This is a genomic window from Rhodococcus sp. NPDC058532 (genome assembly GCF_042719255.1).
Taxonomy (GTDB): Bacteria; Actinomycetota; Actinomycetes; order Mycobacteriales; family Mycobacteriaceae; genus Rhodococcus_G.
On record NZ_JBHXNU010000003.1, the window covers coordinates 37489 to 94018 of the forward strand.

Below are 56530 nucleotides of genomic sequence, written 5' to 3' on the forward strand. Positions count from 1 at the left end.
CCCGCGGGTGGAGGACATCCACCGGCGGGCCCCGTCCGTTGTGCCTAGCTGGTCCGTGACTCCTTCTCGGCAACGAGGAGATACGCGGCCATCAGCCGTTTCAGTTCGGCGACCGCGTCGGAATGCGACTGCCCGTCCTGCACGGAGAAGTTCAGCATCGAATAGACGACGTGCACCAGCACCTCGGCCATCATGATCCGGCGGTCGCGGAGGGTGCGCGGCGTCAGCGGCGCGAGCATCGTCGCGATCTTCTCGGCGAGCTGCTTCTCGCTGATCTTGCCGGTCGCGCGGGTCGACGGCGTCAACTGCATCGCCAGCCAGACCTCCCGGCGGGACGGATCCGACGTCCACAGCTTCGCGAGGTGGTCGACGAAGCTGTCCAGGAACCGCAGCCAGTCCAGCGAGGGGATCACCCCGTCGAACTGCTCGAGTTCGTCGCGGACCGACGCGAAGTCCTGCCGGTTCAGCTCGCACACGATCACGTACTTGTTGGCGAAGAACTGGTAGAGGGTGCCGATCGGGACGTCGGCGCGGGAGGCGACCTCCTCGCAGGTGAACGACTCGAACCCGACCTCGGTCAGGAGGTCCCGTGCGGAGGCGAGCAGGGCGTCGAACTTGCGCCGGCTGCGTTCCTGCGTCGGCCGCTTGCGGGGCAGCAGTTCCTGCGGTGCGTCCGGGTCGGCGGCGACGCCAACTAGGACGGGATCGGCGGCACCGGCCACCAGGGCCGGGTCCGCGCGACGCGAGGCTCGACTGCTGGTCATGGCGTCCACTCACCCAGGTTAACCGGCGTGCGCACCGGATTCGATCACCCTCGGGTTCTGTGTGTCCGTCGGTACCGGGAATCGGGTGTCAGCGCGTGACCCGACGTCGGTACAGCACGCTCGCCCACCCGAACCCGATCCCGGCGATCACGATGCACCAGGCGACCGCGAGCCAGCCGCTGTCACCGATGGGTGTGCCCATCAGCAGGCCGCGGACCGTCTCGATGATCGGGGTGATCGGCTGGTTCTCGGCGAACCACTGCAGCCACGACGGCATCGACTCGGCGGGGACGAACGCGCTCGAGACGTAGGGCAGGAACATGATCACGAAGGTGAAGCCGTTCGCTGCCTCCGGGTTCCTCGCGAGCAGCCCGAGCGCGGTCGACAGGTACGACAGCGCGAAGAGGAACAGCACGAGGATCGCGACGACCCCGAGCCAGCGCACCGGGTCCGTCGTCGGCCGGAACCCCATCGCGAGGGCGACGCCGATCACGATGGCCGTGGTGATCAGGTTGCGCGCGATGCTGGCGAGCACATGGCCGGTCAGGAACGCCGACTGCGCCATCGGCAGGGTGCGGAAGCGGTCGACGATGCCCTCGGTCAGGTCGGACGAGACGCTGACCGCGGTCGTCGCAGCACCGAACGCGGCGCACAGCAGGATGATCCCGGGGACGACATAGTCGAGGTAGTCGGTGCCGGTGTCGATCGCCCCGCCGAACACGTAGACGAACAAGAGCATGAGCACGATCGGCAGCGCCAGTGCGGTGATCATCGAGTCCGGGCTGCGCAGCAGGTGGGTCAGGCTCCGGCGCGTGATGACGGCGGCGTCGCGGCCTGCGGCGAACCGGATCGGAACGGGGGTGCTCATCGGGATACCGCCTTCGTGGTGGGGGTGGCGCCTGGGCCGCGGTGCGAGCCGGTGAGAGCGAAGAAGACGTCGTCGAGGTCGGGGGTGTGCAGCGCGACGCGGTCCACCGCGACGGTGTCGTCGATGCCAGCGAGCAGGGACTTGAGTGAGGCGACGCTGCCGTCCGTCGGCACGGTGAGGGTCAACGCGTCGGCGTGCACCGACGCATCGGGCAGGGCCGCCGCGGTCCGCTGCAGGTCGTGGGGGTCGGCGAACTGCAGCTCGAGATGGCCGCCGGACACCAGCGCCTTCAGCTCGTCCGCGGTGCCCTCGGCGACGATCCGGCCGCCGTCGAGGACCGCGATCCGGTCCGCGAGTTCGTCCGCCTCGTCGAGGTACTGGGTGGTCAGCAGGATGGTGACCCCGTCGCGCGCGAGTTCCCGGACGACGGTCCACATTTCGCGTCGGCTGCGCGGGTCGAGGCCGGTGGTCGGTTCGTCGAGGAACACCAGCCGAGGCCCGGCGACCAGGCTCATCGCGAGGTCGAGTCGCCGTCGCATGCCGCCCGAATAGGTGTCGGCGCGGCGGTCGGCCGCGTCGACGAGGCCGAAGCGGTCCAGCAGTTCGGCGGCGCGCCTGCGTGATTCGGCCCGGCCGAGGTGGCTGAGTTCGGCGACGAGGACGAGGTTCTCGCGTCCGGTGAGCAGCCCGTCCACCGCGGCGTACTGGCCGGTGACACCGATCGCGCGGTGCACCGACCGGGCGTCCTGCGGCAGGGCGTGGCCCGCGACGCGGACCGTGCCGGTGTCGAACGGCAGGAGGGTGGACAGGATCCGGACCGTGGTGGTCTTGCCCGCGCCGTTGGCGCCGAGCAGGGCGAAGATGCTTCCCGCCGGAACGGTCAGGTCCACGCCGTCGAGCACGGTGGTGTCGCCGTAGCGCTTGGTCAGGCCGCGGAGCTCGATCGCGGCGGGGAGATCGTCGTGGGGCATGGCAGCGCTCCTCTGATCGGAAACTGTGTATCGCGTATGCTTTGTGTAGACCATACGCAGTTTTAGGATGAGCGCAAGAGGTCCACGACGACGGGAGCGCGCGAATCATGCAGACTGCAGGCGACGACCTGCCCCGGACGGTGCGCAGGGCCTGGGGATTCGTCGAGGCGGGCAGCCGCGGACCGCGCCGGGGGTTGACGCTCGAGCAGATCCTCGACGCCGCGATCGAGCTCGCGGACGCCGAGGGGGTCGCCGCGGTGTCGATGGCGCGGCTCGCCAAACAACTCGGCTTCACGCCGATGTCGCTGTACCGCTACGTCGACAGCAAGGACGAACTGGTCGAGCTGATCACCGATCGCGCGCTCGGTGCGCCCCCCGCGCTCGACCCCGATCTGCCGTGGCGCGCGGGTCTGCATGCCTGGGCGCTGGCCGAATACGCCCGGGTGCTGCGGCACCCGTGGTGGCTGCAGCTGCCGATCGTCGCGCCGCCGACCGGTCCGAACAACCTGCGCTGGCTCGACGCCGGACTCGGCACACTGGCGGCGGTTCCGGTATCGGAGATGGTCAAGGTGCAGGTCGTCACCACCACCTCCCTGTTCGTTGTCGGTCGGGCGCGGCTGTCGAGCGACATGGCGAGCGCGGCGACCGACGAGATCGACTACGGCGCACTGCTGCCGAAACTGGTCGACACCGCGCGATTTCCGCACCTGGTGGCCGCCCTGGTCGGCGGCGGATTCGACGAGGACGACGGCGGCGGAGCCCACCCCGGCGAACTCGGCTTCCGATTCGCCCTCGACCTGCTCCTCGACGGCGTGCAGACGCTGATCGACGCGCGGAGCTGACGGCGCCCCGACGTCTCACCCGATCGGGGTGAAATCGGGTCACGATCGGGGCTGCCGCGCTGCGGACCCGGGCTGCAGGCCGGATAGTGCTGGTGAAGCCTGCGCTGTCGCGGCCCGTGCGGGACTCACGACGGCCTGTCCGACGGGATGGTGGAGCCAATGGGAGTCGACACTACTGGGGACGCGACCCCCGCGCGGGTGCTGCCCGCCGGGCCGCGCCAGCAGTACATCACCTGGATCGCGCTGGCGTTGATGACGACGAGTTCGGTGGCCAGCCTCCGCTCGTCGCCGTCGATGGCGGTGTACGGCCTCGCGTGCGTCTTCCTGTACGTCGTGCCCGCGATCGTGTTCCTGCTGCCGACGTCGCTGGTGTCCGCGGAACTCGCGTCCGGCTGGTCCGGTGGCGTCTACCGCTGGGTCGCGGAGGGCATCTCCGACAAGGCCGGGTTCCTCGCGGTGTGGTGCCAGTTCGCGATGACGATCTTCTACTATCCGACGTTGCTGGCCTACGTCGCGAGCACGTTCGCGTACGTGATCGACCCGTCGCTCGCCTCGAACGGCCTCTACACCGCGATCATCATCGTCACCCTATTCTGGACCGGGGTGTTCGTCTCGTCCCGCGGGATGAAGGCCGTCGCCGGACTGTCCAGTGCCGGGCTGATCCTCGGCACCCTCATCCCCGGTGTGCTGCTGATCGTGATGGGCGTCGTCTTCCTCGGCCAGGGCAATCCCTCCGCCGCGCCGATGGAGGCGTCCGCGCTGCTGCCCGCGTGGACCGGCATCGCGTCGCTGGTGCTGATCGTCAACAACTTCCTGTCCTACTCGGGCATGGAGATGAACGCGGTGCACGTGTCCAGTCTGCGGCGGCCCGCGTTCGAGTTCCCGCGCGCGATGTTCGTCGCGATGGGGTTGGTGCTCGCAATCTTCATCCTGCCCGCGATCGCGATCAGCTGGGTGGTGCCCGCGGACAAGCTGTCGCTGACCGCGGGGGTGATGCAGGCCTTCGACACCTTCTTCGCGCACTTCGGGTTCGGCTGGGCGACACCGATTCTCGCGCTGATGCTGATTGCCGCCTCGCTCGGCGGTATGCTCACCTGGCTGGCCGGACCGTCCAAGGGGCTGCTGATGATCGGCCGCAAGGACGGGTTCCTGCCCCCGGTGTTGCAGAAGCTCAACAAGCATGGGATCCAGCAGAACATTCTCGTCGCACAGGGGGTGGTGACCACCCTGATCGCGCTGCTGTACGCGTTCATCCCGGAGGTGTCGAGCGCGTACTGGATCCTCTCGGTGATCACCACCCAGGTGTATCTGGTGGTGTACCTGCTGCTGTTCGTTGCGGCGATGCGGTTGCGGCGCAGTCAGCCCGACCATCCTCGTGGCTACCGCGCGCCCGTGCTTCCGCTGCTGTGCTGGGTGGGGCTGCTCTCGAGCGTGGCCGCCTTCTTCATCGGATTCGTCCCGCCGTCCCAGTTCGGCGGCGGCAACGTTGTTGTCTACGTGCTCATCGTCGGTGGCGGGTTCGGCATCGTCGGGCTCGGGGCGCCGCTGCTGATCCTGGCGCTGCGCAAACCGTCCTGGAAGCAGGACGTGACCGTCGACCCGCTGACCGCGATGAAGGAGGCGTGAGATGAGCACGGCCGCACCGGAACCCGGCCCGTCCGACGAGGTCGACCTCGCCGCGGGCGACGACCTGTTCCGTCGACCCGAAAACACCCACCTGATCCTCTACCTGCTCGCCTTCGCGCTGTTCGTCGGGCTCACCGTGTGGGGGCTGGTCGCCTTCAACGCGGACCGCAGCGACGAGCGGGCCGAGGACCTCGCCACCGAGCTGGCCGTGCGCTATTCGGCGGCCGGGCTGCAGCCGGTCGACATCGACGCCACCGCACGGGTCCTCGGAACCGACGGGGGAGCGGCGTGCACCGACTCCAGCGGCGCCCTGCGTGCGGGCCTGCTCGACCAGCAGATCGTCAGCGGGGCACCCGGTCCGGGGCAGCGGCCCATTCTCACCACCCGCGACCGGCTCGCCGGCGAGCGGCTGGTGCTCGAGGTGTACTGCCCCGACCGGCTCGCCGACTTCGACGGGCTGCTCGCGGACCTGAAGCTGGTGAACGAGAAGTGATCGACGGGAGGAGCGGGACGTGTCGGACCTGACGATGGGGGCGGACATCCGAGATGCGGTGCGGCGGCTGATGCCAACGGCCAGGGAGGAACTCGCGACGCTGGTGGCGTATCGATCGGTGGCCGATCCGCGGCAGTTCCCGCCCGAGGAGTGCCTCGCCGCAGCGACCTGGGTCAGGGACGCCTTCGTCGCCGCCGGCGTCGGGTCGGTGGAGCTGATCGAGACGGCGGACGGCTCGAACGCCGTCGTCGGGCACCAGCCGGGGCCGCCGGGAGCCCCGACGGTCCTGCTCTACTGCCACTACGACGTGCAGCCGCCCGGCGACGAAACGGCATGGCACACGCCGCCCTTCGAACTCACCGACCGCGACGGCCGCTGGTACGGCCGGGGCGCCGCGGACTGCAAGGGCAACATCGTGATGCACCTACTGGCGCTCCGCGCGCTGCGCGGATCGGGGACACCGGGCACTCCGTTCCCGGTCGGCATCCGGATCGTCGCGGAGGGCACCGAGGAGATGGGCACCGGCGGGCTCGAGGCGCTCGTCGCGGCGCGCCCCGACCTGTTCCAGGCCGACATGATCCTCGTCGTGGACACCGGCAACGCGGAGGTCGGGGAGCCGACCGCGACGGTGACGCTGCGCGGGGTCGCGAACGTCGTCGTGCACGTGGAGACCATGGCGAGCGAGGTGCATTCGGGGATGTTCGGTGGGCCAGCCCCCGACGCGCTTGCCGCGTTGGTGCAGATGCTGGCGTCACTGCGCGACGCGGACGGCAACACCGTCGTCGACGGCCTCGACGCCACCCAGTCCTGGGACGGTGCCGCCTACGCCGAAGCCCAATTCCGCACCGACGCGGGGGTTCTCGACGGCGTCGGCCTTGCCGGGACCGGGACGGTGGCGGACCGGGTCTGGGCCCGCCCCGCACTGACCATCCTCGGCATCGACTGCCCGCCGGTTGTCGGATCGGCAGCGGCGATCCAACCCCGCGCCTCCGCCCGGCTGAACCTGCGGGTCCCGCCCGGCATGGACCCGCAGACCGCGCTGGACGCGTTGATCGGGCACCTGCACGCGCACGCGCCGTGGGGGTCGAGGGTGACGGTGGAGCCGGAACAGACCGGGTCGCCGTTCCGGGCGGGCACCGATGGTCCCGGGTATGCCGCACTGGGTGCGGCGATGGCGGAGGCGTTCGGGCGACCGCTCGGCACCGTCGGGCAGGGCGGGTCGATCCCGCTGTGCAACGTCTTCGCCGAGCAGGTGCCCGGGGCCGAGATCGTGATGCTCGGCGTCGAGGAACCCCGCTGCCTGATCCACGCGCCGAACGAGAGCGTCGACCCGTCCGAGATCGAGAACCTCGCGGTCGCCGAGGCGCTGTTCCTGCGGCGCTTCGGCTCCTGACCGCACCGGGTGCAGGTGCCGTTCGCCCCGCTGGACCGGGTGCAGGTGCCCTTCACCCGGTCCGGAGCGGGGTCAGACGGACAGGTCGCGGCGCAGCTTCGCCACGTGCCCGGTGGCCCGCACGTTGTACTGCGCGACCGCGATCGCGCCGTTCTCGTCGACGAGGAACGTGGAACGGATCACGCCCTGCACCTTCTTGCCGTACATCGTCTTCTCGCCGAACGCGCCCCAGGCCGCGAGCGTCGCCTTCTCGGGGTCGGACAGCAGCGGGAAGGTCAGCGACTCCGCGTCGCGGAACTTCGCGAGCTTCGCAGGCTTGTCGGGAGAGATCCCGATGACGTCGAGTCCGGCCCCGTTCAATTCGGCGAGGCTGTCCCGGAAGTCGCACGCCTGCTTGGTGCAGCCGGGGGTGCTCGCCGCCGGGTAGAAGTAGACGATGACCTTGCGTCCGCGGTAGTCGGAGAGCGACACCTCGTTGCCGTCGGCGTCGGGCAGGGTGAAGGCGGGCGCGGGGTCTCCGGGGGCCAGTCTGTTGTTGTCGGTCACGACCGTCAGGCTACTTGGCCGCTCCGGGTACGGTCATGGCAGAGAACGACCGACCAGGAGAGGAAGTCCACGTGCCAAGGGACACCGACAGCATCGAACGCGACATCGAGCAGGCGCGAAATCAGCTCGCCGCCACCCTCGACGAGCTGAGTGTGCGCGCCAACCCCAAGCGCCTGCTCGAGACCACCAAGACCGCGTTGGTCGCGAAGGTCAGCGAGCCGCCGGTGACGTACGCGCTGCTCGGTGCGGGTGCCCTGGTGGCGGTGCTGGTGCTGCGGAAGATCTTCCGCTGAGTGGCCGTCCCCCCGGATACCGAAAGGCCCCGGTCCGAGAGGACCGGGGCCTTTGGTGTGGTGCGCCATCAGGGACTTGAACCCCGAACCCGCTGATTAAGAGTCAGCTGCTCTGCCAATTGAGCTAATGGCGCTCGGTGTGCCGCGGCACGGGACACGTTGAAGGCCCCGGATCCGATCCGGAGGACCAGTCGGGGCCTTGTCGTGTGGTGCGCCATCAGGGACTTGAACCCCGAACCCGCTGATTAAGAGTCAGCTGCTCTGCCAATTGAGCTAATGGCGCCGGTGCGTCTCGCGAGGTGTTCGTCTCGCTCGGTGCGAGGAGAACATTAACAGGACTTCCCGTCCGATGTGAAATCGGCTGGTCAGCGTCGCATTACGGCGCACGGACGGTAACGCGATCCGGTCAAGGGCCGATTGCAATGTGAACGTTACGGGTCGATCGGGGGCGCCGGGGGAGTCGGTCTGCAAAGGCCTGGCAAAATCGCTGCCGCGGGGTCGGGTGGAGCACGCCCGGTCGGTATCGGGTCGGCCCGTCGAGGACACGGTGTGAAGTGGGGTTGCGGTGAAGAAGTTCCGGATGATGGTCGCGCTGGGGGCGGCGGCCGTGGTGCTCGGTGCGTCGGGGTGCACGGTTCCCTCGAGCGGCGAAGCGGGTGCGGCGCCCGCGATCGACGTCAACCCGGTCACCGAGCTCATCAAGCCGAAGCTGTCATCGGCCGTCGCGGACGGTGCGGTCGGGCACTCACCGAGCGAACCCGTCGCGGTGCAGGTCGCCGACGGCACCCTGTCCCGGGTGGTCCTGGTCGACGCGGCAGGAGCGGAGGTGCCCGGCGCGATCGCACCGGACGGCCGGTCCTGGGTGAACTCGGAGCCGCTCCGCTACGACGGCAGCTACCGGCTCGAGGTCGACGCCATCGGGCTCGGCGGGTCCGGTGGTCTGGTGTCGAACTTCACCACCAGCTCGCCCGGCAATCTCACCAGGCCGTACGTGCTGCCGACCGAGGGTGAGGTCGTCGGGATCGGGCAGCCGGTCGCGGTCCAGTTCGACGAGAACATCCCCGACCGCACGGCCGCGCAGGACGCGATCACCGTCACCACCAATCCTCCCGTCGACGGCGCGTTCTACTGGGTCAACAACCGCGAGGTTCGGTGGCGTCCGGAGCACTACTGGGCGCCGGGAACCACCGTCACCGTCGATGTCGACGTCTTCGGGCGGGATCTGGGTAACGGCCTGTTCGGGCAGGTGAACCAGCGGTCCGAGTTCCGGATCGGCGACGCGATGATCGCCGTCGCGGACGACGCAACCAAGCAGGTCACCTTCGAACGCAACGGTCAGGTCGTGATGACCATGCCGACGTCGATGGGCAAGGACGACACCCCGACCGACAACGGCGTCTACATCATCGGGGACCGCTTCGACCATCTGGTGATGGACTCGTCCACGTACGGCGTGCCGGTCAACTCCCCGGACGGCTACCGCACCCCGGTCGACTGGGCGACCCGCATGTCGTACAGCGGAATCTTCTTCCACTCGGCGCCGTGGTCGGTGGGGCAACAGGGCTACTCGAACACCAGCCACGGCTGCCTGAACCTGAGTCCCGCGAACGCAAAATGGGTGTACGACAACACCAAGCGCGGCGACATCACGATCGTGAAGAACACCGTCGGCGGCACCCTGTCCGGCGTCGACGGCCTCGGCGACTGGAACATCCCGTGGGAGACCTGGAAGGCGGGCAACGCCGCGGTCTGACCGCCCCTCCCGCCCTTCCCTCACGTCACAGTCTGGCTGTGACGTGAGGGAATCGGCTCGGGTGGTACGCACGAAACGAGAAAGGCCCCCGACCGGAGTCGGGGGCCTTTCTTCGGGGTGACCGACGGGACTCGAACCCGCGACAGCCAGGATCACAACCTGGTGCTCTACCAACTGAACTACGGTCACCATTGCTGTCCCACGCGCCGCCCGTGCGGGCCGTGCGTCAGCAGCGTGGACGATACTAGCGTGTCCGGCGCCCGGAACGCCAATCGGTATCTACTCGGCAACCAGATCCTTGACGACGGCGGCTATATCGCTGGTAGACGGGCCGGGGTCGGCGACGAACGCGGTCCGCCGGTAGTACTGCAGTTCCCGGATCGACTCCTTGATGTCGGCCAGCGCGCGGTGCGCGAGCCCCTTCTCCGGCTGACCGAAATAGATCCGCGGGTACCAGCGCCTGCACAGTTCCTTGATCGAGGAGACGTCGATCATCCGGTAGTGCAGATACTCGTCGAGGGCGGGCATGTCACGGGCAAGGAATCCGCGGTCGGTGGCGATCGAGTTTCCGCACAGCGGGGCGGTGCCCGGCGCGGGGATGTGTTCGCGGATGTACGCGAGGACCTGCTGCTCGGCCTCCTCGAGCGTGACGGCGGAGGCGCGGACCTCGTCGGTCAGGCCCGACTTGGCGTGCATCTCCCGCACCACGTCCGGCATGTCCGCGAGGGCCGCGTCGTCGGCGTGGATGACGATGTCCACGCCCTCCCCGAGGATGTTCAGTTCGCTGTCGGTGACCAAGGCCGCCACCTCGATCAGCTTGTCGGTACCGAGTCGGAGCCCGGTCATTTCGCAATCGATCCACACAAGTTTGTCCTGCACGAGCATCCACAGTAGTCAGCGCCTTCTCGGATAGGGTTCGCGGTGGAGCGGATGTCGGGTGGGCAGACGATCGAGGAGGCGGGGATGACGGTGGATCCGGGATCGGACGCGGCGGCGCTCGCGGAACGTGCCGCGACGGCGAAGGCGGCGGCCGAGGAGGCCGCCCGGGTCGCGGCGGAGGCGGCGAGGGCGGCGGAGGAGGCAGCCCTGGCGGCCACCGCAGCGGAGGGGGGTGGTGTACCCGCGCAGGACGATTCGGCTGCCCGGGAGATCGCCGCCGGCTACGCCTTCACGGGCGGCGCCCTCGAGCTCGGCACGGTGATCGTCGACGGCCAGGTGAATTCCGCTGCGCGGGTGCGAATCCCGCTTGCAACGCTGAACCGGCACGGTCTGGTCGCCGGCGCGACCGGCACCGGGAAGACGAAGACGTTGCAGGGCATCTGCGAGCAGCTGTCGGCGGCGGGCGTCCCGGTGGTGATGGCCGACGTCAAGGGCGACGTCTCTGGGCTGTCCGCCGCGGGCGAGGCCAGCGAGAAGATGGCCGCCCGCGCGGTCGAGACGGGTGTCGCGGACTGGGCCCCGACCGCCTTCCCCGTCGACTTCGTCTCGCTCGGCACCGAGGGCATCGGTGTCCCGGTGCGGGCGACGATCACCAGCTTCGGGCCGATCCTGCTCAGCAAGGTGCTCGGGCTCAACGACACCCAGGAGTCGACGCTCGGGCTGATCTTCCACTGGGCGGACACCCGGGGCCTGGCGCTGCTCGACCTGAAGGACCTGCGGTCGGTGATCGCCCACCTGACCTCCGACGAGAGCAAGGCCGACCTCAAGGGCATCGGCGGGGTGTCCTCGGCGACGGCGGGAGTGATCCTGCGCGCGCTGGTCAACCTGGAGGCCGACGGCGGCGACACCTTCTTCGGGGAGCCCGAATTCGACACCGCGGACCTGCTCCGGGTCGCGCCGGACGGGCGTGGCGTGGTGACGCTGTTCGAGCTGGGCGCGCAGGCGGCGCGGCCGGTGATGTTTTCCACATTCCTGATGTGGGTGCTCGCGGACCTGTTTCAGACGTTGCCCGAGGTCGGGGACGTGGACAAGCCGAAGCTGGTGTTCGTGTTCGACGAGGCGCACCTGCTGTTCGCGGACGCGTCGAAGGCCTTCTTGCAGCAGGTCGAGCAGACCGTGAAGCTGATCCGGTCCAAGGGAGTCGGCGTGTTCTTCTGCACCCAGCTGCCGACGGATGTGCCGAACGCGGTGCTCTCGCAGCTCGGTGCTCGGATCCAGCACGCGTTGCGCGCCTTCACACCGGACGACCAGAAGGCCCTGACGAAGACGGTCCGCACCTACCCGAAGACCGAGCACTACGACCTCGAGAAGGCACTCACCTCGCTCGGCACCGGCGAGGCGATCGTCACGGTGTTGTCGGAGAAGGGTGCGCCGACCCCGGTGGCGTGGGCGAAGATCCCGCCGCCGCGGTCGTTGATGGACACGATCGGCGAGGGCGCCATCCGCGCCGCGGCGGCCGCGAGCCCGCTGCACGCGAAGTACGGTGCGACGCTCGACCGGGAGTCGGCGTACGAGGTGCTGTCGGCGCGGCTGGCGCCGCAGTCCGAACCGGCACCGGAGTTGCCGCCCGCGCTTCCCGACCTGCCGGATCTGCCGCCGCCCGCACCCGACGAGCCGAGCGCGGTCGAGAAGATCCTCGACAACAGCGCCGTCAAGAGCTTCCTGCGATCCGCGGCCACCGTCGCGGGCCGGGAGATCTCCCGATCGCTGTTCGGCACCGGCCGCCGCAAGCGGCGGTGACGCGTCCGGTCATCCGTCCGACCCCGCCGCCCGGTGACCTGCCCAACCCCGCCGCCCGGTGACCGAATGTGGGATTCGGTCAGTTGATGTGACCGGATCCCACATTCGGTCAAGGTGGCGAGGGGCGCGGTGATGAGGGGCGAGGGGCGCGGTGATGAGGGGCGCGGGGCGGGTCAGCGGAGCAGGCGGGGGACCACCTTGCCGGTCGCGTTGCGGGGCAGCTCGTCGAGGAACGTGACGTCGCGGGGGACGCAGTGGCGCGCCAGGTGCGAGCGGACGTGGTCGCGGATGCCGTCCACGGTCAGGGCGGTACCCTCGGCGTCCCCGGCGCGGACGACGAACGCCGCGAGCCGGGACACGAACTCGGCGTCGTCGACGCCGAGCACCGCGACCTCAAGGACGCCCGGCAGCTCCGACAACAGGTTCTCGACTTCTCGGGGGTACACGTTCTCGCCGCCGGAGACGATCATGTCGTCGCTGCGCCCGTCGAGGAACAGCAGGCCGTTGCCGTCAAAGTGCCCGACATCGCCGGTGGCCATCATGCCGTCGACGATCTCCTTCTCGGAGCCTGCGCGGGTGTATCCCTCGAACAGCATGCCGTTGCCGACGAACACCCGGCCGACGGCCAGGGTCGGGACCTCGGCGCCGTCGTCGTCGAGGATCTTCACGACGGTGCCGAGCGGGGGACGGCCCGCTGTTGTCGGGTGCTGCCGCAGTTCGTCGGGCCGCGCGATCGACGCCCAGCTCACCTCGGTGGATCCGTAGAAGTTGTACAGCACCGACCCGAACACGTCGAACGTCCGGTGCACGACTCCGGTGGGGATCGCGGACCCGCTGGCAGCGATGATCCGCAGGGACTCCAGGTCGACGTCGAGGCGATCCGCGGGCAGGTCGGTGATGCGTTGCAGCATCGTGGGAACCACCCACAGCGCGTCGGCCCGGTGCCGGGCAACGGATTCCACGGTCGCGGCCGGGTCGAACCGGCCGGTCAGCACGAGCGTCGACCGGAGCGCGAGCGCGAGTTGTGTCCCGGCAAGGCCCCAGGTGTGGAAGATCGGCGAGGCGAGCACCGTGATCCCGTGACTGCGCAGTGGTAGTCGGGACAGCACCGCGGACGCGGGCATCCAGCTGCGCGGTTCGGGCCGGGACGCGCCCTTCGGGGTGCCGGTGGTGCCGGAGGTGAGGACGATCAGGCGGCCGCGTCGGGGGCGGCGCGGCAGGGCGAGGCCGTTGCTGTCGCGGCCGTCCTCAAGGAGCCCCTCGAATCGGGCCCACCCCTCGGCGCGGTTGGCGCCGTCACCGGGGTCCGTCGGATCCTCGAACACCGCGACCCGCAGCGTCGAATCGGGGATGAGGGGCGTGAATTCGGGATCGACGAGCAGCCAGTCCAGCTTCTGTTCGGCGGCGATCTCGCCGAGCTGCGCGGCCGATGCGCCGGTGTTGAGCAGCACCAGGTCGGTGCCGAGTCGGGCCGATGCGCCCATCGCGATCACGAACCCGCGGTGGTTGCGGGCCAGGACACCGATCCGGCCGCGTTCGCGCAGACCGCGGTCGTGCAGGGCGAGGGCCAGGGCCTCGGCGTCGGCGTCGAGTTGCCGGTACGTGACGGGGCCGCGGTCGTCGATGACGGCGATCCGTTCGCCAGCGCGTCGTGCCGCGACCGCGAGCAGGCCACCCGCGGTGAAGTCCCACTGATACCAGGCGGAGACGACGCCGGTGAGGGCCCCCGGTCCCATCGGGCCGACGATGCCGGCCTTCGTGATCGGCACCAGGCCCCTGATCAGGTCGGTGGCTCCGGAAAGGCGCGGCATGCGGGGGTCCTCCTGGCGGTCGGGGGCCGCGTGGCCGCGGCACCCCACAACTTACTTGCCAGTAAGGAGAGGCGCCAGTGTCAGCGCCCGACGTCGCGTCCCAACAGGTCGGCAATGGTCTCGCGGCGGACCAGTTCCCGCACCGCCCCCGCCGCTGCCGCGACGACCGGGGGTCGTCCGACCGCGTTGTACGTCGACGCCAGGCTGTGGTGGTAGGCGCCGGTGACGGGGACCGCGAGGACGTCGCCCGGTCGCACGTCCCCGGGCAGGCCGGTGTCGACCGCAATCTCGTCGCCGGACTCGCAGTAGCGACCCGCGACGGTCACGGGCGTCGTCGGCGCGGTCGAGTGCCGGTTCGCCAACGCGACGGTGTACCGCGCCCCGTACAGGGCGACGCGGGGATTGTCACTCATGCCGCCGTCGACGCACACGAAGGTGCGGCCGCCACGAACCTGCTTGACGGACACCACCCGGTACACCGTCACCCCGGCGCGCGCGGTGATCGCCCGCCCCGGTTCCAGGACGATCCGGGGGCGCGGGAACCGGTGCCGCGCGCAGGCGTCGTCCAGCACGTCCTCGATCGTGTCGGCCAGCGCCGACGGGTCAAGGGCGGGGTCGCCCGCCCGGTACGAAACGCCGTGGCCGCCGCCGAGATTCAGTTGCGTGAGGATCGTGCCGTGGTCGAGGCGGACCTGCGCCATCGTCGCGATCAGGCGGTCCAGTGCGACCCCGTAACACTCGGTGTCGACGATCTGGGACCCCAGGTGGCAGTGCAGTCCGATGAGGTTGAGTCGGGGCTGCCCGAGTATCCGCCGAATCGCGTCGACCGCCTGATCGTGCGCGAGGGGGAAGCCGAACTTCTGGTCGTCGATGCCGGTGGTGACCGCCCGATGGGTGCCCGCGTCCACGCCGGGCGTCACCCGCACCAGAACATTCTGGCGGGGCGCGGACGAGGCGGACAGCATGGTGATCTCGGTGGGTGAGTCGACGACGATCCGCCCCACTCGCGCGGACCGGGCCGCCGTCAGGTCAGCGGAGGTCTTGACGTTGCCGTGCAGGATGATTCGGCGGGGATCGACACCCGCAGACAGGGCAATGGCCAGTTCACCCGCCGAGCAGACGTCGAGGGATAGGCCCTCGTCCGCGATCCACGCCGCCACCGCCCGGGTTAGGAGTGCCTTTCCGGCGTAGGCGATCTCGGCCTCCGGAAAGGCGTCGCGATACACCCGGCACCGATACCGGACGTCGCGTTCGTCGAGGAGGTAGGTCGGGGTGCCGAATTGGTCGGCGACGTCGCAGAGCGCGACGCCGCCGACCGTGATCCGGCCGAGCTCGTCGACGTGGGTGGTGACCGGCCACAGGTCGGGATCGAGGCGTGGGGTCATCGCCGAGCGAAGCGACGGGAGGATGTCGAGCAGGGTCACGGTTGTCTCCTCGGGTGGGGTGCACCCTCCGGACTACCCGCCGGCCCGCGCCGCGGCGCCGACCCTGACAGGGCGTTGACGCCTGCCGTGGGCTCCCTGACGCCGCCCTGACGCTGCCCTGACGGCGGCTAGCCGCCGAGCTTCCGGTAGAAGGTCCCGACGATCGGGGCGACGACGGCGCGGGGGGTGTAGCCGCCGGCGACCGACATCCCCTTGCTCAGGATGCCGGGAACGACCCGCATCTTGTTCTTCGCGAGCGCGTCGAGGGACAGCTTCGCAGTGTACTCGCTGGAGATCCACAGGAAGTCCGGAACCAGCCGGTCCACGATCGACGCATCGGCCGGGTCCGGGGTCTCGGTGCGCACCGGGCCGGGCGCCAACAGGGTGACGTGGACGCCGGAATCCGTCAGTTCGCCGCGCAGCGACTCGGAGAAGGTGTTCACGAACGCCTTGGTCGCCGCGTAGGTCGCGTTGTTCGGGATCGGCATGTTGCCCGCCGCCGACCCGACCATCAGGATCCCGCCCGAGCCGCGGGCCAGCATCCCGGGCAGCACGGCCAGCGTGAGGTCGTGCACCGCAACGGCATTGAGATCCACCTGCGCCCGCTCGTACGACGGGTCCAGGTCCGACACCGGGCCGAACGTCGCGATCCCTGCGTTGTTGCACAGGATCGAGATGTCCCGCCCGGACAACTCCTCGACCAGCGGTGCCCGTCGATCTCGGTCGGACAGGTCGACCGCGCGGACCTCGACGGTGACGGCGTGCTCCGCGGTCAGCTTCGCGGCCAGTGCGTCGAGCAGGTCCTCCCGGCGGGCGACGAGGATCAGCGAGTGGCCGCGGGCGGCCAGCTCGGTGGCCAGCGCCTCGCCGATTCCGGAGGAGGCGCCGGTCACGACCGCGCGGGCGTCGGGGGTGGGGGTAGGCAGAGTCACCCGGACAGGCTAGCGCCCGCCCGTGCATGCGGTGCCGCGGCCGGGCGCCCGCGGTACTACAGCGTCGCGGCGAGCCGAGTGCCCTGGTCGATGGCCCGCTTGGCGTCGAGTTCGGCCGCGACGTCGGCGCCACCGATGACGTGCAGGGGCATCCCGGCGGCGATCAGCGCGGACTCGAGCTCGCGGACCGGTTCCTGCCCGGCGCAGACGACGACGGTGTCGACGGCGATCGTCTGCGGTCGTTCCCGCTTCTCCCCGAAGCTGATGTGCAGGCCCTCGTCGTCGATCCGTTCGTAGTTGACGCCCGAGAGCTGGTGCACGCCCTTCTTTTTCAGGGCCGCCCGGTGCACCCACCCCGACGTCTTGCCGAGACCGGCGCCGATCGGGGTGCTCTTGCGCTGCAGCAGGTAGACGCGGCGCGGGGACGGTGTGACGATCGGCTCGGTGAGCGCGCCTGCGGCCGCCTCGTCGTGGGTGACGCCCCACTCGCGGTTCCACTCGGCCAGGTCGAGCGCGGGGGACTGCGCGTGGGTGAGGTACTCGGAGATGTCGACGCCGATCCCGCCCGCGCCGATCACCGCGACCCGCTCGCCGGCCGGCTTCCCCTCGCGCACCAACTCCGCATAGGACAGCACGCTCGGGTGGTCGATGCCGTCGATCGCAGGGATGCGCGGGGTGACACCGGTGGCGAGCACCACCTCGTCGTGACCGCCGTCGATCAGGGTCGCGGCGTCGACTCGGGTATGCAGATGCACCTTGACGCCCGCGACCTCGAGGCTGCGGGTGTAGTAGCGGATGGTTTCGGCGAACTCCTCCTTGCCGGGGATGCGACGGGCAATCGCGAACTGGCCGCCGATCTCGCCGCCCGCCTCGAACAGGTTCACCTCGTGGCCGCGTTGCGCGAGCCCGAGCGCCGCCGACAGCCCGGCCGGGCCCGCGCCGACAACGGCGATCGACTTGCGGCGTCGGGTGGGGCCGAGCACCAGCTCGGTCTCGCGTCCGGCGCGCGGGTTGAGCAGGCAGGAGACGGGCTTGTTCGCGAACGCGTGGTCCAGGCAGGCCTGGTTGCATGCGATGCACGTGTTGATCTCGTCGCCGCGGTCGGCGGCGGCCTTGTTCACCCAGTCGGGGTCGGCGAGCAGGGGGCGTGCCGCGGAGATCAGTTGCACGGCACCGCGGGCCAGGATGTCCTCGGCGGTCTCGGGCATGTTGATCCGGTTCGACGCGCACACCGGGATGCGCACCTCGCTGGCGAGTCGTTCGCTGAACTCCGCGAACGCAGCGCGGGGGACCGACGTGACAATGGTGGGCACGCGGGACTCGTGCCAGCCAATGTCGGTGTTCAGGATTGTGGTGCCCGCGTTTTCGAGTTCCCTTGCGAGGTCGACGATCTCACTCCAGGTCTGGCCGTTCTCGACGAGGTCGGCCATCGACAGCCGGAACAGGATGATGAAGCGCTCGCCGACGGCGGCGCGGGTGCGGCGGACGATCTCCACCGCGATGCGCCGCCGATTCTCGGCCGAGCCGCCCCACTCGTCGGTGCGCCGGTTGGTGCGTGGCGCGAGGAACTGGTTGAGGAAGTAGCCCTCGCCGCCCATGATCTCGACGCCGTCGTAGCCGGCCTCCTTGGCCAGCCGCGCACAGCGGACGTAGTCGTCGATCGTCGTCTCGATGCCGCGGCGGGTCAGCGCTCGCGGGCGAAACGGGTTGATGGGGGCCTTGATCGACGACGCGGACACGCTCAACGGCTGGTAGGAGTAGCGGCCGGCATGCAGGATCTGCAGCGCGATCTTGCCGCCCTCGGCGTGCACGGCATCGGTGATCTCCCGGTGTCGGGTGGCCTGCCTGCGGGTGATCAGGTCGGCCCCGAGCGGCAGCAGCCAGCCGGTCCGGTTCGGGGCGTAGCCGCCGGTGACGATCAGCCCGACCCCGCCGCGGGCCCGTTCGGCGAAGTAGGCGGCCAATTTCGGCACGTCGCGGGTGCGGTCCTCGAGGCCGGTGTGCATCGACCCCATCACCACCCGGTTGCGCAGGGTGGTGAAGCCGAGGTCGAGCGGCGACAACAGGTGCGGGTAGGGCGCGGTCACGGAGGGCCTTCCGGTCGGGGTGGCTGGCACGGGGTCAGAGGGCATCGAGGATCTCCTCGCACCACTGGGTGAATCCCTCCTCGACACGAATGCCCCCGCGCAGCACCAGGTATTGGTGCAGTGCTGTGCCGGACAGTCGGTCGGGGGCGGGGAAGTCGCGCTTCTCGATCATGCGGTAGACCTCGAGGCGGCGGGCGTGGCCGTCCCGGTGCCGGAGGACCTCGGCGCGCACGTCGTCGAGGTCGCCGAGGGAGGCTGCTCGGATCTTCACGGCGAGCTCGTTGCGCAGATCCCCGACCTCGGTCGGTTCGGCGATCCAGCGCGCCAGTTCGGCGCGACCGGCCGCGGACACCCGGTAGACCCGCTTGTTCGGTCGACGCTCCTGCCCGACCGTCTCGCCGGTCACCCACCCGGACTCGTCCATGCGTTTGAGGACGCGGTAGATCTGCTGGTGGGTGGCGCTCCAGAAGAAGCCGATCGACCTGTCGAATCGGCGGGCCAGTTCGTACCCGGAGCCCGACTGTTCCGACAGCGAGACCAGGAGCGCGTGTTCGAGTGCCACCCGCCGAGTATGTATGCAACCACGCGACTATGCAACAGAGTGCATACCGTGGTCGGGTGTTTCCCTCGGCGACGGCACCAGATTCCTGGCCTAGGCTCGCGCCATGAGCATGGCGGTGGACAACGGCACGGTGGCAACGCGCGGGCAGGTCGTCGCGTGGGGGCTGTGGGACTGGGGGTCCGCCGCCTTCAACGCGGTGATCGTGACCTTCGTCTTCTCGGTGTACCTCACCGACGCGGTCGGTGACGACCTCCCCGGCTCGGTGTCGGCGAGCAGCTGGCTCGGCTGGTCCCTCGGCGCGGCGGGGCTGCTGATCGCCGTCCTCGCCCCGGTCACCGGTCAGCGTGCCGACGCCACCGGCCGCCGCAAACGCTCGCTCGCGCTGCTCACCACCGCCGTGGTCGGCTGCATGTTGGCGATGTTCTTCGTCAGGGACGACCATCGGTACCTGTGGTTCGGTCTGGTGCTGCTCGGTGTCGGGTCGGTCCTCTTCGAGCTCGCGCAGGTGCCGTACTTCGCGATGCTGCGGCAGGTCTCGTCGCCGGACAGCATCGGTCGGGTATCCGGGTTCGGTTGGGCGATGGGTTATTTCGGTGGGATCGTGCTGCTGCTGGTGTGCTATGTCGGGTTCATTGCCGGGGACGGGCCCGCGCGGGGATTGTTTGGTCTGAGCACCGACGGTGGGCTGAACATCCGGACCGTCGTGGTCCTCGCTGCGGTGTGGTTCGCGGTGTTCGCGGTGCCGGTGCTGTTCGCGGTGCCGGAGGTGCCGCGGCGCGAGGCGGCGGCCGCCGGGCCGGGTTTCGTCGGCTCCTACCGGCTGCTCTGGCGCGACCTGACCGCCCTGTGGGCGCACGACCGCCGCACGGTCGGATACCTGGTGGCCAGCGCCCTGTTCCGGGACGGGCTCGCCGGCGTGTTCACCTTCGGCGCGGTGCTGGCGGTCAACGTGTACGGCATCGCGTCCGGTGACGTGCTGCTGTTCGGTGTCGCGGCCAATGTTGTTGCGGCGGTCGGCGCGTTGGTGGCCGGACGCCTCGACGATCGGTTCGGCCCCAAGTCGGTGATCGTGACCTCGCTCGCGTCCATGCTCGCGGTGGGTGCCGCGTTGCTGGCGGTGTCCGGGCCGGTCGCGTTCTGGTTCCTCGGTCTGCTGCTGTGCCTGTTCGTCGGGCCGGCGCAGTCCGCGGCCCGCACGTTCATGGCCCGGCTGAGCCCGGCCGGGCGGGAGGGGCAGATGTTCGGTCTCTACGCCACGACCGGCCGGGCGGTGTCGTTCCTGTCGCCGACCCTGTTCGGGCTGTTCGCGTGGATGTTCGGCAGCGACCGCGCAGGCATCCTGGGGCTGCTCGTGGTCCTCGCCGTCGGGTTGGCTGCGCTGCTGGCCGTCCGCGCGCCCTACCGCCGCGAGTCGGTGGGCTGAAGCCCCAGCTTCTCCGGGAAGAGTCGGCGTTGGACGATCCAGCCCGCGACGGCCAGCGCGATCCACACCAGGGTCGAGGTGACCTGCTGGACACCGGAGTCGGGGTGGGCGAGGAACTCGAGCGCGCCGGTCATGGTGCCGAGGCCGCTGAGGATCATGCTTGCGCCGCCGATGGAGGTCAGCCACAGCAGCGCCCGCGCCCGGTACTTGTCCGCGACGAAGGCGGCGGCGACCGCCAGCGCGAGAATCACGATCCAGCTCAGCGCCCAGTTGTTCTCGCCGGGCTGCAGCGCGTCCGCCAGCTTCGCGCCTGCCATGGCGCCCGAGATGCCGCCGATGAAGTACGCCGAAAACTTGAAGACGAGGGTGGTCAGCACCCACGCCGCGGCCGCCCCGATCAGGCCGAAGAGCACGAGCGTCCAGAACGCGGCGTTGAACAGGTCGGTGACCAGCCAGCCCAACCCGAATCCGGAGGCGAGGACGGCCAGGTGCAGTGAGCGAATGCCGTAGAAGCACAGCAGTGCGCCCAGCAGGACGATGACGATTCCGTTCATGCCGACACTCCTTCCACGCGGGCGATGATCGCGGCCGCAAGACTCTCGGGTGCCTGTTCGGGCACCCAGTGGTTGACGCTGTCGAGTTCGACGAACCGGTACGGCCCGGTGACGAACTCGGCGCACTTCTCGGCACCCGCCCGGCCCAGCGCGTCGTCGCCGTCGCTCCACACATAGGTGGTCGGTACCCGGACGGCGGGGGTCTCCGCGACGTCGCGCCCCATCGCCCGATACCAGGACAGGGCAGCGGTGAGGGCGCCCGGCTCGGTGAGGACGCGGACGTGTTCGTCGACGAGGGCCGGGTCCACGCCCGCGTAGATCTCGCGCAGGCGCCCCGCGCCGTCGGCCAGCAGGACCTGCTCGGCGGAGTGTCCATTCCGGAACACGCCGATGTAGCGGGACCGGGCCTTCTGGTCGTCGTCCATGCGCAGTGCCCACCCGAACGCCGCCGGGTGCGGCACCGAGACCGCCGTCAGGGAACGGACCCGGTCCGGGTGGTTGGCCGCGGTCCACCAGGCGACCGCGGCGCCCCAGTCGTGACCGACGAGGTGCGCGGACCGTAGTTCCAGGTGATCGAGCAGGGCAAGGACGTCGCCGCCGAGTGCGTCGATCGCGTAGTGCTCCACACCCGCCGGGCGCGCGCCAGCGGAGTACCCGCGCTGGTTCGGCGCGATCAGCCGAAATCCCGCGCGGGCGAGGGCAGGCAGGACCGGGTGCCAGCAGGCGGCCGTCTCGGGGAAACCGTGCAACAACACGACCGGTGCTCCGCCCGCCGGTCCGGCGAGGGTGACGTCGTATGTGTAGTCTCCGACGGTCATCGCTGACTTCTCGACCGCATCCATGCGTTCCGCCGTCCGTCGTTGTCACCGCCGGATCGGCGACGACCTGGTGTTTTTCGAACCCTACGTCAGGACCCTCGCGGTTCGGGCGAGCGCGGCGACGCCACGCCGAGAGCGGGTCCCGCGGTGACATCCGGGTCGCTGCGTGGTAGCCAGACAGGAGCGACGCAGTAGATTTTCCGTAATGTCCGGTATTGGGAGGAATCCGTGACCGTAGACAACCGGGTGGTACCGCCGCTGCGCATCGCGGGAAGGCCGGCGGCGCAGTGGCTGTCCAACGCCGCCCCCGACCTGACCGCCCGCGTGATCGGCCGACTGATGGACGAGCTGCCCATCTACCGGGCGCTGCCGCGGGAAGCGGTGCACGGGGAGATCTCCGACATCGTGCTCCGCAACATGGAGCTCTTCGCCACCCTGGTCCGCGAGCGTCGCGGGGCCCGCGACTCCGAACTCGTCGAGCAGCGCAGTTCCGCGGCCCGCCGCGCCGAGGAGGGGGTGCCGCTCGATGCCGTGCTGCACGCCTACCACGCCGGGATCGGTCTCGCGGCGGGCGAACTGCTCGACGGTGCGGGCCCGGACGACATCGACGACGTCCAGACGCTGATGACAATGATCCTGGACTTCCTGCGCCGGTTGACGATCGCGGTGAGCGCCGCCTACTTCGAGGAACGGCAGAGCATGGAGAGCCAGGCGAACTCGGGCAGGCGGTCGTTCATGTCGGCGTTGGTCGCGGGGGAGGATCTCGACTCCGTCGTGCACCGCACCGGGCTGCGGCTGGCCCCGCACTACCTCGCCTTGACCCTGGCGATCGGCGAGAACGACGACGAGCGCGGTTCCGGGGTCAGCGGAACCGTCGCCGGACGCCGGAAGCTGCGCCGGGTGCAGACCGAACTGGACCGGATCACCGGGGAGCCTGCCTTGACGGTGATCGACAGCGGCGGGGGGCTGGCGCTGGTGCCGTGCCCGGCCAGCGCCCCGGACTGGGAGCAGTTGCGGGCCGTCGTCGACCGGCTCGGGCGGGTGCTCGGCGCCGATTTTCACGTCGCCGGGGCGGTCGCGACGCCAGCGGGGGTGCCGTCGGCGGTCGAGCAGACCGCGGAAATCGTTGCGCTGGTGACCAGGTCGGATCGTCCGTCCGGCTTGTACCGGCTGTCGGACGTGCTGCTCGAATACCAACTGAGCAGGCCGAGCGCCGCCCAACGCGAACTGGCTGCGCTGCTGGCTCCGCTGGTGGGGAAGCCGGAACTGATGCAGACCCTCGAGACCTATGTCGATAGCGGGCTCAACCGGAGGGCGACCGCGGCCACCCTCGCGGTGCACGCGAACACGGTCGACTACCGGATGCGCCGGGTGTTCGAACTGACCGGGCTCAACCCCTCCGACCCCGCCGACCTGCCGCACATCGGGGCGGCGTTGGTGGCGCGACGGGTGCCCGAGTGACCCTCGTCCCCGGGCGCGATACCGGGCGGACGAGGTCGTCGACCCGGGTGATTCGTTGGGGCGCACTCGTCGTCGGATGGGCGGCGGTCGCGGCGGCGGCCGCGGGTGTCCTTGCGCACGTGGTGCCGGTGACCTCGGCGCCGATCGTCGTCGCGGCCGCGGCCGCGCCCTACCTGGTATCGGGGATCGTGCTGGCGGTGCTGGTGTTTCTCGCCGTCCGGGATCGGCTCGGCCTCGCGGTCGCGACCGCGGTCGCCGCCGGGGCGGCCTGGACCCAGGCGCCGCTGTACGTGCACGACGCCGGGTCGGGCGCGAACCCGGAGCGCGGGCTGACGGTCCTCCAGGCGAACATCGAGTTCGGGAAGGCGGATCCGGAGTCGGTTGTCGCGCAGGTGCGTTCGCGTGGCGTCGACCTGATGACCGTGAATGAACTGACCGTAACGGCGATGGACGGGCTGACCGCGTCGGGTCTCGACGAGCTGTTGCCCTATCGCTACGTGCGACCCGCCGCATCCGGTGCGGACGGCACCGGCATCTGGAGCCGATACCCGCTGTCGGAGCAGGTGCAGCACCCCGGATTTGCGATGGCCGCGCTCTCCGCGCGGGCGACGCTGCCCGGCGGCGACTCGCTGACGGTGCTTGCGGCGCATCCGGTGCCGCCGTGGCCGCGGCATCAGACGCCGATCTGGGCCGACGAACTGGACCGGCTGCACGGCATCCTGGACGGGTTGCGCACCGACGCCGACACCGTCGTCATGGCAGCGGATTTCAATGCGACCTGGGATCACGCCCAGTTCCGTGCCCTGCTCGGCGACGGTGTTCGCGACGCCGCCGAGCAGGCGGGCTCCGGGGTGCTGCGCAGCTATCCCGCGGACCGCTGGTTGCCGCCGCTGCTGTCGATCGACCGGATCCTGGTCGCGGGCGCGAGGGCGACCGACGTCGGCGTTGTCGACCTGCCCGGCTCCGACCACCGCGGGGTGCTGGCCCGGATCATGGTGCCCGGCCACCCGTGACGAGGGCGTCGCCGGGTGGGTAATCTGCATCACAGTCGTGGGCGGGATCCGCGCGCCGTCACCAGATTCGGATCGCCGCGGGCGATACTCTGCCGTCCCGTCAGAGCGTCCAGGAGATTTCCGTGCGTCCGTCCCTCAACGCGCGGTTGTCGCGCACCGTGCGCCGGGTGCTGCGCGCGGCCCTGTCCTTCCTGGTCGTGGTGCTCGTCGCCGTCGGCTACGTGCTGCTCGACGAGTGGGAGCGCAACGATTCCGGGTCGACGCCGGAGGTGGTCGCGGGCGATCTCGCCGACCAACTCGCCCGGCTACAGGTCGCGGCCGAGGCGTCGATGGACGGCTACAGCCGGGACCGGTTCCCGCACTGGGACACCAACCGTCCGGAGCACGGATTCGGCCCCGAGTTCGCGGCGTACGCCCGCTGCACCACCCGCGACGTGATGATGCTCCGGGACGCGTCCGGATCGGTGCGCCTCGACCCGAAGACCTGCCGGTTGACGGTCGGCAGGGGCGGCGGCTGGCTCGACCGGTACGGCGTCCTCGACCGGGACACCGGTGCGCTCAGGGAGTACCGGTGGACGACCGACCCCTCCGCGGTCGACGCGGAACACATCGTGCCGTTGGCCGAGGCGTGGCGCTCGGGCGCGCGCGCACTCGACCAGGTTGCCCGCCGGGCGATCGCGAACGACGCGCAGAACCTGATGGCCTCCGATCCGTCGGCGAACAGGTCGAAGGGTGACCAGGACGCCGCCGACTACCTGCCCCCCGGCGGGTTTCGGTGCGGGTACGTCGACTCGTACATCCGGATCAAGGTGAAGTACGGGCTCACCGTCGACACGGCCGAGCGGGCGGCGTTGCGGACCGCGGTCGGGGAGTGCGGGCAGCGCGGTGAGATCGCATGATCCCGGTGGTCGAGCTCCCGGCGCGGCGACGTCATCTCGGCGGTCGGGCCACGGATTGAACGGGGGTTCATGTGCCAGTTCCCGGACGGCGATGGCACATGAACCCCCGTTCATCGCGTCAGGGAGCGGCGAAGTTCCCCGCGACCCGGCGCAGCAGGTCCGCGAGGGTGGCCTGTTCGTCGGCGTCGAGGCCCTCGAGCAGCCGCCGGTCCCGCTCCACCCGGGCGGGGAATTCGCGGTCCACCAGTGCGCGCCCGGCGTCGGTCGGCTGCAGGAGCACCACCCGTCCGTCGCGTTCGAAGCGGAGTCGCTCGACCAGGCCGATGCGGGTCAGGCGGTCGGTGTGCTTGGTCGTCGATGCGCCGCTCGTCATGGTCGCGGTGGTGACCTCGCTGGCCCGGAGGGGTCGATCGCTGCGGGCGAGGGCGCAGAGGATCTCGAATTCGATCCGGGAGACGCCGCTGCCGGCAAGGGCGCGGTCCAGCTCGTGCAGCGCGAGTGACCCGATCCGGGTGATGCGGCCGATGACCTCGATCGGGGCGGCGTCCACCTCCGGGTGGGTTCGGGACCACTGTCGTCGAACGTGGTCGATGAAGTCCTCGCCGGGCGCGCTGGGTGGCATGAGGTCATCGTAGGCGACCGAGGTCATACTATTTCATATGTATTTTACTAGTGAACTATTGCTATCGTTGGGCGATGCCGACCCGAACCCCGATCGTCCGCCCCCGTCGGACGCGTGACGCCCTCGCCCACACGGTGTCCGCCGAGACCTGGCGGCGGGCCTTCGTCGTCCGACCCGCGGACGCGACCCTCGCCGTCTCGGTGCGGGTCGGGTTGGCCGCGACGCTGGTCCTCGTGGTCTTCGGGCTTACCGGGCACGGCGACGTCGCCGGACTCGCGGTCCTGAGCGCCCTCACCTCGGCGTTCGCACGCCATGACCCGCTGCGCCGCACGGCGGAGAAGGTCGGATCCGTCGGGATCCTTGTCGTCTCGTCGGTACTGGTCGGCGGCCTGATCGCGTTGGCGGGGCTGCCGGTGTGGGCGCAGATCGCGTCGATCGCGGTGCTGTCCGGCGCCGCCGCAGCGGTGCTCGCCGCGTTCCGCATCGCCGGACCGGGCCCGGTGATCCTCGTCTTCGCCGCGACCGCGGCCGTCGGCTCTACCGCGTCCGCGGCGGATCTCGCTGTTGCGCTGGTGAGTTCGACGGTCGGCGCGACCGTCGGCCTCGGCGTCGCGCTGGTTCCGTTGCTGTTCCTGCCCTGGGGACCCGCCCGGCTCGCGGTGGCACGGGCGCTCGCCGCCGCTGCCGCGGTGCCCGCAGGCGCGGATCCCGCGGCCGCCCGCGACGCGATCACCTCGGCAAGGGAGAAGCTGGTACTGACGGCCACGTCGACCGGGCACACCAACGCCAGCGACCTCGCGGCCATCCTCGGTGAGGCCGACGCCGCACTCGACGAATGGGAACTCGGCGACCCGAGACGACTCGACGAGGTGGTGCGGCACGAGGCCGAACTGCGGAAGGCGAAGCGGCACCGCACCATCCTCGGAGCCGGGACCGGCGCCCCGCCGCTGCCCCGCCCGCCGTCGTTCGTTGCGGTCGGCGTCGCGGGCCTGCGCACCCGCGCCGTGACCGAGTACGCAGCCCGGATCGTCGTCGCCTCCGCCGTCGCCGGCTGGCTGGCGGCGGAACTGGGATTCGACCATCCGCTGTGGGCGTCGATGGGTGCGATGGCCGCGATGCAGGGGGTGACCTACGGGCAGACGGTGCAGCGCGCAATCCAGCGACTGCTCGGAAACGTGGGCGGCGCGGTGATCGCGGCGGCCCTGATCGCGCTGTCCCTCGGCTACTGGCAGTGCGTCGTCATCATCGCGGTGCTGCAGGTCGCGGCGGAGGTGACCGCCACCCGGAACTACGCCCTGTGCTCACTGTTCGTCACGCCGATGGCCCTGCTCGTGATCGGTCTCGGTGCCACCGTCGACACCGGGACGGCGGTCAGTCGGGTGGTCGACACCCTGGTCGGTGTGGTGGTCGGGGTGATCGTCGCTGCCGTCACGATCAGCCGGGCGGACCGCGCGCACCTGGCCGGTCGGTGACGGCGAATCCGCCCCAGTCCGCCGCGGCGGGGCAGCGCCACGTGATAATTGTCGGCAACGACAACACACGACGCGTCCGCGCTGCGGCGCGAGAAGGCGGAGGATGCGATGGGTGACACGGTGCAGACGGGCGACCTCGTCCACATCTCGGACACGGCGGGCACCTGGGTGGTCGAGGAGATCCGGTCCGGCATCGCGCTGCTCCGCGACGGCGAGGACCGACGCATCTCCTCCCGGGTGTCGAAGCTGACGGTGGTCCGCCGCGCCTGACGCGCGGGTCACGGTGTCGCGAAGAACTTCTCCACCGACGGGCGTGCCTTCGGGTTCCCCTCGTCGATGCCCACCACCGCGCCGACGCCTGCCCCGATGAGGTTGCCGAGCATGCAGCCCGCCATGAAGTTCGGGAAGATCGACACGCAGCCGATCGCCAGGCCGACGAACGAGCCGAGCATCATGCGTTGCTGACCGCCGTTGTTCCAGCCGATGGTGATCTCGTTCGTCATCTCGTTGAACGCCTCCCGCTTCGGCTCGTTGTCCGGCCACGTCTGCTCCGCGAACTGTGCGGTGACCATCGCGGGGGTCGGCGGCGGTTGCAGTCCGAGCATCGTCGCGACCTCGTCGAGCGTGGGTACCCGCGGCGGCGGGGGAGGTGCGGGCAGGTCCACCCGGATCGGGTCGGGGAGCGTCACCGGCGGAAGGGCGACCGGCATCGGATCGGGGAGGGGCACCGCGGGGAGCTCCACGGCGGGCACCGGCACGGCGGGCAGGTCCACCGGCACCGGGTCGGGGGCGGGCAGCGCGGGCAGTTCCGGCAGCGACACCGTCGGCAACGGCGGCAGCGCGGGTAGGTCGGGTAGGTCGGGTAGCGCGGGCAGTGGTGGCGGCGCGGGCAATTGCGCGGACGCGGTGCCCGCGCCGGAGACGATGGTTGCTGCGACGAGCACGGGCATGACCAGAGTGGTGGCCATCTTCATGGCGATCCCCATTTGATCGGAACTGATCTGGCGGTTCTCACGGACGCGACAGCGATCTGCGATTCGCGGGGCCTATCGACGCGAAATCACCGGGGGTTGCTTCGGGAACGAGGCTGTCCGAAGTGCCCTGACACTCCGCCGACGCCTGTGCGGGGGCGGCAAATTCAGGAGTCGACTTTACCGCGCACGAATCGTGCGCGCAGGCGAATCGCGGCCGGGTCGAGACGACCCGAAACACGGCGAGGGCCCCGGCCGGTGGGCCGGGGCCGTCGCCGCGTGATCAGCCGCTGAGCCCGCCGAGGCTGCCGAGGCTGCCCATTCCGGCGCCGCCGCCACCTCCGCCTGGGCCCTGCATCTTGCCCATCACGTCCAGCAGCTTGTCGAGCACGCCGATGAGTTGTGTCATGAATTCCATGGTTCTCTGCACCTTCACCTAGAGGGGTTGCGAGCATCGGTGCGACGGATCGGACGCATCGGTCGGAGCGCGCGATGCGTCCGGTCCTCGCCACCGGGTCGGGGACGATCGTCAGCGCGGTGGCGACCGGCACGGAGCGGTCGGACGGTTCTCGAGGATGTGCGGGCCGGGGCGGCCGGTGTGATGTTCGGGCATGGGACTCACCTCAACCCGGTCTATCGGAGTCGTACCGCATAGTGTTTCACGTCACACGGGTCGGGCTTCGGTGAATGGCACGACGCCCCGGAGGACGGCAGTGTCACTGTGTGCCCCCGGCAGGAATCGAACCTGCGACCTAGAGATTAGAAGGCTCTTGCTCTATCCAACTGAGCTACGGAGGCATGACCCCGGCGTGGGATCGGGTCAGGAGTCTACCGGCTGCGGGCGGGCGGGTCGGACCGGCACACGGCGGCGCGGTGGAACCTGGGCGTGGTTCACACTCCGCCGCCTCCTACCCTGGTGGTCATGGCATCACCCGAGCTCGCCCACTCCGAAGCACCACCGTCCCGTCGGGCGGGGGAGAGCGCGGTCCCCATCTTCGTCACCCTCGGCCTGATCGCCGGGTTGGTGGCGGCGATCATCGTTGGGCTGTCGGCGTCGGAGGCGTTGGTCCGGCTCGGTATCCCCGACCCCGGACCGTTGACGACGTACGGGCTGCCGGCGGTGAAGGCGATCGGCGAGGTCGCGGCGGTCATCGCGATCGGGTCGCTGCTGCTGGCGTCGTTCCTGGTGCCGCCGCAGAAGTCGGGTGTCCTCGATGTCGGCGGCTATCGGGCGGTGCGGACCGCCTCGAATGCGGCGATCGTGTGGGCGGCGTGTGCGCTGGTCCTGGTCCCGCTGACGGTGTCGGACACCGCGGGGCAGCCGTTCGCGGAGGCGTTGAAGCCGGAGAACCTGTGGAAGGCGATCCCGCAGATCGAGCTGGCCGGGGCGTGGCGGAACACGGCGATCCTGGCGATCCTGCTTGCGGTCTGTTCGCGGATGCTGCTGCGGTGGAACTGGACGCCGGTGGTGCTCGGGCTCGGTATCGTGACCCTGATCCCGCTCGCGCTGACCGGGCATTCGTCGGCAGGCGGCTCCCACGACATGGCGACGAACAGCCTGCTGTGGCACCTGATCGCGGCATCGGTGTGGGCGGGTGGACTGTTCGCGCTGCTGGTGCATGCCCGCCGCGGCGGTGAGCACACCGATCTGGCGGCCCGCCGGTTCTCGGTGATCGCGACGGCGGCGTTCGTGATCATGGCGTTCTCCGGTGTGATCAACGGCCTGGTCCGGCTGCCCCTCGACGAGCTGTTCACCAGCACCTACGGGTGGCTGCTCGTCGCGAAGACGGTCGCACTGGTGATTCTCGGCGTGTTCGGGTTTCTGCAGCGGCGACGGGCGCTGCCCGCGTTGGCCGCCGACCCGACCTCGCGCGGTGCGCTGGTCCGGTTCGCGGGCGGCGAGGCGATCGTGTTCGCCGCGACGATCGGTCTCGCGGTGGGGCTCGGCAGGACCCCGCCGCCGCCGGAGGACATCCGCCCGACTCCCGCGGAGGTGCAGCTCGGCTACAACCTGGACGGTCCGCCGACCGTCTCCCGGCTGATGTTCGACTGGCGATTCGACCTGATCTTCGGGACCGCCGCGATCATCGCCGCGGTCTGGTACGTGATCGGGGTCCGCAGGCTGAAGGCGCGCGGGGACGCGTGGCCGATCGGCCGGACCGTCGCGTGGCTGCTCGGCTGCGCGACCCTGCTGATCGGCACCTCGTCCGGGCTCGGCCGATACGCGCCCGCCGTGTTCAGCGTCCACATGGGCGCCCACATGGCGCTGTCGATGCTCGCGCCGGTGCTGCTGGTGCTCGGTGGCCCGATGACCCTGGCGTTGCGTGCCCTCAAGCCGGCGGGCTCCGACGGTGCACCGGGCCCGCGCGAATGGCTGCTCGCGGCGCTGCACAGCCGGTTTTCCCGCTTCGTCACGCACCCGCTGGTCGCGTCGGTGCTGTTCGTCGGAGGCTTCTACGCCCTCTACCTCGGCGGGATCTTCGGCTCGACGCTGGACTCGCACGGTGCGCATCTGCTGATGAACCTGCACTTCATCCTCAGCGGCTACCTGTTCTACTGGGTGGTGATCGGGATCGACCCGGCGCCGCGCCAGATCGAGCCGGTGACGAAGCTGGCGATGGTATTCGGGTCGCTGCCGTTCCACGCGTTCTTCGGGATCGCGCTGATGAGCACGATGGAGGTCATCGGTGGCTGGTACTACCGGTCGCTGGCATTGGGCTGGAACGACGACCTCTTCGGTGACCAGAAGGTCGGCGGCGGCATCGCCTGGGCGACCGGGGAGATTCCGCTGGTGCTGGTGATGCTCGCCCTGCTGGTGCAGTGGTCGCGGTCGGACCGGAAGGTCGCCAAGCGCATCGACCGGGCCGCGGACCGCGATGACGACGCCGACCTCGCCGCCCACAACGCGATGTTTGCGGAACTGGCGCGCCGCGATCGCGAGGGCTGGAAGTAGCCGCGTCGCCGATCGGTCAGGCCGGGGTCGCGTGCAGCCGCTCCCTGGCCTCGGCCGGGCTGACGACCTCGGCACGTTGGGCGGTCGGATTGTCGAAGTGCCACTGCAGCACGGACCGCGTCATCGGGAGCGTGCCCGCGACGACCCGGCTCATGGCGGCGGGCGACCGGGTGGCCCGCACCACGGCCCGCGCGGCGGGGACGACGGCGCGGTCGAGGGCAGCGGGCTGATCGAACTCGCCGAGGGTGCGCATCCACTTCGGCAGCGTCGCGATGGTCGCCGGGGCAAGCGCCCTGCTCGTCGCCCACAGCCTGCCGCGTCCCCGCCCGCCTCGGGTGCGCAGCAGGTAGTGCATGCCGCGGAGGGCGCGTTCCGACGAACACAGCGTCGGCCGGACCGCGTCGAAGTACGCGCGCACCTCGTCCCGCGAGGTGGGCACGTCGGCGGGCCTGCAGGTCTGCAGCTCCGCCGCCGTCACGCAGTCGGCCCAGTATCGCGACTCCTCCGCGGGTGAGAGCGGACCCGGGCCGAACATCTCGTAGCACTTGAGGACCGAGTGCCATCCGGTGACGTGGATCCACAGCTGGCTGGCCGGGTTGTTGGCGCTATACCGCTTGCCGGAGATTGGCTCGATGCCGGTCGCCCTGGCATGCACCTTCATCAGCAGTTCGGCCGTCGCGGTCGCGGTGCGGCTGTCGCCGACCGCGACGAGCAGGAAGTAGGACAGGGTGCCGTCCATCCGCCCGCGCGGGTCGGTGTAGATGCCGTCGGCGTCGGCGACGGCCGCGGCGAGCATCGGGTCGAAGTGCTCGAGGGTCACCGCGCGTTGGAAACCGATCAGCGCGGTCGGATGCGTCCACACCTTCCAGGTGGGGGAGTCCGGGCCGAAGAAGCCGAAGTCCCGGCGGGGGCGGGTGGGGTCGAACGGCCAGCCGCGGCCGGCCATCATGCGCGGGTCGGACATCGGGACGCCTCCTCGGGTCGGGTGGGCTCCGCCACCACGGAATACAACGCGACCGTAGCAATGCTCGTCGTCGAATACAACGGTTGCGTAGGATTGGGTCGGGTTCGGTCGCCGCGGGCCGGACCGTAGGGTGATCGACGGAGGTGATGTCCGTGACGAAAGCCGGTGCGAGCGGCGCCGAACGCCCCCGCCGCAGGTACGCGCCGCGGCTACCTCCCGCGCAGCGCCGCGAGCAACTTCTCGACGCCGCGTTCGAGGTCACCCGACGGTCGGGTCTGCATGACCTGAGCATGGAGGCGGTCGCCGCGGAAGCGGGCGTCGGAAAACCGGTGCTGTACACGGTGTTCCGCACCCGCGGTGACCTCGTATCCGCGCTGCTCGACCGTGAGTACCAGCGTGCGGTTGCTCAGGTGCTGGCCACGTTGCCCACCGATATGACCCGCACCGGACCGGCCGCCGCGTACGGCGGCACCGTGACCGCGTTCGTTCGGGTGGTGCTCGACAACCCGACCCGGTGGCGCCTGATCCTCACCGGACCCGACGACGCACCGAGCGAATACCGCGACCATCTGCGGACCGCGCGGGCGGCGATCCTCGACCGCGCGGTCGACTTGGCGCGCATCGGCATTGGGCTGGAACCGGCGCTCGCCGGGTTCGACGCCGAGCTGCTTGGGCACACGATGATGTCGTTCGCGGAGATGCTCGGCAGGCTCGCGGTCAGTGATCCCGAGACGTACACCAGTGACCGGTTGGCCGCCTATGCGCAGGCCCTCGCGGGTCTCGTCCCCGCCGCCGCTGCCCCCTGACCCGGCGGCGGTCGCGCTACCACAGTCCCCCGACGACGGTCGCGCCGCGAACCGGTGATCCGTCCCCGCTGTGGAGCGATTCGCGGGTTGTCCACAACCCGCCGTTGGCCCCTCCCGCATCGGCCCGCTCCCGGGCACGGTGGTCGGTGGGGGGCGACCAGCCCCGGAACAGGAGGGCGGACATGTACGAGACGCACACGGCGGTGGTCGGCACCGTCATCACCCATCCGGTGAAACGATCCACCAACGCGGGCGAGGAGGTGCTGAGCTTCCGGATGGCCAGCAATGCCCGGCGGTTCGACCAGGCGGCGGGGGAGTGGACCGACGGCGGCACGCTCTACCTGACCGTCAGTTGCTGGCGCCGACTGGTCGGGGGCGTCGGCGCATCGCTGATGAAGGGGGATCCGATCATCGCGTACGGCCAGCTGCGCACCAACGAGTACACGAACCGCGATGGCGTCGAACGATCCGACCTCGAGATGCGGGCAACCGCGGTCGGCCCCGACCTCGCCCGCTGCACCGCGAAGCTCGACCGGACATCGAAGGTTCCGCCGTCCGAGGCGGACGGGCTCGACGATCCCGACGAGGGCGCGGAGGCGGTGAACGAGGAGGTCGCCGTCGTCGGGTGAGCGCGGACGCGATGTCCCGAAACCCGGACCCGGGCCCGGTGTGCGCCTACCGTGATCGGATCGGCACGGATCGGTCACGGACGGGAGGGCACGGATGCCTGGGATGCGATGGAGGACGGCGCTGCTGGCGGCGGTGACGGCGGCGCTCGCGGGGGTGGCCCCGATCGCGACGTCACCGGCCGCGGCGGCCCCGCCCGCCGACGGACCCGGCAGCGTCGTCGACACGCAGCCGCTGCCCCCGCAGGCCGCGCTCCCCGGAGCGGCGGACGGGTACCGGGTCACCTACCGCACCGCCGATCACCGCGGCGCATCCCGGCTGAGCTCCGGGGCGGTGTATGTGCCGCAGGGGCAGGCCCCGCCGGGTGGCTGGCCGGTGGTGTCGTATGCGCACGGCACCATCGGCCTCGCCGACCAGTGCGCGCCGTCCGCGGTCGGTGGCACCGCGGTGGAGGCGGAGTTCATGGATCGGTGGCTGCGGCGCGGGTACGCGGTCGTCGCCACCGATTATGCGGGCCTCGGCACCCCGGGCGAGCTCGCGTACCTCGACGGTGTCGCGGCGGCGCACGACGTGGTCGACATGGTGCGCGCCGGGCGGCAGCTGGTCCCCACGCTCTCCCCGCGCTGGGTGGTCGCTGGCCTCTCGCAGGGCGGGCACGCGGCCCTCAGCGCCGCCCACCTGGCCACCGCGTACGCGCCGGAGCTCGACTACCGCGGCGCGGTCGCCCTCGGTGCACCGACCAACCTCGACCAGGTGTTCGCGCTGGGTAGGCCCGGCATCCCGAACATCGGTGTCGCCGGGCTGACCAAGTTCACGCTGTTCACGATGGCGGGGCTGCGGTCCGCGCGCCCCGACCTGAACATCGACTCCTACCTCTCGCCCCGCGGCCGCGAACTCGCGACCATCGCGCAGCGGGTATGCACCCTCGAGTTCAACGAGTACCTCGGCGGCGCGTCGGTCGGTGACCTGTTCTCCCGGCCGCTGCACGACCTGCGGCCCGCGCTGACCGAGTATCTCGGCGTGCCGACCGGCGGCTACGACCGCCGACTGTTCCTCGGGCAGGGCGCCGTCGACCTGGTGGTGCCGATCCCGCTCACCCTGGTGTTCACCGGGCAGCTCGCGGCGTCCCGGACCGACGTCGATTTCCGGGTGTACCCGTCCGCGGATCACCTGGGCACCCCGGCGGCGGCGTTCGACGACGCCGCGGTGTTCGTCGACGGCGTGATGCGGTGAGGCCGCGCACCGTGGTGTGACCGCCGGGCCGTGGATTGGGGCGGCACCTGTCCTCCCGATACGCTGGTGCGCATGGCGGAGTTCATTTACACGATGAAGAAGGTGCGCAAGGCGCACGGCGACAAGGTCATCCTCGATGACGTCACGATGAGCTTCTACCCGGGAGCCAAGATCGGTGTCGTCGGCCCGAACGGCGCCGGCAAGTCCTCCATCCTCAAGATCATGGCCGGCCTCGACCAGCCGTCCAACGGTGAGGCGTTCCTCGACCCGGAGGCCACCGTCGGCATCCTCATGCAGGAGCCCCCGCTCAACGAGGAGAAGACCGTCCGCGGCAACGTCGAGGAGGGCCTCGGCGAGATCAAGGTCAAGCTTGACCGGTTCAACGAGATCGCCGAGCTGATGGCGACCGACTACTCCGACGAGCTGATGGAGGAGATGGGCAAGCTCCAGGAGGAGCTCGACCATGCCGACGCGTGGGACGTCGACTCCCAGCTCGAGCAGGCGATGGACGCGCTGCGCTGCCCGCCCGCCGATGAGCCCGTCACGCACCTGTCCGGTGGTGAGCGCCGCCGCGTCGCGCTGTGCAAGCTGCTGCTGAGCAAGCCGGACCTGCTGCTCCTCGACGAGCCGACCAACCACCTGGACGCCGAGTCGGTGCTCTGGCTCGAGCAGTTCCTCGCCTCCTACCCGGGCGCCGTGCTCGCCGTCACCCACGACCGCTACTTCCTTGACCACGTCGCGCAGTGGATCTGTGAGGTCGACCGCGGCAAGCTGCACCCGTACGAGGGCAACTACTCCACCTACCTGGAAAAGAAGGCGGAGCGCCTCGAGGTTCAGGGCAAGAAGGACCAGAAGCTGCAGAAGCGGCTCAAGGAGGAGCTCGCCTGGGTCCGTTCGGGCGCGAAGGCCCGGCAGACGAAGAACAAGGCCCGCCTCGACCGGTACGAGGAGATGGCCGCCGAGGCCGAGAAGCACCGCAAGCTCGACTTCGAGGAGATCCAGATCCCGACGCCGCCGCGCCTCGGCAACGTCGTGGTCGAGGTCGACCACCTCGACAAGGGCTTCGAGAACCGGGTCCTGATCAAGGACCTGTCGTTCACGTTGCCGCGCAACGGCATCGTCGGTGTCATCGGCCCCAACGGTGTCGGCAAGACCACGCTGTTCAAGACGATCGTCGGTCTGGAGCAGCCGGACTCGGGCAGTGTGAAGGTTGGTGACACGGTCAAGCTGAGCTACGTCGACCAGTCCCGCGCGAACATCGACCCGAAGAAGACGGTGTGGGAGGTCGTCTCCGACGGCCTCGACTTCATCGAGGTCGGGCAGAACGAGATGCCCTCGCGCGCCTACGTCAGCGCGTTCGGCTTCAAGGGCCCGGACCAGCAGAAGCGGTCGGAGGTGCTGTCCGGTGGTGAGCGCAACCGCCTGAACCTGGCGCTGACCCTCAAGGAGGGCGGCAACCTGATCCTCCTCGACGAGCCGACCAACGACCTCGACGTCGAGACGCTGAGCTCGCTGGAGAACGCGCTGCAGCAGTTCCCCGGCTGCGCCGTCGTGATCTCCCACGACCGCTGGTTCCTGGACCGGACCTGCACCCACATCCTCGCCTGGGAGGGCAACGTCGAGGAGGGCAAGTGGTTCTGGTTCGAGGGTAACTTCGAGGCATACGAGGCCAACAAGGTCGAGCGGCTCGGTGCCGAGGCCGCCCGCCCGCACCGCGTCACCCACCGCAAGCTGACGAGGGACTGATCCGCGATGGCACACACCTGTCAGATCGAGGTGCGCTGGGGCGACTCCGATCGCCTCGGCCACGTGAACAACGTGCTGTACGCGGAGTACGCGCAGGAGTCCCGGGTCCGGTTCTTCCGGGAGGCCGTGACGATCGGTGGCCCGCTCCACCCGCTGGTGGTGCGCAAGCTCTCGTTCGACTACCTGCGTCCGGTGACGGACGAGACGGCGCCGCTGACCGTCGAGCTCACCATCCCGAAGGTGGGCACCTCCTCGTTCGCGGTGCACCAAGTGATGCGGGACCGCACCGGCGCGGTGTGCGCGGAGGTCGACAGCGTGATGGTCGCGTTCGATCCGGTGACCGAGCAGGCCGTTCCGTTGCCCGACCGGATCCGTGAGCAGTTGCGCACGCACGCCCCGGTCGACGTGACCTCGTAGCATCCGCCGATCGGGGACCCGGCCCGGCTAGGCTCGTCGGTACACACCTGCTCCAGCGACCAGGGGGTGACCGCGAGATGACCGTGTCCGCAGATCGATTCGGCCCGGAATGGGGCGCCGGCCTGCCCGGCGCCCTGTCCGGGCATCTGCCGGAGGTGGCGGCCGCCTACTTCCGGGGCACCGACGTCGCCTGGACCGGTGGGATCGTCACCGACGAGGCGATGGCCGCGTTCCGGGCCCACCTGGAGCTGGCGGCGACCCGGGGGACCGCCGGGTCGCTGGCCAGGGCAGGCGTGGTGGGCGGCGTGCCCGCGCTGCAGGTCGTCACCGACGACATGCCGATGCTCGTCGAGTCCGTCACCGCCCTGCTCGCCCGCCTCGGGGTGACCGTCGTTGAGATCGTGCATCCGGTGCTGCGGGTGCGGCGGGACCCCGACGGCGCACTGATCGACGTGCTTGTCGACGGGGCACAGCACGAACGTTCCACGCACACCGAGTCGTGGATGCACCTGCAGCTGCATCCGGCCACCGACCCGGCGCGGTTCGACGTCATCGCCGACGCGGTCCGGGACGTGCTCGTCGACGTCCGCACCGTCATCTCCGACACCGACGCGATGCGCGGGGTGCAGCGCGATCTCGCCGACGGTCTCGAACGGTTCGCCGACTCGGCACCGACCGGGTATCCCGAGCGGCAGGTCCGCGACGATGCTGCACTGCTGCGCTGGTTCGCGGCTGGCCACTTCGCGCTCCTCGGCTACCGCCGCTACGCGTACGGGGACCCCGCGGTCGACGACACCCGCACGGCCAGTGTCGTCCCGGGCAGCGGGCTCGGGGTTCTCGGCGCGTCCACCCGCACCGACCATCGGATCGACCTTCCCGCACCGGAGTTCCGTTCGGACCAGCAGTTGTTGACCTTCGCGCAGGGGCCGCTTCCCGCGACGGTGCACCGCTCGGTCTACCCCTCGTTCGTGCGGGTCCTCGACCTCGATTCCGCCGGTCGTACCGTCGGTGAGCACCGTTTCCTCGGCGTGCTCACCGTGACCGCGTTGCACGAGAACATCCTCGACATTCCGGTCGTCGCGACCCGCGCCCGCGCGGTGATCGCCCGCGCGGGCTTCGACCTGCACTCGTTCTCCGGGCAGGCGATGCTGGAGGTCATCCAGTCGCTGCCGCGGACCGAACTGTTCTCCGTCGACGCGGACACACTGTTCGACACGGTGACCGCGGTCCTCGCGATCGGGGTGCGCAGGCAGGCACGCCTGTTCCTGCGGGATGATCACGACGGCCGGTTCGTGTCCGCGCTCGTCTACCTGCCGCGCGATCGGTACAACACCCGGTCGAGGCTGGCGATGCAGTCGATCCTGTTGCGTGAACTTGGTGGCGGCACACTCGATTACAGTGCCCGCGTCACCGAGTCCGACCTGGCCATGGTGCATTTCACGATCCGTACCGAGCCCGGCGCTCCGGTCCCGCCCGTCGACACCTCGGCGGCCAACCGGGAGCGGATCGAGGCGCTGCTCGCTGCCGCGACCCGCGCCTGGGACGACGACCTGATGGACGCAACCACCCGGGAACCGCGGGTGCCGTCGCTGACCGCGCAACGGTACGCGGCCGCCTTCCCGGAGAGCTACAAGGAGGATTTCGAGGCCGCCCGCGCCGTCCGCGACATCGCCCGGCTCGAGCGACTTCGGGTGGGGGAGATCGACCTGGAACTGTACCGTCGGCGCGAGGCACGGCCGGGTCAGTGGCGGTTCACCCTGTACATCACCGGGGACGGGGTGTCACTGAGTCAGGTGCTGCCGGTGCTGCAGTCCCTCGGAGTCGAGGTGATCGACGAGCGTCCGTACGATGTGCTCCGACCCGACGGAACGCCCTGCTGGATCTACGATTTCGGGGTGGCGGCGGCGCCGGAACTGATCGACACCGCGGTCGAGGAGAACCTCGAGGTCGAGCTCGACGAGGCGGAGCGGGGCGGGTCGGCCGAGGCTCGGGCGCTGCAACGCCGGTTCACCGACGCCGTCACCGCGGTCTGGTACGGCCGCTCCGAACCCGACCGGTTCAACGAGTTGGTGCTGCGTTCGCACCTCGACTGGCGTCAGGCCGCGGTGCTGCGGGCGTACGCGAAGTACCTGCGGCAGGCGGGATTCCCGTACAGCCAGTTCCACATCGAGTCGGTGCTGCTGGACCACGCGCACACGACCCGGCTGCTCGTCGAGCTGTTCGAGGCGAGTTTCGATCCGGACGCGGCGTCCGCCGACCGGGCCGAGCAGCTCGCCGGGGAGCTGCAGTCCAGGGTCAAGGACGTCGTCGGCCTCGACGCCGACCGGATCCTGCGCGCCATGCTCTCGCTGATCCTCGCGACCCTCCGCACCAATGCGTACATGCGCGACGCGGCCGGTGCGCACCGCGACGTGTTGGCGTTCAAGCTCGATCCCGGTCGGATCTCCGAACTGCCCCGCCCCCGACCGCGTTTCGAGGTGTTCGTGTACTCGCCCCGCGTCGAGGGGGTGCACCTGCGGTTCGGGCCGGTGGCACGCGGTGGGTTGCGCTGGTCGGACCGGCGGGAGGACTTCCGCACCGAGATCCTCGGCCTGGTCAAGGCGCAGGCCGTCAAGAACGCGGTGATCGTGCCGGTCGGGGCGAAGGGGGGTTTCGTCGTGAAGCGGCCGCCGTCGTCGACCGGGGACCCGGCAGCCGACCGGCAGGCCACGCTCGCCGAGGGGCGGGCCTGTTACCGGTTGTTCGTGGCGGGACTGCTCGACCTCACCGACAACGTCGAGCGGGCCACCGGTCGGGTGCTGCCGCCGAATCGGGTGGTGCGCAGGGACGGTGACGACACCTACCTCGTCGTCGCGGCCGACAAGGGCACCGCCGCGTTCTCCGATCTCGCCAACGAGGTGGCCGCCGACTACGGCTACTGGCTCGGGGACGCGTTCGCGTCCGGCGGGTCGGTCGGCTACGACCACAAGGAGATGGGTATCACCGCGAAGGGGGCGTGGGAGTCGGTCAAGCGGCATTTCCGTGAGCTCGACGTCGACGTGCAGTCCCAGGACGTCACGGTGGTCGGGATCGGCGACATGAGCGGTGACGTCTTCGGCAACGGGATGCTGCTGAGCGAATACATTCGGCTGGTCGCGGCGTTCGACCACCGGCACGTGTTCCTCGACCCGGACCCGGACGCGCCGCGGTCGTTCGCGGAGCGGCGACGGTTGTTCGCGCTGCCGCGCTCGTCGTGGGCGGACTACGACCGCGACGCGATCAGCGCGGGCGGCGGGGTCTGGGAGCGGTCGGTCAAGGCGATCCCGATCTCGGCGGCGGCCCGCACCGCCCTCGGGCTCGACGCCGCCGTCACGGAACTGCCGCCCCCGGAACTGATCCGGGCGATCCTGCGGGCCCCGGTCGACCTGCTCTGGAACGGCGGCATCGGCACCTACGTCAAGTCGCGCGCCGAGTCCGACGCCGACGTCGGGGACAAGTCCAACGACATCGTCCGGGTGAACGGCGCCGAGGTGCGGGCCAGGGTGATCGGCGAGGGCGGCAACCTTGGCGTCACCCCGCGCGGCCGGGTCGAATACGACCTGTCCGGCGGCCGGATCAACACCGACGCCCTCGACAACTCCGCCGGGGTGGACTGCTCCGACCACGAGGTGAACATCAAGATCCTGCTCGACACGGCGGTCAGTGCTGGCGAACTCGGGCACAGCGAACGCAACGAGCTGCTCGCGTCGATGACCGACGAGGTGTCCCGGCTCGTGTTGCGCGACAACATCGCCCAGAACCTGCTGATCGGAACCTCCCGCGCCGACGCGGCGGGGATGCTCGGCGTGCACGCACGGCTGATCGCCGTGCTCGAACGCGACCGCGGCCTGGACCGGGGGCTCGAGGTGTTGCCCACCGAGGACGAGATCGCGCACCGCGCGGAGGCCGGGCTCGGGCTCACGTCGCCGGAGCTCGCGACCCTGCTCGCCCACGTGAAGCTGACCCTCAAGGACGACCTGCTGGCGAGCGAGCTGCCCGACAGTGACAGTTACGCGACCCGGCTGCCGCGGTACTTCCCGGTGCCGCTGCGGGACCGGTTCGCGTCGCAGATCCGCACGCACCGGCTGCGTCGTCAGATCGTCGCGACGACCCTCGCGAACGAGGCCGTCGACGTCGGTGGGATCAGCTACACCTACCGGCTCGCCGAGGAGGCCGGTGCGAGCAGCACCGACGCGATCCGCGCGTTCACCGCGGCCACCGAGATCTTCGACCTGCGGGGGGTGTGGGCGGACATTGCCGCTGCCGCGGTGCCCACCTCGGTCAGCGACGACCTGGTCCTCGAATCGCGACGGATGCTCGACCGCGTCTCCCGCTGGTTGCTGACCAACCGCCCCCAGCCGATCGCGGTCGGTGCCGAGATCAACCGCTATGCGGCCCGGGTGCGGACCCTGACGCCGCGGGTGCCCGGCTGGCTGCGCGGGCATCACCTCACCGAGCTGGACGCGCGGATGGCGGCGGTGCTCGGCCGCGGGTGCCCGCGGGATCTGGCGCTGCGGGTGTTCGGCATGCTCGACGCGTTCCCGATCCTCGACATCATCGACATCTCGGACATCACCGACCGGGACCACGACGAGGTCGGCTCGCTGTACTACGCACTCGACTCGCACCTCGGGATCGACGGATTCCTCACCGCCGTTTCGGGTCTCGCGCGGGGTGATCGGTGGCATTCGCTGGCTCGGCTTGCGCTGCGCGACGACCTGTACGGGTCGCTGCGGGCCCTGACGATGGACGTGCTGTCCGGGGGCGAACCGCACGAGAGCGCGGCCGAGAAGATCGAGGACTGGGAGTCCACCAACGCCTCCCGGCTGGCGAGGGCGCGGGCGGCGCTCGGCGAGATCGGGGCGTCTGGAACCCTGGACCTCGCGACGCTGTCGGTGGCGGCGCGTCAGGTACGGAGCATGGTGCGCGGAGCGGGCACCCGAGCGGAGGGTATGCGGTGAGCGGGGAGCGGACGGGAACGCAGCTGGGGTTCCACACGAAGGTGGGGGTGCGGTGGTCCGACATGGACGTCTTCCAGCACATCAACCACGCGCGCATGGTGACGCTGCTCGAGGAGGCACGGATCCCGTGGCTATTCGAGGACGGACTGCCGACGGTTGCGCTGCGGGAGGGCGCGGTGATCGCCGACCTGCACGTGCGCTACCGCGGCCAACTGCGGCACGACGACGGGCCACTGGACGTGCTGATGTGGATCGACCAGGTCCGCGCCGTGGACTTCACGATCGGCTACGAGGTGCGGGCAGGCGGCGCCGATCCGGCGTCGGCGCCGTCGATCGTGGCGTCCACCCAGATCGCGGCGTTCGACATCAACACGCAGCGGCTACGCAGGCTTTCCGCACCCGAGCGGGAATACCTGGAGCGCTGGCAGCGTGACTGACCGCGTCCTCGTCGTCCCCGACTCGGGGGAGCGGGCAAACCTCGCGGCGTTCCTTGCCCGGGCGGTTCGGCTCGACGACAGCGCCGTCGTTCGCATGCGACGTCGCGACGACGCGCACGTCGTGGCTTGGGTGACAACGGGATTCGACACGATTGCCTCCCGGGTGGTTGCCGCGCGGCTGCGTCCCGACGACATCGTCGCCGCGGCCGACGGGCTGCTGCACGCACTCGACGCGGCCGGGGAGGAGATCGACCCCGGATTCCCGATGGATTCGGCGTGGCGGGGTGCGTTGCCCCCGGACGGGGGATGGGTGCACGTGGACGACCTTCCCGCGCGCCTGCTGATCGACCTGGCCCGGCAGGGCACCGAGGTGGCTGCGGAGCACGGCGGTCACGGGCCGCCCGCGTCCCTCCTGGAGCAGGAGGTCCTCGCCGTCGACGGCGGCGGTGAGCAGGTGGGCATCACGATGCGCACCGTCTTTGCGCTGGCCGCAATGGGATTCGTGCCGGGCGGTGATGTGGAGTCGGCGGTGGTGGATCCGGCCGAGCTGGTCCGGGTCCGGGCAGCGCGGACCTGGCTGCGGCTCGACGCCCGGTATGGCTCGGTGGCCGCCCGCCGCGGCGGGGACATTCCGCTGTCGGTGCTGTAACGGTCCCGGGCCGTTCCTCACACCAGCCAGGCGGCGGCATTGCCGGGCAGCGCGCCGTCCACGAGAGCGGCACTGGCCAGCAGCAGCTGCCCGGGCGGCAGTGCGACCGGCGCGTCGGTGGCGTTGAGTGCGCAGATCAGCCCGCCGCGGCGACGGAAGGCGAAGCAGCCGGGAGGGCTTCCGTACCAGTCGATTTCGGTTCCTGTGCACTCGGGACGCCGGCTCCGTAGTTCGATCGCGGAGCGGTACAGCGACAGCATCGACTCGACGTCCTCGAGTTGGGCCTCCGCCGTCAGGGTCGACCAGTCGGCCGGCATCGGCAGCCACGTTGCCGCTGCGGTGGTGAAGCCGTACGGCGGCTCGCTGCCCTCCCACGGGAGCGGGACCCGGCAGCCATCGCGGCCCCGTTCGGTGTGCCCGGACCGGGCCCACACCGGGTCCTGCAGCGCCTCGTCGGGCAGATTGACGTTCGGCAACCCCAGTTCGGCACCGTTGTAGACGAATACGGCACCGGGCAATGCGAACTCGACGAGTGCCATCGCCCTGGCACGGGCCAGGCCGATCGCACCGCCCCCGTACCGCGTCACCTCCCGCGGCACGTCGTGGTTCGACAGCGTCCACGTCGGGGTGCCACCGACCGCGTCGACCGCGGCGAGGGAATTGTCGATCGCGGTGCGCACCGGCTCAGCGCCGAATTCCGCCTCGGCGAGCCGGAAGTTGAATCCCAGGTGCAGTTCGTCGGGCCGGATGTACTCCCCGAACCGCTCGTTGTCGCGTACCCAGATCTCGCCGACCGCCATCGTGCCCGGGTACTCGTTCATCACCGTGCGGATGCCGCGGTGGATCTCGTGCACGCCCGGATTGTCGAAGCGCGGATCGTCGTCGTCGTTGCGCAGCAGCGCGCTCGCCGCCCACTCGTGATCGGGCAGGCCCTCCGGCTTCGCCATGCCGTGCGCGACGTCGATCCGGAACCCGTCGACGCCGCGGTCCAGCCAGAATCGCAGCGTGCTGTGCAGGTCGTCGGCGACCTCGGGGTTGTCCCAGTTCAGGTCCGGCTGCTCGCTGGCGAAGATGTGCAGGTACCACTGGCCGGGGGAGCCGTCGGCCCCGGTGACCCGGGTCCACGCCGGACCACCGAAGATCGACGGCCAGTTGTTCGGTGGCTCGTCGCCGTTCGCGCCGCGCCCATCCCGGAAGATGTACCGCGCGCGCTCCGGGGCGCCGGGCGCCGCGGCCAGCGCCTGCACGAACCACGGATGTCGATCGCTGGTGTGGTTGGGCACCAGGTCCATCGTGACGCGCATGTGCCGGGCATGCGCCTCGGCGATCAGCGCATCCATCGTGTCGAGGTCGCCGAAGAGCGGGTCGATGTCCCGCGGGTCGGACACGTCGTACCCGTGATCGGCCATCGGGGACCGCATCACCGGGCTCAGCCACAGCGCGTCGATACCGAGCAACTCCAGGTATCCGAGCCGGTCGCGGACCCCGGCAAGGTCGCCGACGCCGTCGCCGTCACCGTCGGAGAACGAGCGGGGATAGACCTGATAGAAGACGGCGTTCGTCCACCACCGGTCATCGCAGGCCCGATCCGGGGGACCCGCCGCGCGTTCCGCTGTGCTCACGGTCGCCACAGTGCCACACCGGGGCGATGCCCACGACTCGGCGCGGGCGCACCGATCGGCCCGCGCTGCGGGTCAGACGGGGGAGTTCACCAGCGAGTTGGCCGCCATGTCGATGTACTCGACAAGGGCGCGCCGGTGCGCGGCGTCGAGGGTGCGCTCGTCGATCGAATCGATCGCGATGTGCATGCAGCGCAGCCACGCGTCCCGCTCGAGTGGGCCGATCTTGAACGGGTGGTGCCGCATCCGCAGCCGCGGATGGCCGCGTTCCTCGGAGTAGGTGCGCGGGCCGCCCCAGTACTGTTCGAGGAACATGCGCATCCGGCGCTCGGCAGGCCCCAGATCCTCCTCGGGGTAGAGGGGGCGAACGATCTCGTCCTTCGCGACCTCCTCGTAGAAGCGGGCGGTCAGCTTGCGGAACGTCTCGGCCCCACCGACCGCGTCGTAGAAGCTCATCTCGGCATCACTCATGGCGTCACCCATTGTGCCTGCCCGCAGGTGGGGTGTCGACGTGCCTTCGGCGTTGCCTCCCGTTCACCGAATGTCCCGCATGCGGTGCCGCAGATGCGCGTGCGTCCGCGCGTCATCCGTGGTCAACTGGGACAGGTCGTTCTCCGGAGGTCGCATGAAGCACCGGCACAGCACCCGCGCGCATCGACAACTCGAGCCCACCGACGCCCGTGACAGGCCGGGGTCGGGGGCTTCTCCGCAGCGCGCATCGCCCGCGCTGTACGCGATCGACGAAGGCAACAGGCCGACCCGCCCGGGTGACGACCTGGTGGCCGCCTGGGTGAAGCGCCGGGTGCTGCTGCTGAACGCCACCTACGAGCCGCTGACCGCCCTCCCCGTTCGCCGCGCGGTCGTGCTGTTGGTCTGCGACAAGGCCGATTCCGTGCACGAGGACCCGCTCGGCCAGGTCATCCATTCCGCTGGCTGTTCGGTCCAGGTTCCGTCGGTGATCCGGCTGCGAAATTACGTGCGGGTGCCGTACCGGGCGCGGATCCCGATGACCCGCGCCGCACTGATGCACCGTGACCGGTTCCGGTGCGCCTACTGCGGCGACAAGGCGGAGACAATCGACCACGTGGTCCCGCGCAGTCGCGGCGGCGAACACACCTGGGAGAACTGCGTCGCCTGCTGCGCACCCTGCAACCATCGCAAAGCGGACAAACTCCTCAGCGAGCTCGGGTGGACGCTTCGCGCAGCGCTGGTCCCGCCGAAGGGTCAGCACTGGCGGCTGCTCGCGTCGACGAAGGAACTCGACCCGTTGTGGCTGCGGTATCTCGGGGAGGGCGCGGCCTGAGCCGGTCAAGCCCGCCCCAACGGCACATTTTCCCCGGCCCTGGGCTAAGTTTGGCGGGTGAGCATTCTCGAGACAACGCTGATCTACGTCGGGATTCCCGTCGTCGTCATCGCGGTCATGGCGGGGCTGTGCTATCCGGCCAAGCGTGACCCGAGTCCCAAGCCCCCGCGGTACACCCTGGACAAGAAGTGGACCCACGAGCCGGTGCTCTGGTCCGCCGTCGACGAGGTCACCACCCGTCCCGGCCACCACGCTGGCCACGCCGCGATCACGGCGGGCTCGGCAGATCTGATCGGAGGTTCCGCAAGTGGCAGGTGGTAGTAGTTTCCCGGCAGTGATCGAGGCTGATCTCCCGGTGGGCACGGTGGTCACCGCCAGCGGGCGGGTCTCCGGCGTGCATCGGGTCGGTGAGCCGCTCGACACCGCGCTCCCGTTCACCGCCGACGAGCTCGTCGCGCTCGACGACGCGCTGATCGACGCGACCCGCGCGACGAAGGTGCGGTTCAACGTGTATGTCGGCACCCTCGGCGCCGACCCGGCTGCGGGCGTCACCGAGCTGTTCCCGACCACCCCGGAGGCGGAGCGGTCCGTGCTCATCGCGGTGTCCCCGAACCAGCGGGTCGTCGAGGTCCGGTCCGGCAAGGACGTCGCGGACCGCGTCACGGACCGCGTCGCGCAGCTCGGTGTGACGGCCGCGGTGGCGTCGTTCGCCGACAACGACCTGATCGACGGCCTCGTCGCCGCGATCCGCGTGATGAGCGCGGCGATCGCCAAGCCGTAGGCAGCACGCACCACCCCGAGTTCCCCAATGCCACATTCGGTCACCTGACGTGACCCAATGTGGCATTGGGGAACTTCTTGTTTGTCGGGCTACCCGGCGTCGAACGCGCGGGCCGCGAGCGAACGCACGATGCCGGCGCGCCCCTCGACGACCAGACGGCGCAGCGCGGGCGGATGCTCGCCCGCCAGGAACGCGTCCGCGGCGGCAACCGCGTCCTGGTCGATCGACCACGCCGGGTACAGCCCGACGACCACCGTCTGCGCGACCTCGCTCGAGCGCCGCTGCCAGACGCCGGGGATGTCGGCGAAGTAGCGTGCCACGAACGGTTCCAGCAGCTCGCCCTGACCGGCCGGCGCGAAGCCGCCGATGATGGACCGGGCGGTGATGTTCGCGACCGCGTCGTCGCCGACCACCGTCGCCCAGGCCTGCTCCTTGACCGCCCGCTGCGGTCGGGCCGCGCGGGCGGCGGCGGCAGCGCGGGCACCGGCCGCGGTCGGATCCCGTTCCGCCTCCGCGTCGATGACCGGCGAGTCGATCCCGTCCGCGTCGATCTCACCGGCCGCCGCCAGCGCCGTCAGCACCCGCCACCGCAGATCGGTGTCGACAGTCAGGCCCGGCAGCCCCACCCGCTCCGGTGCGCCGCCGAGCAATTCGGCGAGCACCTCGGTGTGCCACGGCGCCAGGCGCGCGCCGGTCAACGCGTTGACGAACGCCAGCTGGTGATCCGAACCCGCCTCGGCCTCGCGGGCCAGCTCCAGCAGCCGGTTCGCGAAGTCCGGCCAGCCGGTCTCGGCGGCCCAGCCCGGCTCGGCGTACGACGCGAGCGCGGTGTGCGCCTGCATCAGCAGCCGCGAGGCGACCCCGACCTCCGTCTCGGCCCCGATACCGTGCTGCACCAGCGCGACGAAGTCGCGGGCCCGGAACTCGGCCTGCCGCGTCATCTCCCAGGCCGCCGACCACACCAGCGTGCGGGGCAGCGGATCGGTGATGTCGCCGATCCGCGCGATCGCCGTCTCCAGCGACTCCGGGTCGAGGCGCACCGAGCAGTAGGTGAGGTCGTCGTCGTTGACCAGCACCAGCGCGCCGCGCGCCACCCCGACCAGGTCGGGCACCTCGGTGCGCGGGCCGTCGACGTCGAGCTCGACCCGCTCGGTGCGGACCAGCTTGCCGTCGACGTCGTCGTAGACGCCGACCGCGAGCCGGTGCACCCGGGTCTCGCCAGCGCCGGGCGCAGCACCGTCCTGCACCACCGCGAACGAGGTGAACCGGCCGTCGCCGTCGACCTCGAACTCGGGACGCAGAATGTTCAGGCCGGTGGTCTTGAGCCACTGCGCCCCCCAGCCGGACAGGTCTCGTCCGGAGGAGCGCTCCAGCGCGGCGAGCAGGTCGTCGAAGGTGGCGTTGCCGTAGGCGTGCTCGGCGAAGTAGGCGCGCAGCCCCGCCAGGAATGGCTCGAGACCGACGTACGCGACCAGCTGCTTGAGTACCGACGCGCCCTTCGCGTACGTGATGCCGTCAAAGTTCACCTCCACCGCGGCCAGGTCCGGGATGTCCGCGGCGATCGGGTGCGTCGACGGCAGCTGGTCCTGCCGGTACGCCCACGACTTCTCGACGTTCGCGAAGGTGGTCCAGGCGTTGGTGTACTCGGTGGCCTCCGTCTGGCACAGCACCGACGCGAACGTGGCGAACGACTCGTTGAGCCACAGGTCGTCCCACCACTTCATCGTCACCAGGTCGCCGAACCACATGTGTGCCATCTCGTGCAGCACCGTCTCGGCGCGGCGCTCGTACGAGTAGCGGGTCACCTTGGAGCGGAAGACGTAGTCCTCCAGGAAGGTCACGGCGCCGGCGTTCTCCATCGCACCGGCGTTGAACTCGGGCACGAACAGCTGGTCGTACTTGCCGAACGCGTACGGCACCCCAAAGTTGCGGTGGTAGAACGCGAACCCCTGCTTCGTCTCGGTGAACAGCCGATCGGCGTCCATGTGCTCGGCGAGCGATGCGCGGCAGAAGATGCCCAGCGGGATGTCGCCGTGCTCGTCGGAGTACGAGTCGGTCCACTCCGCGTACGGCCCCGCGATCAGGGCAACCAGGTAGGTGCTCATCCGCGGCGTGGTCGCGAACGTGTGCCTGCCCGCCGCGGCGGTACCGACACCGTTGGAGATCACCTTCCAGTCCGCCGGTGCGGTGACCGCGATGTCGAAGGTAGCCTTGAGGTCCGGCTGGTCGAAGCATGCGAACATCCGCTTCGCATCCGCGGTCTCGAACTGCGAGTACAGGTACACGCTGTCGTCGGTGGGGTCGACGAACCGGTGCAGGCCCTCGCCGGTGTTGGTGTACAGGCAGTCGGCGTCGATGACCAACTCGTTGCTGGCGGCAAGACCGGTCAGCGCGATCCCGGTCTCCTCCGAGTAGCCGCTGACGTCGACCGGGGCGCCGTTGAGGGTCGCCGAGTGCACGGTCTTCGCGATCAGGTCGATGAACGTCGCGCCGCCCTCGGTCGCGTCGAACGTGACGGACGTGCGGGAGCGGAAGGTCAGGTCGCCCGGTCCGCCTGCACCGTCGGTCAGGTCCAGGTCGACCGTGTAGTTGTCGACGGTCAGCAGGGCGGCGCGCTCTGCTGCCTGCTCGCGGGTCAGGTTCGGTGGGGCCACGGGTGAACACTCCTCGGGGGTCGGGGACACAAGGTTCGGCTCCATCCCATCACGAGGCGCCGACGCCAATGCGCGAGCGGGTGCGCGTCGCGGACGGTGCCGTCACCGGTACGTCTCGCCCAGCGCGACAGCGGGATCGGCGAGTCGGTCGGCGTCCACCGCACGCCCCGACCCGATCAGCGCCTTCACATCGTCGGTGACGTCCCAGACGTTGACGTTCATCCCGGCCAGCACCCGATCGCGGTCGTCGAGCCAGAACGCGACGAACTCGTGCCGCGCCGCGTCGCCGCGCAGCACCACCCGTGCGTATCCGGTCGGGGTGTGCCCGACGTACTCCATGCCGAGGTCGTACTGGTCGGTGAAGAAATACGGCAGGGTGGTGTACTCGGCCCGGTGTCCGAGCATCGTCGCCGCGGCGACCGCCGGTTGGTTCAGGGCGGTCGCCCAGTGCTCGACCCGGACCCGCGTCCGGAGCACCGGATGTTCCTGGGCGGCGATGTCGCCCACCGCAACGATGTCCGGGTCGCTGGTGCTCAGTCCCGCGTCGACGAGGACGCCGCCGTCCACGGCCAGCCCGGCGTCCCGCGCGAGTTCGACGTTGGGTTGCGCCCCCACCGCGATCAGCACCGCGTCCGCGTCGACGACGTCGCCGCTGCCCAGCCGCACCCCGGTGGCCCGGCCGTCGGCGGTGACGACGGCGTCCACCGCACTCTCGAGCCGCAGGTCAACGCCGTGCTCGCGGTGCAGTTCGGCGAAGACGGTCCCCATCTCGGGTCCGAGCGCGCCGAGCAGGGGCAGCGGTGCGGTCTCCACCACGGTGACCGTGGCGCCGCGACCCCGGGCCGCCGCCGCGACCTCGAGCCCGATCCAGCCCGCCCCGACGATCACCAGGCGGGTGCCGTGGCGCAGCGCCGCGAGCAGGGCGTCGGATTCGTCGACGGTCCGCAGGTAGTGCACCCGGTCGGCGTCCGCGCCGGGGATCGGCGGTCGCCGTGACCGCGACCCGGTCGCCAGCGCGGCCTTGTCGTAATGCACGGTGCCGCCGTCGGGCAGCGTGACCGTGTGCGCGGCCGGGTCGAGGGCGGTGACGGTGGTGCCCAACCGCAGGTCGATGTGGTGGTCGCGGTACCAGTCGGCGGGGTGGACGGTGAACTCGGTGAGGGGCTTGCCGCCGGTCAGGTGCTCCTTCGACAGCGGCGGCCGCTCGTAGGGCAGCCGCTCCTCGGCGCAGAACAGCACGATGCTGCCGTCGAAGTCCTTCCCGCGCAGTTCTTCCGCGAGCCTGGCGCCGGCGAGGCCGCCGCCGACGATGACGAACGTTCGGGTCGCTGACATCGGTCACCCTCCGGGTCCGGGATCTGCGTGCGTACCGTCGACGGTACTGCCGCGTCGGGGACGCGGGAAGCAATCGCGGCGGGCCGGGGTTGTGATCGACGGGCGGCCGCCCGGAATCACACGAAGGATGGAGGAACGCGCGTGAGCGAGACAGTCCGGAAGGACACCGCCGATTTCTGGTTCGACCCGCTGTGCCCGTGGTGCTGGATCACCTCCCGCTGGATCCTCGAGGTCGAGAAGGTGCGCGACATCGAGGCCCGCTTCCACGTGATGAGCCTCGCGGTCCTGAACGAGGACAAGGATCTGCCCGAGAACTACCGGGCGATGTTGGAGAAGGCGTGGGGCCCGGTTCGGGTCGCGATCGCCGCGGCGCAGGCACACGGCGATGAGGTGCTGCTGCCGCTGTACACGGCGATGGGCACCCGCATCCACGATCAGGGCAATGAGGACCTCGGTGTCGTCATCGCCGAGGCACTGGCCGAGGTCGGGCTGCCCGCCGACCTGGCGTCCGCCGCCGACACCGACGCCAACGACGCGGCACTGCGGGCCAGCCACCGGGCGGGCATGGATGCCGTCGGCGACGACGTCGGCACCCCGACCATTCACGTCAACGGGGTCGCGTTCTTCGGCCCCGTGCTGTCCCGGATTCCGCGTGGCGAGGACGCGGGACGGGTCTGGGACGGCGTCGTCGCGCTCGCCGGCTACCCGCACTTCTTCGAGCTCAAGCGCACCCGCACCGAGGACCCAGCCTTCGGCTAGCCCCGCTCGCCCTGCCTGACCCCTCGCCCTGCCTGACCCCTCGCCCTGCCCGACCCCTCGCCCTGCCTGACCCTCGCCCTGCCCGACCGAATGTGGGATTCGGTCAGTCAGGACGACCGAATCCCACATTCGGTCAGGGGGAGGGGAGGTAAGGGGAGGTAAGGCGAGGGGAGGGAAGGTCAGGGGTGGGGCGAGGGGAGGATCGGGGAGGCTACTTCGGGGGCATCCTGATGCCGCCGTCGACGCGGACGACCTCGGCGTTCATGTACGAGTTGGTGAGCAGTTCGAGCACCATGCTCGCGAGCTCGTCCGGCACGCCGAGACGGTGCGGGAACAGCACGCTCTCGCCGAGCTTCGCCTTGAACGCGTCGGACTGCGGCCCGGAACCGTAGATCGGGGTGTCGATCAGGCCGGGCGCGACGGTGTTGAGCCGGATGCCAGCGGCGGCGAGGTCCCTGGCGACCGGGAGGGTCATGCCGACGACTCCGCCCTTCGACGAGGAGTACGCGGCCTGCCCGATCTGGCCGTCGAACGCCGCGACCGACGCCATGTTGACGATCGCGCCCCGCTCGCCGGTGGCGGTGGGGTCGAGGCGGCTCATCGCGGTCGCCGCGATGCGGGTCACGTCGAAGGTGCCGATCAGGTTGATCTCGATGACCTTCTTGTAGAGGTCGAGATTGAACGCGGACTCGTAGCTGCCGTCCCGGCCGATGGTCCTCGATGCGGAACCGATGCCAGCGGAGTTGACGGCGGCGCGCAGCGGGCCGAGCTCGGACGCGGCGTCGACGGCCTCGACGATCTGGTCGGTGTTCGTGACGTCGACCTGGACGAACAGGCCGTCGATCTCCTTGGCGAGGGCGTTGCCCACCTCCGCGTTGAGGTCCGCGATGACGACCTTCGATCCGCGGGCGGCAAGCTGCCGGGCGGTGGCCGCGCCGATGCCGGACGCGCCGCCGGTGACGATTGCACTGGTTCCGTTGAGTTCCATAGCGCAGACCCTAGCGTTCGCTCAGTTCGGCGTGGCCGGTGGTGGAAACTTCGCCCCGCCGTGGTCCCTGGCGGGAACCTCCTCGCCGGTCCCTATCATCGATGCATGCGCGTATACCTGGGTGCCGACCACGCCGGCTTCGAGCTCAAGAACACCATCAAGGACCATCTGATCGCGAACGGGCACGAGGCGGTGGACTGCGGGGCGCACGAATACGACGCCCTCGACGACTACCCGGCCTTCTGCATCGACGCCGCTCGCCGCGTCGTCGAGGACGAGGGCAGCCTGGGCATCGTCCTCGGCGGCAGCGGCAACGGTGAGCAGATCGCTGCCAACAAGGTTCCCGGCGCCCGCTGCGCGCTGGCCTGGAGCGTGGAGACCGCGCAGCTCGCGCGGCAGCACAACAACGCCCAGCTGATCGGCATCGGCGGCCGCATGCACTCGGTCGAGGAGGCACTCGCCATCGTCGACGCGTTCCTCGCCACCGAGTGGTCGAACGAGGAGCGTCACCAGCGCCGCATCGACATCCTCGCCGCGTACGAGCGCACCGGCGACGCCCCCGCAGTCCCCGGCGTCGAGAACTGAACGCGTGCCCGAAGGGCACACCCTGCATCGACTCGCGCGGGAGCACCAGGCACGCTTCGCCGGTGCTCCCGTTCGCGTCTTCAGCCCGCAGGGCCGATTCCTGGCAGGTGCGGCGGCGGTCGACGGTCGGGTACTCGAACGGGCGGACGCGTACGGAAAGCATCTGCTGCACCACTACGAGGGCGGACGGATCGTGCACGTCCACCTCGGGCTGTACGGAAAGTTCACCGAATTGCCGCTGCCGATGGGGGAACCGGTCGGGCAGGTGCGGATGCGGATGATCGGCGCGGAGGTGGGTACCGACCTGCGGGGTCCGACGGCGTGCGAGATCTACGACGAGCCGCAGGTGCGGGCACTCGAAGGTCGGCTCGGGCCGGACCCGCTGCGGACCGATGCCGACCCGGATCGGGCGTGGCGCCGAATCTCCAAGTCGCAGAGCGCGATCGGCGCCCTGCTGATGGATCAGGCGGTGCTCGCGGGGGTCGGTAACGTGTACCGCGCTGAGGTGCTGTTCCGGCACGGCATCCACCCGGACCGTCCCGGCGCGAAGCTGGGACGCGAGGAGTGGGACGCGATCTGGGGCGACCTGGTCGCGTTGATGGCGGTCGGCGTCGACGCCGGAGTGATGCACGTGGTGCGCCCCGAGCATGACCGCGGTGCCCCGTCGTACGCGGTGGACCGCCCGCGCACTTACGTCTACCGGCGGGCGGGGGAGCCGTGCCGGGTGTGCGGCACCCCGGTCCTGCACGCGGTCATGAAGGGCCGCAACCTGTTCTGGTGCCCCACCTGTCAGCTGGCCTGACGGACGAAGCGGCCCGGATCCGATCGGACCCGGGCCGCCCTGCGTCGAGAACTCAGAAGTCGCCGAAGTCCATGCCGCCACCGTCGAAGCCGCCGAAGTCCTGGCCGCCGACGTCGCCGCCGCCGCCCATGTCGCCCCCGCCGCCCATGTCGCCCCCGCCGCCCATGTCGCCGCCGTCGCCCATGTCGCCGCCCGCGTCACCGCCGGCGTCGCTGCCGTCGCCCGCGCCGCTCTCGAACGACTGCGCGTCGTACGGGACGCCGGCCATGCCGCTGAACATCGCGGAGAAGAGCATCATCGAACCGATGCCCCAGGCGCCTGCGACGAGCGCGGGCTTCCACCACGGCTCCGAGTACCAGCCGGCGGGGACCGGTCGACCGGCGACGCGACCGCCGGGGTAGTAGTTTGGCGTCGCCGCCGACGGGTTCGGCGAGGCCGCCACCTGCCTGCCCTCGAAGTCGATCTGCCGGTCCTCGGTGACCTGACCGGCGGCCCGCTGCCCGTCGATGCTGGGCACCTCGGGGCCGGGGTCCATGCCCATCGCGGTGCGTGCGGCGCGGATGTAGTACAGGCCCTCAAGCGCGGTCTGCTTCGCCAGGCGTGCCTGTGCGGGCGTGTTCGCCTGCTCGATCTGGGAGCCTGCCGCGGTGAAGCGTTCGGAGGCGTCGGCGAGCGCCTGCTTGGACGCGTCGTCGGTGCCGGTCAGATTGAAGACCTGGCCGCCGAGTCGCTCGATCGACTGCCTGGCGTCGGCCTTGGCGTCCTCGAGTTGGTTGGCGGCGTGTCCGACCGACTTCTTCTGGCTCTTCATGACCAGGAAGACGACGGCGCCCAGGACGACGAGGATCAGGAGGAGTTCCACACGAGACCTTCCAGACGAACCGGCCGGAAGGGCGTGGGCGGTTCGCACACGGGGACAAAACGGACATCCTCAGGATACCGGTGTTTCGGCGTTGCCTCCCGCTACCGTTCGGCTGCCGCGAAACTTGTCGGCGACCGATGCGAACATGTGTTCGTGTCCAATCGTGAAGAGGCGACGATCCTGCACGCGGATCTCGACTCGTTCTATGCGTCGGTCGAACAGCGCGACGATCCGTCGCTGCGCGGCAGGCCGGTGATCGTCGGCGGCGGGGTGGTCCTCGCGGCGAGCTACGAGGCGAAGGCGTTCGGGGTGCGGACCCCGAGCAGCGGGGCGGCTGCGCGGCGGCTGTGCCCGCAGGCGATCGTCGTTCCGCCGCGCATGTCCGCCTACGCGGCGGCGAGCCGGGCCGTGTTCGAGGTGTTTCGGGACGTCACGCCGCTGGTCGAGGGCATCTCGATCGACGAGGCGTTCCTCGATGTCGGTGGTCTGTCCCGGATCGCGGGCACGCCGACCGAGATCGCAACGAAACTGCGCCGCGACGTCCGGGACCGGGTCGGGCTGCCGATCACCGTCGGGATCGCTCGGACCAAGTTTCTCGCCAAGGTGGCCAGCGCGGTGGGTAAGCCGGACGGTCTGTTGCTCGTACCGCCGGATCGCGAACTGGCGTTCCTGCATCCACTGCCGGTGGAGCGGCTCTGGGGCGTCGGCGCGGTGACGAGTCGCACGCTGCGCGACTACGGCATCACGACGGTCGGGCAGATGGCGGCGCTGCCGGAACGCGAACTCGTCGCGGTGGTGGGCGGCGCGGCCGGCCGGCACCTCCACGCGCTGGCCTCGGCTCGCGATCCGCGCCGGGTGCAGACCGGAACCCGCCGCCGCTCGATCGGCGCCCAGCACGCCCTCGGCCGCGGGCCGCGCTCCCCGGCCGAGATCGACGCGCTCGCCGCCGCACTGGTCGACCGGGTCACGCGTCGGCTGCGCCGCGCCGGGCGGGTGTGCCGCACCGTCGTGATTCGGTTGCGGTTCGCGGACTACACCCGCGCGACCCGGTCCCGGACGCTGCCGCAGGCGACCGCCCGCACGGAGACGGTGCTCGCGGCGGTGCGGGCGCTGTTGGCGCAGGCGGGCCCGGTCATTGCCGAGCGCGGGTTGACCCTGGTCGGGGTCGCGCTCACCGGCCTCGACAGGGAGGGCGCCGAACAGCTGGCCTTGCCGTTCGATACGGCCGCCGCGGCCGGGTCACCGGACGTGACCGCGCTCGATAGCGCACTCGACGCGGTCCGGGACCGGTTCGGGTCGGTCGCCGTCACCAGGGCCGCGCTGCTCGGGAAGGAGCGGGGAGCGAGCGTCCCGATCCTTCCCGACCCCTAGCGCAGGCTCAGGCGTTCGCGGCCTCGTTCAGCTGCTCCAGGGTGCCCGTCGCCTCGAGGTACTCCTGCACCCAGCGTTCGATCACAGCGGACGTCTTCTCGACCTTGGTGAACTGGCCGACGACCTGCCCGACCGGGTTGAACGCGACGTCGACGGTCTCGTTCGGGTACTTGTGTGTTGCGGCGACGGCCATGCCGGAGACCATGTACTGCAACGGCATGCCAAGCGGTTCGGGGTTGCCCTCCTGCTCCCACGCCTCCGTCCAGTCGTTGCGCAGCATCCGGCAGGGCTTACCGGTGAAGGACCGGCTGCGGACGGTGTCGCGGCTGGAGGCGTCGATGTACGCCTGCTGCTGGACCTGGGTGTTCTCCGCCTCCTCCACC

At 70.4% G+C, this 56530-nt stretch carries 52 protein-coding genes and 4 tRNA genes (1 of these 56 cut by a window edge); 29 read left to right on the forward strand and 27 right to left on the reverse strand.

Annotated features, from left to right (window positions below; all coding sequences use genetic code 11):
* Window positions 1-44: 44 nt before the first annotated feature.
* The 3 genes from ACFWQG_RS04700 to ACFWQG_RS04710 form a co-directional block, all read right to left on the reverse strand.
* Complete coding sequence (locus tag ACFWQG_RS04700; protein ID WP_378506434.1) at window positions 45-764, reverse strand: TetR/AcrR family transcriptional regulator; 720 nt, start codon at window positions 762-764, stop codon at window positions 45-47.
* Window positions 765-852: 88 nt separating this feature from the next.
* Entirely contained in the window at window positions 853-1632 is a 780-nt protein-coding gene (locus ACFWQG_RS04705; RefSeq protein ID WP_378506435.1) for an ABC transporter permease, read from the reverse strand.
* Window positions 1629-2603 carry an ATP-binding cassette domain-containing protein gene (locus ACFWQG_RS04710; protein WP_378506436.1) on the reverse strand — a complete coding sequence of 325 codons (975 nt, stop codon included), beginning with the start codon at window positions 2601-2603 and terminating at the stop codon, window positions 1629-1631. The genes ACFWQG_RS04705 and ACFWQG_RS04710 overlap by 4 nt, the downstream gene beginning before the upstream one ends.
* Before the next feature lie 107 nt (window positions 2604-2710).
* Here ACFWQG_RS04710 and ACFWQG_RS04715 point away from each other — a divergent pair, with 107 nt between their 5' ends.
* From ACFWQG_RS04715 to ACFWQG_RS04730, 4 genes are all read left to right on the forward strand, one after another.
* On the forward strand, window positions 2711-3445 hold the full coding sequence (locus ACFWQG_RS04715; RefSeq protein WP_378506437.1) for a TetR/AcrR family transcriptional regulator: 735 nt from the start codon (window positions 2711-2713) through the stop codon (window positions 3443-3445).
* 159 nt (window positions 3446-3604) lie between these two features.
* Window positions 3605-5071, forward strand: coding sequence for an APC family permease (locus ACFWQG_RS04720; protein ID WP_378506438.1), 1467 nt, complete (start codon window positions 3605-3607; stop codon window positions 5069-5071).
* A gap of 1 nt (window position 5072) precedes the next feature.
* Entirely contained in the window at window positions 5073-5564 is a 492-nt protein-coding gene (locus ACFWQG_RS04725) for a hypothetical protein (protein ID WP_378506439.1), read from the forward strand.
* A 34-nt stretch (window positions 5565-5598) separates the two neighbouring features.
* Window positions 5599-6957 carry a dipeptidase gene (locus ACFWQG_RS04730; RefSeq protein ID WP_378506735.1) on the forward strand — a complete coding sequence of 453 codons (1359 nt, stop codon included), beginning with the start codon at window positions 5599-5601 and terminating at the stop codon, window positions 6955-6957.
* A gap of 72 nt (window positions 6958-7029) precedes the next feature.
* Here the strand turns inward: ACFWQG_RS04730 and bcp are convergent, their stop codons facing one another.
* Window positions 7030-7503: a thioredoxin-dependent thiol peroxidase gene (gene bcp / locus ACFWQG_RS04735; RefSeq protein ID WP_378506440.1), complete on the reverse strand. Its 474-nt coding sequence runs from the start codon at window positions 7501-7503 to the stop codon at window positions 7030-7032.
* A 71-nt stretch (window positions 7504-7574) separates the two neighbouring features.
* Between bcp and ACFWQG_RS04740 the strand changes: the two genes are divergently transcribed.
* Window positions 7575-7796 carry a DUF3618 domain-containing protein gene (locus ACFWQG_RS04740; RefSeq protein WP_378506441.1) on the forward strand — a complete coding sequence of 74 codons (222 nt, stop codon included), beginning with the start codon at window positions 7575-7577 and terminating at the stop codon, window positions 7794-7796.
* 58 nt (window positions 7797-7854) lie between these two features.
* On the opposite strand, the gene ACFWQG_RS04745 is transcribed toward ACFWQG_RS04740, so the two are convergent.
* Window positions 7855-7930, reverse strand: a tRNA-Lys gene (locus tag ACFWQG_RS04745).
* A 73-nt stretch (window positions 7931-8003) separates the two neighbouring features.
* Window positions 8004-8079: transfer RNA gene (locus ACFWQG_RS04750), tRNA-Lys, on the reverse strand.
* A 300-nt stretch (window positions 8080-8379) separates the two neighbouring features.
* On the opposite strand from ACFWQG_RS04750, the gene ACFWQG_RS04755 reads away from it, so the two are divergent.
* Window positions 8380-9549, forward strand: a complete 1170-nt coding sequence (locus ACFWQG_RS04755; protein ID WP_378506736.1) for an Ig-like domain-containing protein — start codon at window positions 8380-8382, stop codon at window positions 9547-9549.
* A gap of 116 nt (window positions 9550-9665) precedes the next feature.
* Here the strand turns inward: ACFWQG_RS04755 and ACFWQG_RS04760 are convergent.
* Window positions 9666-9738: transfer RNA gene (locus ACFWQG_RS04760), tRNA-His, on the reverse strand.
* Between the two features lie 90 nt (window positions 9739-9828).
* Window positions 9829-10428, reverse strand: coding sequence for an oligoribonuclease (gene orn / locus ACFWQG_RS04765; RefSeq protein WP_378506442.1), 600 nt, complete (start codon window positions 10426-10428; stop codon window positions 9829-9831).
* 84 nt (window positions 10429-10512) lie between these two features.
* Here orn and ACFWQG_RS04770 point away from each other — a divergent pair, with 84 nt between their 5' ends.
* Window positions 10513-12228 carry a helicase HerA-like domain-containing protein gene (locus tag ACFWQG_RS04770; RefSeq protein ID WP_378506443.1) on the forward strand — a complete coding sequence of 572 codons (1716 nt, stop codon included), beginning with the start codon at window positions 10513-10515 and terminating at the stop codon, window positions 12226-12228.
* A 173-nt stretch (window positions 12229-12401) separates the two neighbouring features.
* Here the strand turns inward: ACFWQG_RS04770 and ACFWQG_RS04775 are convergent, their stop codons facing one another.
* From ACFWQG_RS04775 to ACFWQG_RS04795, 5 genes are all read right to left on the reverse strand, one after another.
* A complete protein-coding gene (locus tag ACFWQG_RS04775) occupies window positions 12402-14039 on the reverse strand; it encodes an AMP-binding protein (RefSeq protein ID WP_378506444.1) in 1638 nt (545 codons plus the stop codon).
* 80 nt (window positions 14040-14119) lie between these two features.
* The gene (gene lysA / locus ACFWQG_RS04780) at window positions 14120-15463 is read right to left on the reverse strand and encodes a diaminopimelate decarboxylase (protein ID WP_378506445.1); all 1344 of its coding nucleotides are present in this window, start codon (window positions 15461-15463) and stop codon (window positions 14120-14122) included.
* Between the two features lie 128 nt (window positions 15464-15591).
* The gene (gene cmrA / locus ACFWQG_RS04785; RefSeq protein WP_378506446.1) at window positions 15592-16395 is read right to left on the reverse strand and encodes a mycolate reductase; all 804 of its coding nucleotides are present in this window, start codon (window positions 16393-16395) and stop codon (window positions 15592-15594) included.
* Between the two features lie 56 nt (window positions 16396-16451).
* Complete coding sequence (locus ACFWQG_RS04790; protein ID WP_378506447.1) at window positions 16452-18527, reverse strand: FAD-dependent oxidoreductase; 2076 nt, start codon at window positions 18525-18527, stop codon at window positions 16452-16454.
* Window positions 18517-19044: a PadR family transcriptional regulator gene (locus ACFWQG_RS04795; protein WP_378506448.1), complete on the reverse strand. Its 528-nt coding sequence runs from the start codon at window positions 19042-19044 to the stop codon at window positions 18517-18519. The genes ACFWQG_RS04790 and ACFWQG_RS04795 overlap by 11 nt, the downstream gene beginning before the upstream one ends.
* A 103-nt stretch (window positions 19045-19147) precedes the next feature.
* Between ACFWQG_RS04795 and ACFWQG_RS04800 the strand changes: the two genes are divergently transcribed.
* Window positions 19148-20467 (forward strand): MFS transporter, encoded by a 1320-nt coding sequence (locus ACFWQG_RS04800; protein WP_378506449.1) that lies wholly within the window; start codon window positions 19148-19150, stop codon window positions 20465-20467.
* Here the strand turns inward: ACFWQG_RS04800 and ACFWQG_RS04805 are convergent.
* Both ACFWQG_RS04805 and ACFWQG_RS04810 read right to left on the reverse strand, forming a co-directional pair.
* A complete protein-coding gene (locus ACFWQG_RS04805; RefSeq protein WP_378506450.1) occupies window positions 20443-21021 on the reverse strand; it encodes a DUF4203 domain-containing protein in 579 nt (192 codons plus the stop codon). The two genes, ACFWQG_RS04800 and ACFWQG_RS04805, sit on opposite strands and share 25 nt — an antisense overlap.
* Entirely contained in the window at window positions 21018-21839 is an 822-nt protein-coding gene (locus ACFWQG_RS04810; RefSeq protein ID WP_378506451.1) for an alpha/beta fold hydrolase, read from the reverse strand. The genes ACFWQG_RS04805 and ACFWQG_RS04810 overlap by 4 nt, the downstream gene beginning before the upstream one ends.
* Before the next feature lie 228 nt (window positions 21840-22067).
* Between ACFWQG_RS04810 and ACFWQG_RS04815 the strand changes: the two genes are divergently transcribed.
* From ACFWQG_RS04815 to ACFWQG_RS04825, 3 genes are all read left to right on the forward strand, one after another.
* Window positions 22068-23300 carry a PucR family transcriptional regulator gene (locus ACFWQG_RS04815; RefSeq protein WP_378506452.1) on the forward strand — a complete coding sequence of 411 codons (1233 nt, stop codon included), beginning with the start codon at window positions 22068-22070 and terminating at the stop codon, window positions 23298-23300.
* A gap of 47 nt (window positions 23301-23347) precedes the next feature.
* Window positions 23348-24313, forward strand: coding sequence for an endonuclease/exonuclease/phosphatase family protein (locus ACFWQG_RS04820; RefSeq protein ID WP_378506453.1), 966 nt, complete (start codon window positions 23348-23350; stop codon window positions 24311-24313).
* Between the two features lie 122 nt (window positions 24314-24435).
* A complete protein-coding gene (locus ACFWQG_RS04825) occupies window positions 24436-25212 on the forward strand; it encodes an HNH endonuclease family protein (protein ID WP_378506454.1) in 777 nt (258 codons plus the stop codon).
* 118 nt (window positions 25213-25330) lie between these two features.
* On the opposite strand, the gene ACFWQG_RS04830 is transcribed toward ACFWQG_RS04825, so the two are convergent.
* The gene (locus ACFWQG_RS04830) at window positions 25331-25834 is read right to left on the reverse strand and encodes a MarR family winged helix-turn-helix transcriptional regulator (RefSeq protein WP_378506455.1); all 504 of its coding nucleotides are present in this window, start codon (window positions 25832-25834) and stop codon (window positions 25331-25333) included.
* Window positions 25835-25908: 74 nt separating this feature from the next.
* Here ACFWQG_RS04830 and ACFWQG_RS04835 point away from each other — a divergent pair, with 74 nt between their 5' ends.
* Complete coding sequence (locus tag ACFWQG_RS04835; RefSeq protein ID WP_378506456.1) at window positions 25909-27306, forward strand: FUSC family protein; 1398 nt, start codon at window positions 25909-25911, stop codon at window positions 27304-27306.
* Window positions 27307-27414: 108 nt separating this feature from the next.
* The gene (locus ACFWQG_RS04840; RefSeq protein WP_378506457.1) at window positions 27415-27576 is read left to right on the forward strand and encodes a hypothetical protein; all 162 of its coding nucleotides are present in this window, start codon (window positions 27415-27417) and stop codon (window positions 27574-27576) included.
* Between the two features lie 8 nt (window positions 27577-27584).
* Here the strand turns inward: ACFWQG_RS04840 and ACFWQG_RS04845 are convergent, their stop codons facing one another.
* From ACFWQG_RS04845 to ACFWQG_RS04855, 3 genes are all read right to left on the reverse strand, one after another.
* On the reverse strand, window positions 27585-28274 hold the full coding sequence (locus ACFWQG_RS04845; protein ID WP_378506458.1) for a hypothetical protein: 690 nt from the start codon (window positions 28272-28274) through the stop codon (window positions 27585-27587).
* Between the two features lie 286 nt (window positions 28275-28560).
* Complete coding sequence (locus ACFWQG_RS04850) at window positions 28561-28686, reverse strand: hypothetical protein (RefSeq protein ID WP_378506459.1); 126 nt, start codon at window positions 28684-28686, stop codon at window positions 28561-28563.
* 315 nt (window positions 28687-29001) lie between these two features.
* Window positions 29002-29075 (reverse strand) — tRNA-Arg (locus ACFWQG_RS04855).
* Window positions 29076-29199: 124 nt separating this feature from the next.
* On the opposite strand from ACFWQG_RS04855, the gene ACFWQG_RS04860 reads away from it, so the two are divergent.
* Window positions 29200-31230: a cytochrome c oxidase assembly protein gene (locus ACFWQG_RS04860; RefSeq protein WP_378506460.1), complete on the forward strand. Its 2031-nt coding sequence runs from the start codon at window positions 29200-29202 to the stop codon at window positions 31228-31230.
* Between the two features lie 16 nt (window positions 31231-31246).
* On the opposite strand, the gene ACFWQG_RS04865 is transcribed toward ACFWQG_RS04860, so the two are convergent.
* On the reverse strand, window positions 31247-32194 hold the full coding sequence (locus ACFWQG_RS04865) for an oxygenase MpaB family protein (RefSeq protein WP_378506461.1): 948 nt from the start codon (window positions 32192-32194) through the stop codon (window positions 31247-31249).
* A gap of 146 nt (window positions 32195-32340) precedes the next feature.
* On the opposite strand from ACFWQG_RS04865, the gene ACFWQG_RS04870 reads away from it, so the two are divergent.
* The 8 genes from ACFWQG_RS04870 (at window position 32341) to ACFWQG_RS04905 (ending at window position 43088) form a co-directional block, all read left to right on the forward strand.
* Window positions 32341-33000, forward strand: a complete 660-nt coding sequence (locus tag ACFWQG_RS04870) for a TetR/AcrR family transcriptional regulator (RefSeq protein WP_378506462.1) — start codon at window positions 32341-32343, stop codon at window positions 32998-33000.
* Window positions 33001-33182: 182 nt separating this feature from the next.
* On the forward strand, window positions 33183-33629 hold the full coding sequence (locus tag ACFWQG_RS04875) for a single-stranded DNA-binding protein (protein WP_378506463.1): 447 nt from the start codon (window positions 33183-33185) through the stop codon (window positions 33627-33629).
* 103 nt (window positions 33630-33732) lie between these two features.
* Window positions 33733-34860 carry a lipase family protein gene (locus tag ACFWQG_RS04880; RefSeq protein ID WP_378506464.1) on the forward strand — a complete coding sequence of 376 codons (1128 nt, stop codon included), beginning with the start codon at window positions 33733-33735 and terminating at the stop codon, window positions 34858-34860.
* A 72-nt stretch (window positions 34861-34932) separates the two neighbouring features.
* Window positions 34933-36606, forward strand: coding sequence for an energy-dependent translational throttle protein EttA (ettA, locus tag ACFWQG_RS04885; protein ID WP_378506465.1), 1674 nt, complete (start codon window positions 34933-34935; stop codon window positions 36604-36606).
* 6 nt (window positions 36607-36612) lie between these two features.
* Window positions 36613-37023, forward strand: a complete 411-nt coding sequence (locus tag ACFWQG_RS04890; RefSeq protein WP_378506466.1) for an acyl-CoA thioesterase — start codon at window positions 36613-36615, stop codon at window positions 37021-37023.
* Between the two features lie 77 nt (window positions 37024-37100).
* Entirely contained in the window at window positions 37101-42002 is a 4902-nt protein-coding gene (locus ACFWQG_RS04895) for an NAD-glutamate dehydrogenase (protein WP_378506467.1), read from the forward strand.
* Complete coding sequence (locus ACFWQG_RS04900) at window positions 41999-42439, forward strand: acyl-CoA thioesterase (protein ID WP_378506468.1); 441 nt, start codon at window positions 41999-42001, stop codon at window positions 42437-42439. Before ACFWQG_RS04895 ends, ACFWQG_RS04900 begins: the two co-directional genes overlap by 4 nt.
* On the forward strand, window positions 42432-43088 hold the full coding sequence (locus tag ACFWQG_RS04905; protein WP_378506469.1) for a hypothetical protein: 657 nt from the start codon (window positions 42432-42434) through the stop codon (window positions 43086-43088). The genes ACFWQG_RS04900 and ACFWQG_RS04905 overlap by 8 nt, the downstream gene beginning before the upstream one ends.
* A gap of 17 nt (window positions 43089-43105) precedes the next feature.
* Here ACFWQG_RS04905 and ACFWQG_RS04910 read toward each other — a convergent pair whose 3' ends face one another.
* Window positions 43106-44710: an alpha-amylase family glycosyl hydrolase gene (locus ACFWQG_RS04910; RefSeq protein ID WP_378506470.1), complete on the reverse strand. Its 1605-nt coding sequence runs from the start codon at window positions 44708-44710 to the stop codon at window positions 43106-43108.
* Window positions 44711-44782: 72 nt separating this feature from the next.
* Window positions 44783-45178, reverse strand: coding sequence for a globin (locus ACFWQG_RS04915; RefSeq protein WP_378506471.1), 396 nt, complete (start codon window positions 45176-45178; stop codon window positions 44783-44785).
* Window positions 45179-45332: 154 nt separating this feature from the next.
* Between ACFWQG_RS04915 and ACFWQG_RS04920 the strand changes: the two genes are divergently transcribed.
* From ACFWQG_RS04920 to ACFWQG_RS04930, 3 genes are read left to right on the forward strand one after another with little or no spacing between them, the layout of a single operon-like run.
* Window positions 45333-46010 (forward strand): HNH endonuclease, encoded by a 678-nt coding sequence (locus ACFWQG_RS04920; protein ID WP_378506472.1) that lies wholly within the window; start codon window positions 45333-45335, stop codon window positions 46008-46010.
* A gap of 57 nt (window positions 46011-46067) precedes the next feature.
* The gene (locus ACFWQG_RS04925; RefSeq protein WP_378506473.1) at window positions 46068-46331 is read left to right on the forward strand and encodes a hypothetical protein; all 264 of its coding nucleotides are present in this window, start codon (window positions 46068-46070) and stop codon (window positions 46329-46331) included.
* Window positions 46318-46791 (forward strand): DUF5130 family protein, encoded by a 474-nt coding sequence (locus ACFWQG_RS04930; protein ID WP_378506474.1) that lies wholly within the window; start codon window positions 46318-46320, stop codon window positions 46789-46791. Before ACFWQG_RS04925 ends, ACFWQG_RS04930 begins: the two co-directional genes overlap by 14 nt.
* Before the next feature lie 89 nt (window positions 46792-46880).
* On the opposite strand, the gene pepN is transcribed toward ACFWQG_RS04930, so the two are convergent.
* A complete protein-coding gene (gene pepN / locus ACFWQG_RS04935) occupies window positions 46881-49445 on the reverse strand; it encodes an aminopeptidase N (RefSeq protein WP_378506475.1) in 2565 nt (854 codons plus the stop codon).
* A 102-nt stretch (window positions 49446-49547) separates the two neighbouring features.
* Complete coding sequence (locus ACFWQG_RS04940; protein WP_378506476.1) at window positions 49548-50780, reverse strand: NAD(P)/FAD-dependent oxidoreductase; 1233 nt, start codon at window positions 50778-50780, stop codon at window positions 49548-49550.
* A 141-nt stretch (window positions 50781-50921) separates the two neighbouring features.
* On the opposite strand from ACFWQG_RS04940, the gene ACFWQG_RS04945 reads away from it, so the two are divergent.
* Entirely contained in the window at window positions 50922-51539 is a 618-nt protein-coding gene (locus ACFWQG_RS04945) for a DsbA family protein (RefSeq protein ID WP_378506477.1), read from the forward strand.
* Between the two features lie 211 nt (window positions 51540-51750).
* On the opposite strand, the gene ACFWQG_RS04950 is transcribed toward ACFWQG_RS04945, so the two are convergent.
* Window positions 51751-52527 (reverse strand): SDR family NAD(P)-dependent oxidoreductase, encoded by a 777-nt coding sequence (locus ACFWQG_RS04950; protein ID WP_378506478.1) that lies wholly within the window; start codon window positions 52525-52527, stop codon window positions 51751-51753.
* A 105-nt stretch (window positions 52528-52632) separates the two neighbouring features.
* Between ACFWQG_RS04950 and ACFWQG_RS04955 the strand changes: the two genes are divergently transcribed.
* Entirely contained in the window at window positions 52633-53112 is a 480-nt protein-coding gene (locus ACFWQG_RS04955) for a ribose-5-phosphate isomerase (protein ID WP_378506479.1), read from the forward strand.
* Between the two features lie 4 nt (window positions 53113-53116).
* Entirely contained in the window at window positions 53117-53914 is a 798-nt protein-coding gene (locus tag ACFWQG_RS04960; protein ID WP_378506480.1) for an Fpg/Nei family DNA glycosylase, read from the forward strand.
* Between the two features lie 52 nt (window positions 53915-53966).
* Here the strand turns inward: ACFWQG_RS04960 and ACFWQG_RS04965 are convergent, their stop codons facing one another.
* The gene (locus tag ACFWQG_RS04965; protein ID WP_378506481.1) at window positions 53967-54776 is read right to left on the reverse strand and encodes a DUF1542 domain-containing protein; all 810 of its coding nucleotides are present in this window, start codon (window positions 54774-54776) and stop codon (window positions 53967-53969) included.
* 147 nt (window positions 54777-54923) lie between these two features.
* On the opposite strand from ACFWQG_RS04965, the gene dinB reads away from it, so the two are divergent.
* Window positions 54924-56147 carry a DNA polymerase IV gene (gene dinB, locus ACFWQG_RS04970; RefSeq protein WP_378506482.1) on the forward strand — a complete coding sequence of 408 codons (1224 nt, stop codon included), beginning with the start codon at window positions 54924-54926 and terminating at the stop codon, window positions 56145-56147.
* 7 nt (window positions 56148-56154) lie between these two features.
* Here dinB and ACFWQG_RS04975 read toward each other — a convergent pair whose 3' ends face one another.
* Window positions 56155-56530: the 3' end of a nitronate monooxygenase gene (locus ACFWQG_RS04975; RefSeq protein WP_378506483.1), read on the reverse strand. 758 nt of this gene lie beyond the right edge of the window; 376 of the gene's 1134 nt are visible here — the last part of the coding sequence; its start codon lies off the right edge, out of view — the gene reads right to left on this strand; it ends in the stop codon at window positions 56155-56157.

Coding starts and splice junctions, on each gene's coding strand:
- ACFWQG_RS04700 (WP_378506434.1), bottom strand. CDS start 764: ATGACCAGCAGTCGAGCCTCGCGTCGCGCGGACCCGGCCCTGGTGGCC.
- ACFWQG_RS04705 (WP_378506435.1), bottom strand. CDS start 1,632: ATGAGCACCCCCGTTCCGATCCGGTTCGCCGCAGGCCGCGACGCCGCC.
- ACFWQG_RS04710 (WP_378506436.1), bottom strand. CDS start 2,603: ATGCCCCACGACGATCTCCCCGCCGCGATCGAGCTCCGCGGCCTGACC.
- ACFWQG_RS04715 (WP_378506437.1), top strand. CDS start 2,711: ATGCAGACTGCAGGCGACGACCTGCCCCGGACGGTGCGCAGGGCCTGG.
- ACFWQG_RS04720 (WP_378506438.1), top strand. CDS start 3,605: ATGGGAGTCGACACTACTGGGGACGCGACCCCCGCGCGGGTGCTGCCC.
- ACFWQG_RS04725 (WP_378506439.1), top strand. CDS start 5,073: ATGAGCACGGCCGCACCGGAACCCGGCCCGTCCGACGAGGTCGACCTC.
- ACFWQG_RS04730 (WP_378506735.1), top strand. CDS start 5,599: ATGGGGGCGGACATCCGAGATGCGGTGCGGCGGCTGATGCCAACGGCC.
- ACFWQG_RS04755 (WP_378506736.1), top strand. CDS start 8,380: ATGGTCGCGCTGGGGGCGGCGGCCGTGGTGCTCGGTGCGTCGGGGTGC.
- ACFWQG_RS04770 (WP_378506443.1), top strand. CDS start 10,513: ATGACGGTGGATCCGGGATCGGACGCGGCGGCGCTCGCGGAACGTGCC.
- ACFWQG_RS04775 (WP_378506444.1), bottom strand. CDS start 14,039: ATGCCGCGCCTTTCCGGAGCCACCGACCTGATCAGGGGCCTGGTGCCG.
- ACFWQG_RS04790 (WP_378506447.1), bottom strand. CDS start 18,527: ATGCCCTCTGACCCCGTGCCAGCCACCCCGACCGGAAGGCCCTCCGTG.
- ACFWQG_RS04800 (WP_378506449.1), top strand. CDS start 19,148: ATGAGCATGGCGGTGGACAACGGCACGGTGGCAACGCGCGGGCAGGTC.
- ACFWQG_RS04805 (WP_378506450.1), bottom strand. CDS start 21,021: ATGAACGGAATCGTCATCGTCCTGCTGGGCGCACTGCTGTGCTTCTAC.
- ACFWQG_RS04810 (WP_378506451.1), bottom strand. CDS start 21,839: ATGACCGTCGGAGACTACACATACGACGTCACCCTCGCCGGACCGGCG.
- ACFWQG_RS04830 (WP_378506455.1), bottom strand. CDS start 25,834: ATGCCACCCAGCGCGCCCGGCGAGGACTTCATCGACCACGTTCGACGA.
- ACFWQG_RS04835 (WP_378506456.1), top strand. CDS start 25,909: ATGCCGACCCGAACCCCGATCGTCCGCCCCCGTCGGACGCGTGACGCC.
- ACFWQG_RS04840 (WP_378506457.1), top strand. CDS start 27,415: ATGGGTGACACGGTGCAGACGGGCGACCTCGTCCACATCTCGGACACG.
- ACFWQG_RS04845 (WP_378506458.1), bottom strand. CDS start 28,274: ATGGCCACCACTCTGGTCATGCCCGTGCTCGTCGCAGCAACCATCGTC.
- ACFWQG_RS04850 (WP_378506459.1), bottom strand. CDS start 28,686: ATGACACAACTCATCGGCGTGCTCGACAAGCTGCTGGACGTGATGGGC.
- ACFWQG_RS04860 (WP_378506460.1), top strand. CDS start 29,200: ATGGCATCACCCGAGCTCGCCCACTCCGAAGCACCACCGTCCCGTCGG.
- ACFWQG_RS04865 (WP_378506461.1), bottom strand. CDS start 32,194: ATGTCCGACCCGCGCATGATGGCCGGCCGCGGCTGGCCGTTCGACCCC.
- ACFWQG_RS04870 (WP_378506462.1), top strand. CDS start 32,341: ATGTCCGTGACGAAAGCCGGTGCGAGCGGCGCCGAACGCCCCCGCCGC.
- ACFWQG_RS04875 (WP_378506463.1), top strand. CDS start 33,183: ATGTACGAGACGCACACGGCGGTGGTCGGCACCGTCATCACCCATCCG.
- ACFWQG_RS04880 (WP_378506464.1), top strand. CDS start 33,733: ATGCGATGGAGGACGGCGCTGCTGGCGGCGGTGACGGCGGCGCTCGCG.
- ettA (WP_378506465.1), top strand. CDS start 34,933: ATGGCGGAGTTCATTTACACGATGAAGAAGGTGCGCAAGGCGCACGGC.
- ACFWQG_RS04890 (WP_378506466.1), top strand. CDS start 36,613: ATGGCACACACCTGTCAGATCGAGGTGCGCTGGGGCGACTCCGATCGC.
- ACFWQG_RS04895 (WP_378506467.1), top strand. CDS start 37,101: ATGACCGTGTCCGCAGATCGATTCGGCCCGGAATGGGGCGCCGGCCTG.
- ACFWQG_RS04915 (WP_378506471.1), bottom strand. CDS start 45,178: ATGAGTGATGCCGAGATGAGCTTCTACGACGCGGTCGGTGGGGCCGAG.
- ACFWQG_RS04920 (WP_378506472.1), top strand. CDS start 45,333: ATGAAGCACCGGCACAGCACCCGCGCGCATCGACAACTCGAGCCCACC.
- ACFWQG_RS04940 (WP_378506476.1), bottom strand. CDS start 50,780: ATGTCAGCGACCCGAACGTTCGTCATCGTCGGCGGCGGCCTCGCCGGC.
- ACFWQG_RS04950 (WP_378506478.1), bottom strand. CDS start 52,527: ATGGAACTCAACGGAACCAGTGCAATCGTCACCGGCGGCGCGTCCGGC.
- ACFWQG_RS04955 (WP_378506479.1), top strand. CDS start 52,633: ATGCGCGTATACCTGGGTGCCGACCACGCCGGCTTCGAGCTCAAGAAC.